The following is a 57,671-nucleotide window of genomic DNA, read 5'->3' on the forward strand; positions in this document are numbered from 1 at the left end:
ATCGGCTGTTAGTTTTTAAAGATCGGTCCGCCTCACGTCGCGCTGCCCACCATCACCCACCCGGCACCGCTTCGTTCTGCGTCGCTGCATCAGCAGCAGAGAAACGAGATTATGAAGAACTTCCGCCGCAACGTCAACAGGTTTTTGCTACCAACCGAACCTGCCGCCACCGCTGGAAGCCTTGCCACTGCTGGCTTTCCCGCTTCCCGTGCTCCGCTGTCCGGAGCACGAAAGAGCGAGATTCTAGCGAGCCGCCCAGCGCCTTGCAAGCGTTATTTTTGACAGGTCGGAACGCGCAAGAAATAGCGCAAAGACAATCATGAGAAGCATATAGAACCACGCCGTGCCGGTCAGGCAATCGCCCTCTTTTGCATGACGCGCTCTACTACATCAAGATAGTGATCGAGACCCGGCGTCGCGCGATTTTCTTCTTTTGCGCGGTCATCCCACTTACGCAGACGCAATGCATCTTCCGCATATGGTTTTTGCAGAAACGCTTCAGCTTCATCTCTACTGAAAATGCCGCCTTGCAATTCCAGACTACGCACCGAATCGGCGGAAAGCTGATCGAAATACGCGTCGTCGATTGCGCAAAGGCAGCGCTTTGCATCGACGTGCAGACGAATCGGCTCCAATACCGCATCCGGCAGCACCGCACGCAAGAACGGCAGCGCAAAGTACTGGTGCAAGTCGTCGATGCCCCGCTCCGTCGGCGTCGCACCCTGAAGATTCAGCAGATGCCCGAGATCGTGCAAAAACGCGGCGGCGACGAGTTCATCATCGGCGCCCACTTCTTCGGCCAGCGCGCCGCTCTGCAATGCATGTTCGAGCTGCGTCACCGGTTCGCCGCTATAAGCGATGTCGCCGTATTGCTCGAACAGCGAACGAATGTCGCTCACACTCAATGCCACGCTATTACTCCCACGGTAATGAAAAAGTCTTGAGGTTGGTGAAGCTTTTCATCGCTTCCTGAACGCCTTCCTTGTAGCCGAGCCCCGAGTCCTTGATGCCGCCAAACGGCGTCAGCTCGGTCCGGTAGCCGGGCACTTCCCATACATTCACCGTCCCGACCCGCAGTTCGTTGATCAAGCGCGTGATTGCGTCCTGCCGGTTCGTGCATACACCAGAAGACAATCCAAAGGCGGTGCCGTTGCTCATACGAATCGCATCGTCGAGCGTGTCGAAGCTAATGATCGGCGACACCGGGCCAAAGGTTTCCTCGCGCACAAGGGTCATGCCCGGCTCCACGCCGTCGAGCACCGTAGGCGAATACAGCGCGCCATTGCGTCGATTGCCGATGCGCAAACGCGCGCCGCCGGCAATCGCCTCGTTCACCCGTGCCTCGAATAGCTGCGCCGCAGCGACGTCGATGACCGTGCCCATCTGGTTGGCCGCATCGAATGGATCGCCGAAAGTCCAGGCCCGCGTCTTTTCGACGACCAGATCGGCGAAATCCGCCGCGACACGCTTTTGCACGAGCATCCGCTTGACCGCCGTGCAGCGCTGTCCGGAGTTCTTATACGAGCCCTGCACGGCGAGCGTCGCCGCGCGCTCGAGATCGGCGTCTTCCAGCACGATCAACGGATCGTTGCCGCCGAGTTCCAGTACGACGCGCCGGTATGCCGCCTTTGCCGCGATGTACTTGCCGATCGCCACGCCGCCCGTGAACGTGACGAGTTCAGCCAACGGATGCGTGATCAGTTCATCGGCGATCTCGCGCGGGTCGCCGGTCAGCACTTGCAGCATCGGCGCGGGCAAGCCGGCTTCATAGAGGATGTCGGCGAGATAAAGCGCCGACAGCGGCACCTTCTCGGACGGCTTCAGCACCACGCGATTATTTGTCGCGATTGCCGGCGCGATCTTATGCGCGACCTGGTTCATCGGATGGTTGAACGGCGTAATCGCGACGATCACGCCCGCAAGCGGTTCGCGCTGCGAAAATACGCGCCGCCGCTTGCCATGCGGCGTCAGATCGCACGAGAAGCTCTGCCCGTCGTCGCGCAGCGCTTCGATCGCGGCAAACTTGAACACGTCAGCCACGCGGCCGATTTCATAGCGGGAGTCCTGCTTCGACAAGCCCGATTCGAGCGAGATCAGATCCGACGCCTCTTCGGTTCTGTCACGCAGCAACGCGGCCGCGCGTTCGAGAATCTGCGAGCGCTCATATCGCGTGAGCTTCGCCTGATAGGCTGCGGCATATTCGAACGCGGCGCGCACGTCCTCGACGCTCGCGCGCGCGACGGTGCCTACTCGCGTGCCCGTATAGGGATCGAATACATCGAACGAGCGTGGCCGCGCCGCGCGTTCGCCCTTGAGTCGCAGCGCTTCGGCCCGGAATGCCGGATGGTCCCGCAAGGTCGCGTTCATGATGCCGACACCCGATTCAACGCGACGTCGAAGATATCGAAATTGCGCAGCCTTTTACCGCTATCCGCGCCCGGCAATCCTTCAACGCGCCGATTAAACAACAGCGGCACCTCCTGCTCCGACAAGCCGCCATGCGAGCGCAACGGCACAGTCAATCCGGACAGATCGTGCTCATCGCGACGCGTGCCGAGCACCACATGCTTCGTGCCGATCACGACGATATCGCCGACGCGATCGCCCGGCAGTTCAAAACGCTCGCAAGCCGTGCGGTTATCGAGCGCGAGTTCGATTCCCCGCAGCCCGCCAATCCGCTCGATGACCTGCGCGGCGCCGACATCGTGCGGCAAGTACACCGTCGCGAACGAACCGAGCGCGCCGTGATGCACCACATACGGATCGGTAATCGGCAAGATCACGCGCGCCTTGCGAGCGCCGAGCCATTCGTCGAGCACGTCTTGCAGATAGATCACATTCGGCTCGCCGGTTTGCGGATCGTGTTTCGCGTTCATGCCGTGATCGGCGGTGAGGCCGATCACCCAGCCGAGCGCGTCGAGCTTCGCCAGATAGCCGTCCATCATCGCGTAGAACGCGTTCGCACCCTCGGTGCCCGGCGCCCATTTGTGCTGGATGTAATCGGTGGTGGACAGATACATCAGGTCGAGCTTGCGCGTTTGCGCGAGCCGCACACCGGCGGCAAACAGGAACTCCGAAAGCCCCGCGCTGTACACGTCGGGCAGTGGCAAGCCGACCAGATCGAGTACTTCGTCGATGCCGTTTTCCTCGCGCGTCACCGTGTCCGCTTTTTCCGCCGAAAAGCAGATGCCGTTCAGTTGCCAGCCCAACAGCCGGCGCAACTTGTCTTTGGCAGTGACGACGGCGACGCCTGCGCCCGCTTCGGCCGCCGCGGCCAGCAAGGTGCCGGCGCGCAGATAGGCAGGATCGTTCATCATCACTTCCGCGCCCGCGCCGCCGTTCGCATCAGGATCCCAGAAGTAATTCCCGCAGATGCCGTGCACCGACGGCGGCACGCCGCAGACGATCGACAGATTGTTGGGGTTAGTGAACGACGGAATCACGCAATCGCCCTTGAAGGCCGCGCCGCCCTTGAGCATCTTGCCGATGAACGGCGCAACGCCGGCAGCGACCGCGGCTTCCAGATAATCGAATTCGCAGCCGTCGACGCACACCACGACCGTCGGCTCCGAAGGCAGCCGGTAACGGCGACCGTTGACTTCTATCGTGCGTTCTTTTGCGTTTGCATTCACGTTTGTGCTTGCGCTTGCCATTGCTCCCGTCCCTGCGTGCCACGCACGCGTGCTCCAGCCAATGCGTTACGACGACGCCATCGCTTCAGTCGTCCGAAGTCGGCGCACTCCGCGCCGTGTCCAACTGCCGAGCCACCACGCCGCCTTCCTCGCACGCCGCATGCGCGCGCTGCAGGCCGCCGTTCACGTGCGCGTGCATCAGCGCCGCCGCACGTCCGGCATCGCGCGAAGCCAGCGCTGTCAGAATCGCGCGGTGTTCGGCCAGCGAGCGCTCCATCGCATCGGCGTGCACCGCCAGCGCCGCGCGCCGAAAAAGTCTCAACTCGCTCACCAGCCTTCGATACGTCTCGTACAACTTCAGATTGCCCGCCGCCGCCACGAGCGCGTCATGAAACGCGACGTTGGCCCGCGCGTATGCATCGTGATCCCGCGCGTCGAGCGCCGCGCGCATCGCATCGAGCCAGTCGCGCAACACCGCCAACTGACGCGCGTCGATGTTCGCAGCCAACATCCGGCACGCCGCCTCTTCGAGCACCGCGCGCACCGCATAGATCTCATCCGCTTCCGCCAACGATACTGTCCGCACGAACACGCCGCGATTTTTCTCGGTGCGCACGAGCCCGGCCTGCTCGAGCGCGCGAAACGCCTCGCGAACCGGCCCGCGCGACACGTGCAGGCGCGCCGCCCAATCCGCTTCGTTGAGCTTGTCGCCCGGTGCCAGTTCGCCTTCGACGATGTGCCTTTCGATCTGGTCGCGAACGAGTGCCGTCAGCGAATGCCTGCGCACAACCTCAATCGGATCGACAGAAGCAGTTTGCATATATTCGGTCATTTCGACAAATTTCGCCACACGCAAGTTTGCGGGAGGTCTGCGCGCCGGGTGACGCGCAATCACAAGAATCGGGAACCGGTTCAGTCCGTCCGACGACGCGGCACGCGGGCCGCGATCAGCAGCAGCGCCGCCAGCGACACCAGCAACAGAATCAGCGACAGCGCTGACGCCGGCAGATAATAACCACGCTCGACCTGGCCGACGACCACGATCGGGACCGTGGCGAAACCCGGCGGATACACGGTGAGCGTCGCGCCCAGTTCGCCGAGCGACAACGCGAAGCCAAGCGCAAGACTCGCGCGGATCGCGGGCACAAGCTGCGGCAGCACGACCCGGCGCAGCACCATCGACGGCGGCGCACCGAGGCTCGCAGCCGCTTCGCGCAGAATTGTCAACTCGGGGCGCAACGCGGCGGCCGCGCACCGGTAGCAGAACGGCAGCACCAGTGCGAGCTGCACGAATACGACGATCGCCGCGGAGCTCGAGAGATCGACCGGCCGCTTGTGATAGGCGATTAGCACCGCGAGCCCGAGCACCACGCTCGGCACGCCGTTGGGCATCATCGCAATGGTGTCGACGAACGCGCCGAGCCCGCGCCGGTCGCGTCCTTCCAGCGCGAGCGCAAGCCACAGCCCGAGAATCGTGCCGAGCACCGCGACGCCCATGCCGATTTCGAGGCTCGTCGTGAGCGCGTCGAAGTCGCTCGAACCGAGCCGCTCGAACCAGCGCGTGCTGAAGCCGTCAGGCAGGATCGTGCCCGACCAGTGCGCCGCCACGCTCGACAGTCCCACGACGATCACCGGCAACACGAAAAGCCAGAAGCACAGCAGCGCGGCAAAGCCGAGAAACAGTCCGCCGAGCATCCGCACGACGAGACTCCGGCGCACCGGACGCGCTTTCTTGTGCATGACCGGGAGCACCGTCGGGTCGAGTTCAAAGGCCACGGTGCGCTCCTTTCACGTTGCGACGGTTGACCTGGCGGTATAACGCGTACAGCGACAGGGACATGATCAGCATCACGACCGCGCCGGCGGCGGCCGTCGGCAGATCGAGGTCGACAGTGGCCGAACTGTAGATTGCGACCGGCAAGGTGATCAGATGCGCACTGCCGAGCACGAGCAGAATGCCGAACTCGTTGAGCGTCAGCAGGAAGCACAGGATCGTGCCGGCCGCGATGCCCGGCCATGCGAGCGGCAGAATCACCTTGAACGCGACCATCCAGCCGCTTGCGCCGAGGCTGCGGGCGGCTTCGATCAGACGCATGTCGAGCGTGGCAAACGAGGCCAGCGTCGGACGCACGACAAACGGCGCGTAGAACACGACTTCGGCGAGAATCACGCCGCCCACGCCGAACAGGAAATCGAGCGGCGGCGCCTGCAAATGAAAGAGCCGTTGCAAGCCGATGCTGACCGAGCCTTGCGAGCCGTATAGAAAAATCAGCGTGAAGGCGACTAGAAACGACGGGAACGCGACGAACAGTTCGAGAAAGCGCGTGACCATCCGCGCGCCGGGGAACGGCTTGAAAAACAGCAGCGAGGCAAGTGCGACGCCGAGCAGCGACGCGAGCCCCGCGCTCGCGAACAGAATCCACAGCGTCGTGCCGATCACGCCGCGCGTCTCCGGATTGCCGAAGAACGCCGCATACGCCTGCAGGCCGATACCATGCGGCCCGCTCAGACTGAGCGCCACGAGGCGCACGAGCGGATAGATCACGAGCGGTCCCAGCACGACCACCGCGATGAACAGAAGATGCCATTGCGCCGCGCGTTCGCGGCGCTTTACCGCGGCGCGATGCGAAGCCGCGCTTGCGCTGCGGCGAGCGTCGGCTGCGGCCGCAGACGACGCACTCAGCGGATTCGGCGCGTCAGGGGTGGATAAGGACGACATCGTCAGCCTCGTAACGCAGGGAAACGCGCGCGCCTTTCTCCGGCATCATGCCGTGGCCGCGCTGCATGGTGACGAGCACCGGTTCGCTCGGCATCGCGTCCAGCGCGACCGACACCGACAACACCGCGCCATACCATTCGACCGATGTGATCGCGCCGTGCAAGTGCCCTTCCCCGAGCGGCACGATGCGCAGCGCTTCGGGCCGCAAACACGCGACACGCTCACGCTCGTTGTAGCGCGCGTCGTCCATGCCGAACGCGACTTGGGGAGGCAGCAGATTGGCCGCGCCGAGATAACGCGCGACAAACCCGTCGCTCGGCGCGTCGTACAACTGCTGCGGGGTGCCAAGCTGGGCGATGCGGCCGTCGCGCATCAGCAGCGTGCGGTCCGACAGCACGAGCGCGTCGTCCTGATCGTGCGTCACGCAGACGATCGTCAGATTCGGCAGACGCTCATGCAGCGCCTTCAGTTCGGAACGCACCGAGGCGCGCAGATTGGCGTCGAGTGCGGAGAGCGGCTCGTCGAGCAGGAGCACGTCCGGCTCGATCACGAGCGCGCGCGCCAGCGCTACGCGCTGCTGCATGCCGCCGGAAAGTTGCGCGGGCATCACATGCCCGGCGTCGCCCAGTTGCACGAGTTTGAGCGCATCGGCCACGCGTCGCGCGATGTCTTTCGCCGATATGCGCCGCGCGCGCAAGCCGAACGCGACGTTCTCGAACACCGACAGGTGCGGAAACAGCGCATAGCTCTGAAACAGCAAGCCGAGATTGCGCTTATGCGGCGGCACATGCGTGAGATCGTGGCCGGCGACGGTCAGCGTGCCGGCCAGTCCATCCGCCTCGATGAACCCGGCGATGAAGCGCAACAGCGTGGTCTTGCCGCAGCCGCTGCGACCGAGCACCGTGAGCAGTTCGCCGCGCTGGATCGTCAACGAGAGATCGTCGAGCACCGTGCGCGAGCCGAAGCGCACCGTCAGATGGTCGATCTGCACGCCGCCGCGTGCGTCCGAACGCGCGGCACCGAGCGCGTCCAACGACGCGCCCGGTGCGCCACGTTGAGCAAGACTGGCCGTATTCACCGGATTCATCCTCCAACAAGATTGATGCTCGTGCAGCCCGGCAATCGAGGGCAAATCGCGAAGCGCTGGCTGACTGATTCACGTCGACGGCGCGCCAACTCAAGCTTCGCTGAACTCAGTTGAACGTGAAGCGCACGTCGACTCGACTGCGAACGGCGGCTTACTTCGGCTTGACCACTTCGATCTGCTTGCCCGACGAACCGACTACCTCGCTCTTCCAGCGTGCGGTCCAGTCGGCCTTTTTCGCCATCACCTGGTTCCAGTCCACCGGAATCAGCTTCACGCCCGTAATCGCCTGTTTGACCGCGTCGCCGTTCTTGCCGGCGAGCGGCACGTCGCTGCGGCCCGGGATGCCGAAGATGTCCGGCACTTTGGCCTGCACGTCAGTCGACATCAGATAGTCGATCAGCTTCTTGCCCTGCGCCTGGTTCGGACCGTTCTTGATCAACCCGATCGCGTACGGTAACTGAAATGTGGTCGGCTGCGCGCCCGGCGCTGCTGCGAGGAACACGGGCTTGAGCGAGAGGCCGCCGTTGGCTGCGTCGTCGAGATCCATTTGCAGATCGCCGTTTGCGAACGCGATTTCGTTACGCGAGAGCAGCACGTCCAGGTAGCCCGTGCCCTTCGTATGGAACTTCGCACTTTGTTCGAGCTTCTTCAGATAGTCGAACGCCTTGTCCTCACCCATCAACGACGACGTCAGAATGATCACGGCCATGCCGTCGCCCGCCGTCGCCGGATTCGAGTAGGCGATCTTGCCGCTGTAGTCCGGATGCAGCAGATCGGCAAAAGTCTTCGGCTGGTTTTTCGTGACTTCCGGGTTGATCGCGAACGAGAAATAGTTGTTCACGAAGGTGGCCCACGCGCCATTCGGCGCCTTGGCGATTGCCGGAACATTCTTGTAGTTCGCGCTCTGGTAAGCCTGCAGCAAACCGCTCTGATCCGCTTGCTGGATGAACGGCGGCAGCGTGACGATCACGTCCGCCTTCGGCTGATCTTTCTCGATGGTCGCGCGGTTCACCACTTCCCCGCTGCCCGCGGTGACGATGTTGACCTTCACGCCTTCCTTCTTTTCGAAGGCCGGCAGTACGTCTTTGTAGAGGTTTTCCAGGCCATCGGCGGTGTACAGCACCACGGCATCGGCCGCATGCGCCTGCATGGCCCCGCCGCCGAACATCGTCGCGGCGACGAGCACCGGCAGCAGTTTGCGTGCGAGACCCGTGGCTTGCGAGGAATTTGTCTTTATCATGTCGCTCTCTCCGAAAGGCAAAAAACCAGACGGTCGGGAAAACCCGATACCTGTTGTGATTGAACGGCGCGTGATGTGGGCCGTTTGCGTTTTATTTGCTGCCTGCGTGTTGCTTGTGTGTTGCCTGCGTGTTGCGTGTCTGCTGCTTGCGTTGCTTGGGAGCGCGTCGCCCTGTCCCGTAATTTATTCATGTTGCCGCTAGGTTCTCTGCGCTGCTACACGCATTGCAGATTGCCGACAACCCTGGTGCATCGTCACAAGCCTTATTTGCGGTCTGCCTGCGAGCTTCGCGCGACGGCCGCCATGCCTGTCCGGGGCATAGCAAGGATTACAGGTTTCGATGACAAGCCCATGACCATTCTGTCGAATTCCAAAAATTGACACAATTCGCCAATAATAGCCAAGGGAAGGCGAGGCAAACAAAGCTGGAGGAAATTCGACGCAGCCGCTGCTGCATGGCTGCCGTCCGTGAATCGAATGGCGCCGCGCTCGGGGTCGCGCGCATTTGTGGACTGCTGGACGCGCGCCGCAACGCCGCGGCATGCCGGCCGGTTTGCATGGCCGGCTCAGGCGATCACAATTTCCGGGCCATGCGCCGTTATCGCCTTGGCGAGTGAGCGCTCGGGTGCGAGTTCGGTCACGAGATAACGTGCCGATTCGATGCCGTTGATGCGCACCGGCGTAACGCGGCCGAACTTCGAATGGTCCGCGACGACCACCACCGTATCGGCGGCCGCGATCATGCGGCTGCGCACTTCGGCGGCCATGCGGCTGTAGTCGGTGAGATAACCGTCCGGCGAGATGCCGCCCGCGCCGATGAACGCGAAGTCCGCGTGGTACTGCGTCAGTTGCTGGACCGTGTCGAGCCCGAACGTGGCGTCTTCGATATCGGACAGCTCGCCGCCTAGCAGCGTGACGCGGTTGCCATTGCGCCGGCCGAGCAGCAGCGCGATGCGCCAGTCGTTGGTATAGACGGACAGGCGATGCCGATCGAGCAACGCGCGCGCCACCGCCTGCGTCGTGCTGCCGGAATCGACGATCAGCGACGCGCCGTCGGGCACGAACTCGGCTGCGCGCTCGCCGATCGCTCGCTTCGCGCCGGCATTCGCGGCTTCGCGCGTGTCGAGGTCGGGTTCGCGCCGGTCGCTCGAGAGCGCGCCGCCGTGCGTCGTAACGAGCAGGCCGCGCCCGGCCAGCGCGTTCAGATCACGACGAATGGTCTCGCGCGACACATTCAATTCGCGCACCAGCTCGGCGACCGAGAGTGCGCCGGTTTTGGCGACTTGCGCCAGGATGTATTGATGTCGTTGTTCTGCGAGCATTCAGGGCGTTTTCCTTCATCATCCCGCGAGAGGCCGGTCACGCGGGGCGCATCTTCGTCAAAGGCCCTTAATATAAGGACTTTCTGCATTACTGACCGCTGCCGCGAGCGGCATCTTCAATCATCTACAAGTTGCTAAACTTCAGACGCTGGCGTAGCTTTTTTCTCTCTCACCGAGAAGCTACGCCGACCATGCGATTCGATACCAAGGCCGCGAAACAGCTGATACCCGGTACACACATCTCTTTTGAGGCATTCCCAGGCCTTCGTCTGCAAGCGACAACAAAGGCGCAGTTGGACCTACCGGTTCAAATCGCCCGTCGACAACCGGATGCGCCAGCAAAAGCTTGGGGAGTGGCCAGCAATGTCCTACGCAGCCGCAATAGCCGAGTGGCAGGAAATCCGGACGCGTCGCGACGCTGGCGAAGACCCTGTGCTCAAGCGCAAACTGTCGAACCGGGCTGCGATGACTGCGACGCCGGAATCATACACGGTGCGAAAACTGTGCGAGGATTTCCTTACGGGCCACATTGAACGGCACCGCGTTTCGCTCGGCGCCGCGCAGTCTCGTCGGCGCAACATGGCAAAGATCGCCCCGATTGCCGACCTGCCGGCCGCCTCGATTACCCGAAAGCAGGCGTTCGACCTACTGGATGGACTGCGCAAGGCACCGAAATGGGTATCCATTCTACCGAGCAACGCGCGCCCGACGACGAATCCGAGAAGGACGTCGATGCAGCTGTCGAAGACACGTTTGCTGCGAGCGACCCGCCGTCGACAGGCGAGCGACAAAAACCGGGGCAGACGAGAATGCTGGAACGCAGACGGACAGCGACGTGCCAGGAACGGAACCGGACGAAGACGTGCCCGACGAGGAGATACTTCCGGAGCCGTCTCCCGGCGACGAGCCGCTCGGCGAAAAGGCACCTTGAGGCACCCTGAGCGGTAAACCGAGGTGTGCGACGAAAGACGAGGCTCGCCCGACTTGCGGCGCGCCCGTCTGGGCTCGCAATAAACGCATGCGACGGATCTGTCGCACTCAAACACTTCCCATCGACCGCTACCAACAATGTAAATAGATTGCGCAACGTCACCGGCGCCCACAAGCGACGTTAGCAGTTCCGCGCGGCGCATGGCGGATTCGCCGGCATCATGAGGCAGGAAAGGTCCGACCGCGAGCGCCTCGTTCCGGTGTGGGCTCGCGCGCCGCTAGCTTCTCCTTAGCTCCCCCCGAAAAAAACGTTGCATTCCGGGTTCACCCTGCAGGGCCGGGCATGTTTCACGCCGCTCTGCACGGTCGTATCGGCGGTGCCGCCGTATGCCTCCATCCCCGCACTGGGGTTGGAAATCCGAGTTGCAGCGCTTTCCTGCGGAGCGGGTTGAGGACCTTGGGGCGTACCTTGTGAATGCGCAAACCCGGCCATGACAAGCAACCCGACAGCTGAAGCGACCATCAGTAGTGATTTCACATTGACTCCTTAATCTACGTTGCGCTTTCGATTCATGGGATTCGTTATTCGCGTGCCCGAGCTGGAAATCCACAGGAGATTTTCAGACTCACAAGCGCGCCCGGAGCCTGCGGGTCATGTCACCCGAGGCCATGTTTCCAGGTAATTGGGAAGAGACGGAGCGCAGTGCGCCCGGCCGAAATGGGGACGCAAGTTGGCGTGCGCATTGGCAATGTCAACGGATTTCGTGGACCCCTCGACACAAATAGTCGCCCTGCAAGTACGTTATAGAGCCTGGGACGAGGAATCGTTAGCGAATATTTTCGCCTGGCTTCGGCGCAGCACTGCGAAGCAGATTTTTTTTCGGCGATTGTAGCCAGACGATGAATCGTCAGTGAGCGGCACTGCCGCTGTGACTGCTCACATCCGAGAACATCTTCCAGAGTCCCTGATGCTTGTCGCACATGACGGGCGCCCTTTGCGTCTCTGACAGGAATCCGAAGCATGTAGACGCCAAATCACACGGTGGTGTTGGGTTGACATGCACAAAGGTGTGGCATGTGTTCGGAAAGGCCCGACAATGTTTTGCTGTTGAGCTCCCGCCCTGGCCATTGATCCCAATACAGCCCGGGCTCCGCACGCGGGTCAGCACGAAATCATCGCCGCCGGCACAGTCGTTGCAAACGTTAGCTGCGTCACAGGAGACAGCCATGATGCGGCTCTTTACCAAGTCGGTCGAAACGAAGACAACGTATGGCAACGCAATCGTTGTCATTGGCGCTGTCGCATTCATCGCGGTATGCGCGACTGGCGTTGCGGCACTCGCCGGGCTACTGCCGAACTCGGACAGCGTAGCCGTCGCTGTGACTGCGGCACCGTTGATAGACCTGCAGACGGAACTTAGGCAAACTATCTCGAATCCATGATTCGAACTTCGCTGCCTTGTCTTACTGCGGTCGTGTCCGATTGCCGGTGCGCAGGCGTCATCTATGTCCGTGTGCGATTCCAAGTTTGACAACGCGTCGGCAGCGCGTAGTCCAACTGGCCGTCAAATGCCTCACTCGGGGCCTGTGCATTCGAATCATGCGGTTCAGGTTAGACAACTCATCGTATATGCGCGTGTCGCGAGAGAACCACGCCGCGACGCGCTGCGAGCCATCGGTTCACGATATTGGCCCGGAGCTGAAGCATGTCCGTCGATAGTTCTCTTCGAGGCCGTCCGGAACTGAAACCCCAAAATACCAGGCCTTGCAATGCCTGCCCGGGCGACTGAACGGCAAGCTGGCTTCGAACGGCCCACGCACATACGATTCTCTTTACAACCGCTTGGCCGGGTAATTCCGTGGGCTCCCACGTAGGCGCGATTCCATGTAGACCTCGTAATCGGAACCGCGGCTATAAATCTGGTCGTCCCCACCGGATCGATACCCACCCATATCTGGGTTCAGCAGGAAATGTCGTTTAGCGGTAGGCGGGAAGCTCGCGCCTAATCGATTTCGTAACCTCTTATAAGGCGGAATACCGGATGCGAACCTTCCTGGCGCTTGTGCTTTTTTGTCTGTCTGCGACGGTCGCGCACGCCGCAGGAATCAAATTCCTGACCGTTCCCGCCGATGATACCGGTCCGGCATTGAAGGCAGTTGTCTGGACACCGTGCGCGGAGGCGGCAGAGGATTTGACAGTCGGTCCGTACGTCTTGCGAGGGCGGCGTGACTGTCCTACCGCTGGGAACAGATTACCCCTCGTCGTTGTCTCTCACGGCCACGGAGGATCGTATTTGGGACATCACGATCTTGCTGAAGTCCTGGCAGATGCCGGCTTCGTCGTCGCAGCGATCAACCATCCGGGCGATACGTTCTCTGACATGAGCCATGCGGCCGATATCTCAGAGTTTGTTGAGCGGCCGACGGACATTAAGCGCCTCGTCGATTTCATGCTTGCCGGTGCTCCCGATGCGGGAAAAATCGACGCGACCAAGGTCGGTTTTTTCGGTTTCTCGCGCGGTGGATACACCGGGCTCGTGTTAGCTGGCGGCAATCCGGACTTTGCTCATGCAAATGTGCCCTGCGCGGACCCCAACCTCCCAATCTGTCGGCAGATCAAGCAGCAAAAGCAGCCCTTGATGACAGTAACTCACGACGAGCGCATAAAGGCCTACGTGCTGGCAGATCCGCTCAATGAATTTCCACGGTCAGGCGATCTTCAGAATGTGGACGCGCCCATTCAGCTTTGGGCCTCCCAATTTGGTGGCGACGGCGTGCTGCCTGAGACCATGCCGGCGCTTGCGGATGCACTTCCCAAGCGGCCAGACTTCCACGTTGTCCCGAAATCGGCGCATTTCGCGTTTCTCGCTCCATGCCCCGCCTCACTAATGCAGAGCGCGCCTGAGGTGTGCGTCGATGCCGCCGGATTCGATCGAGCCGCCTTCCATACACTATTCGACCAAATGGCGCTCCAGTTTTTCACAGCGAACCTTCGTTGAGCACGTCGTCCAACCTTCAACAGGACGACCGGCGTCGGCAAGACGCTGCCGTTCACCATCGTCGGGACAGCGCCATTCGAGCGACTGCTGTGCGTCAATCATCTGCGCCAGTCCGCTTTGCCTCGTGGCGTTGACGATGTGTGGGAAGCGCGCCGTGTCGAGCATGAACGTTGGCTATGCACACGGTGAAATATCAAATCTTATGGAAATCTGAAGCACGACATTTACTACCGGGGAAAACGATAAGGATAACTGCTCAAGGAAATGCCTAAGCTATAGCAGCGTCTGTTATTTCTTCCCGGCGCGCGGTTGAGGTAAGTCTATTCCGACGACGATGATGGGAGGTGTGCGATGCCGAGGTACATGTGGACGAAGGCATTGGTTGCGTCTGCTGCTATCGCGATCGCAGGCTGCGGTGGAGACCATCTGAACAGTAGCGGGCCGCATTATGTATCGGACATTGCGGCCCCGAACATTAAGGCAGGCGTAAACTTCTCGTTCGACATCGGCGCCATTTTAGGTAGCCGATACTTTTTCACCGACAGGAATAACGCATCTTTGGATCAAATCGACATCCCATCGAAGACCTTTGTCAAGGCCATCCAGGGAAGCGGGCCTCTCGCGTTCACGGGACTTGGCCCCGGGCCGAATGCGCAGGCGGGTCCGGACGGCGCGACGCCGGTCGGCAACCTCATCTTCGTGGGCGACGTGAACTCTGTGAAGGTGGTCGATCCCGCCGTGGGCGTCGTGACAAGCAAAATCACGGTTAGCGCGACGGGCGTGCGCGCAGATGAAGGTTGTCTGGATCCCACGCATGGCATCTTCATGATCTCCAGCCCGGAAGAGACGCCCCCGTTCGCCACGTTCATCAACGCGGCTACGCAGACCATCGTCGCCAAGGTGACGTTCACGGACCTGGCAGGCAAGCCCACCGCGGGCCTCGAAGCGTGCCAGTACGACGCCGCGAGCGACAACTTCTATGTGAACGTTGACGGAAGCACGGCGAATCCTCACGGTGAACTGGTGAAATTGCCGGGGGCGTCGATTCGCGCAATACCGAACGGTGGCACGCAGAACTACACAACCCTTGCGGGCATCGCGATGTACTCCGAAGGCAATTGTGATCCTACTGGGCTGGCACTGGGACCCGGAAACGATATTGCGGTTGGATGCCGGGAAGCTACGACTGGCGCGCCCTTGCTTATGCAGATCTTCAACCGGTCGAACGGTGCGCTCGTGGCGTCCCTGAACGCAGGCGGCGGCGACCAGCTCGAATATGATGTGCCTACCAATCGCTACTACAACGCGGCGAGCCGTTGGACATCTTCTGGCAATGCGTCGACGAACGGTGCCTGCTCGGTGGCATCTCCATGCACGCCCGTGTTGACGATCGTCGACGCCGGCAATCGCAATGTCGTCGCCCGCCTTAACACGGGCAATAACGCGCACTCAGTTGCGATTGACCCGGCGACCGGACTCATTTTCGTTCCATACTCTTCCGCCACATCGCCGGCGGGGTGTCCGGGTTGCGCGGCGAACGGGTTCGTCAATGGCGGGATATCGATATTCGCCGCTAAGTGAGGCGCGACACAGCGTCAGGCTTCGCTCGTGCGACATCTTCAGGCGCATGTAATAGTAGCCTGAAAGGCGGCGTGCCGACCTGCAGATACGTGTCGCCGTCTGACCAATCCCGTCAGCACTCGGTTGACGCGCGCGAAAATAGGACCAATGGCGCAATCTTCGAAAAAGTACAGCATAAATCCCAAACTTCAGACGCCCGAGAATTTGACGGCGATCTTTAAGATGTTTTTTCAGGGTGATGAAAGTGCCACGCGTGGTTCCGGCGGGCTCGGTATTGGGCTGACACTGACCAAACGGCTTCTCGAAATGCATAGGGGCGACACGTTGCCCAAAGTGCCGGCATCGACCAGGGAAGCGTCTTGACTTGCAGACTGCCTATGACGGTGGTCAATCGACATCAGGACGAACGGCAATCCCATTGCACGGAAGCAGGTCAATGGATGACTGTTATGTCTTTCGCACCGTCATTACATCGCGCGAGTCCGAACGGCGGATCAGGGTCGAGATGGTGAACTGGCGAACGCCGGGAGCGGTCACTCGCTCCGTGGCGCCGCCGACTTACCCGTGACGCTGTTCGTCTTCGCTTGAGTCTGTTCCTGCGCCGCAACCCGGCTACTTATCGTCTTGCGATACCACAGCGTCCAGCCCGTCAGCGCGCCGTAAATGCCATAGCCGATCAAGGGCGAGATGGCGAGGAAGCGCTCGATCGGCCAGGTGAGCGCCATCCACGAGCGCAGGGCCGTTTCGCCGGTCAGGCCGACACCCCAAACGAGCGTCATGAGCCGCATGGAGGAGACGAGCGCCGGCCGTTCCTGCCACAGGGTCCCGAAGCGCGCTGCGCCGCCCTCTATTTCGCGGGCGACAGTGGCGCGCGCAAGGTAGAAGATCAGCGGGCGGCGCAGCGGCAGGCTCAGCAGGAACGTCACGCCGATGAGCCCCGAAACCAGCGATTCGCGCAGCAATAGCATGCGCGCGCTGCCGCCGAGCGCCATCGCCGCGATCGAAAGCACGATGCCCGCCACCACCATCATGCTAAGCGCATCGACGCGCCGGAAGCGGACCAGTTCGATCAAAGTCCAGAGAATGGGCGGCACGGCCGAAATAATCAGCGCTCCCGTCCCGCCGATATGCGGCAGCGCGAGCCGGTAGGCGAGCCACGGCAGCAGAAAGTTGACGGCGAGTTCGAGCACGAAAGGCAGTCGAAGCTTCATGAGAATCCGGGTCGGTTGGCGGGAGAGCGCAGTATGATTGGACTTGGCGCGCGAGCGCAAATCGTTTCATTGACAGCGTATTCGGCGTATTCGGCACATCCTGACACTCCGTCGCGTCTTACACATCCGGCGCATCCGACGCCGTCAGCACACTCGCCCGCCCGTCTCTCGAAAGCCTGTGGAAATCCCCAAGGTATCTGGCCTCGGGGATGTCGTAAGAGCTTGCCGTACGCCAATCAGGTGCCGCTGCGAATAGCTTAAGCTGCGGCGAGACCGGCTCAAGCAAAACAGGTTGCTCAGCGTCACTGGCGCTGTTTCGACCAGGCGAAGGTCCACGTCAGGTTCAGACGCTCCCGCCTCATTTCAGCCATAAGCAGCCAGTCGGCGGCGATGGCAATATCGTCGACAATGGGCTCATATATATGGAAGCGTTTTTTCTTGATACTGGATACGTCGATGCTATTTGGCCAAAGACCAACGTTCCGTAGATCTGAAACAGGCCCGCATCGTGGGGGGATGGCCCCCGCAGTCGCGGCGCTCGACCAGAACGATTTCATCACGTTCCGGACCGCGGAGCGTCAGGCGCGTGAGGCGTTGTCCAGCGACTATAAAAGCGCCCTGCTCGCCCTGAAAAATGTCCAGGTGCAGCAGCAGAAGGCACGCTTCGATCTGGCTGAGGAACATTTTCATCTGCTGTGCTGCGTGTTTGCGACGGTCGGACTTGCCGCGCTCGCGCTTGGGCTGTTCGCGCGCTTCCTGGCGACAGCGTCCATAGTGCGGCCGATCAACTCGGCGATCCAGCGCTTCGAGCGTATCGCCGCTGGCGATCTCACGGGGCAGATCGCCAGCGTGCGCGTCAACGAAATGGGCCGTCTAATGGCTGCTCTCTCCCCCATGCAGGAGAGCCCGTTGCCGCGGTCGGTCAAGTCCGCCACGGCACGGCTTCAATCCGCACATGGCGTGCGCGAGATCGCAAGCGGCAACATCGATCTGTCGGCGCGCACCGAACAGCAGGCGGCGACGTTGCAGGAGACAGCATCGAGCATGGAGGAGTTGACCGCGACGGTCAGGCAGAACGCCGACAATGCACGGCAGGCCAGCACGCCCGCTGAAAACGCGTCGGAGATCGCGGCGCGCGGCGGGAATGTTGTCGAGCAGGTCATTGACGTGATCGCGGAGATGTCATCGGGATCGAACAGGGTCGTTGACATTATTGGCGCGATAGAGGGTATCGCGTTCCAGACCAACATACTCGCGCTGAATGCCGCCGTCGGAGCTGCGCGAGCTGGCGAGAAAGGGCGTGGATTTGCGGTGGTGGCAGCAGAAGTGCGCGCACTGGCGCAACGCTCGGCGGCCGCGGCAAAAGAGATCGGGAACTGATCAGTGGGTCGGACGCAAAGGTCCACAACGGAGCCGCACTGGCGACCCGTGCTGGCGCCACGATGGCGGAAATTGTCAGCGCAGCACGCAACGTAACCCGTATTGTGAGCGAAATCAAAAGGAGACGTAGACGGGCGGTGACTGTCATCGGGCGACGAAAGCGGCGACACAGAACAATAGGAATTTTTTCCAGGTCACGACCAGATCGGGACGCGTCTGCCTGGCAAGCACGAGCGCCGTGGCGCCATCGAACGCCCACACAACCCGGCCATCCATTTGCAGGACCGCCACAACGCCAAGCGTCCCGGCTTCCCGTGCTGCGGCTCGAATTGCGGCCCTTCTATCGGGGTGGGGCAGTTTTTGGACCTGTCGCCAACGCTTTGTGACTAGCTGCCCGACAAGCCGCGTTGCAAGGGTTCCCAAATGGAGAATACCCCGACGAAGCGAACCGAGGTCAAACGAAGGCCGAAATCCTGCTCATCAGGGGGCACACTCCCCTGATTCATGCGCAGACTGAAATGCGTCTCTTAAGAAAAGTTGGACGGTGCCGTTAGTGCAGTTGGGCAAACCCGGAGCGATCCGGCGACGCAAAACTATAGGGGCTCCCTCACCGGAGTTTGCCAGTTGCCCGCCGTACCCACGGCGGGCCAATCGACGGCGGGTATGGAAGTACCGCGTCAGGAGGCTACATGAGAAGAAATCGGGAAAGGGGCGCTGTCGGGGCTTTAAGGACTGTCGGCGCAATCGACTCGGCGATAAACGCGAGGCTCCTACATCGCACGGCGATCTGTCTGAGACGTTCCGGCGTGACCGCTGCACTGTTGGCCGGTTGTCTGCAGGGCAACGCGTTCGCGCAAAGCGCGGCGACCAGCCTCGTCGTGCCGTCCTACTTTAATGCGACCAGAAGCATCGCGAACTGGAATACCCTGACGGCCACGGCCCGCAAGGTGCCGACCACTGCGATCCTGAACCCCGACAACGGGCCCGGCGCGACGCACGACCCCAACTATGCGGCCGCCGTCGCGAACCTCCACGCCGCAGGCGGCAAAGTGCTGGGCTATATTTCCACCCGATATGGAAAGCGCTCGCTGTCCGCGGTCGTCGCCGATATCAATGCTTTTGCCGGGCTGTACAAGATCGACGGTTTCTTCATCGACGAAATGACGACCGACAGCAAGATATCTCACATTCAGTTTTACCAGTCGATTTACAACTACATCAAAGGAATGAACGCGGCTTATTCCGTAACGGCGAATCCGGGCACGGACATGGCCGAACTGTATGCGAGCTTGCCGACCGCCGACCAGTTCGTCGTGTTCGAAAGTACCGCGAAGAGCTACGCAAAATATCGACCGATGAGCTGGCAGGCGGGCTATGCCAAGAGTCGCTTTGTGCATATGGTGTACGGCGCCACCGCCGCTCAGTTGCCTGGCATCGTTCAATACGCGAAAACACATGGCGCTGGCGGCGTGTATGTGACTTCGCTGTCCGGCTCGAACCCCTATAAGGCGCTGCCGCCCTACTGGAACGACGAAGTTGCGGACGCAATTGCGCCGTGACACATGCTCAACTCGCCGAGGCGTAAGCCAGTCGTAGTACGTGGGCGAGTTTGTCGATCCGCAGTCATTTTGATGTCCGAGCTGCCTGCGTGGTTGGCAACGATGCGGAGTTGACAGGCGAACGACGGAACCACCCTGACCACGAGCGATGCAATTCATTGATACCGCGTCTTGCGACGCGGATCAACCAACATGATCCACAATTTCGCCGGTGCCTCTGAACAGAGTGAATCGGAGAGATCAATGAAAAAGAACTTTGTCTCGCGGTAGCAGGCGTCCTACTGCTTCCTGCCCGCGCGCAGCCCCACCTGCCTGGACGGAAGACGGGACATCGAAGCACGAGACAACGAACGTTCGATCTGGTTGCGAGTATTAGGTCCAGCTGAATAAGACGCCAGCCAGCAGGCGTGCCCGACTGATCGGCCTCTGCATGCAAGGAAAAGGTTATCGCTATAGGCAGGTAAGCTGACTTTCAAGGGAAGAGCCAGCGTTTTGTGGGCTTTTCTTGTTTCTGTTCAGACGGCTCATCGCTGACCTCGGCTCAGCGCTGGACCGCTGTGACCTTCGCGGTAGCCCCGGCCGTGCAAAGATTTTGGGACCGCCTGGCGCGGCCTGATCAACGTCAACAGCTCGGCGCGTTAAGTTGGACAAAGTTCGCAGCATGAACTGTGTGCTGCCTGGATGAGATCGTGCCGCGAAACAGCCATCAGCGTTCCATTCATCGAGCCGCGCCGGCGTGTGACGACGTCAATATCGGCTTCGCTTGGGCGGTCATGGTCGTGAGCGGCACACTCTCCCGGCCCACGGTCAATTCGACGGAGCTTCAGTGAAATGATCGGGGCCGTGCCTCCGGCAATGCGTTGGAGCCGATGTCGCAGGCTGCCAAGCAGGTCCAGCAGCCGCACGAAACTCGCCTCACGTCCAAGTGTTCGATCTGCTCGATAGGTTGCGCGCGCTGTGTTTCGGCGTCTCGCACATTCATCTGCCAGAGGACGCCACGGACGGCGTCGTGCAGCCGGGCAGTGAATTCATCGTTGCTCCATGGCGCCGCCTGACTGGCCGTCTGGCTCGCGCCTGAACTTTTCTTCCGAACTCCACGATCAGCCTGACGTTGTCAGGCTGCAGGTGCTGCGCCGGATTGACGCGAATCAGACAATTGTGACCCTTCACCGCAACTCCCGCACGGAAAAGTAGGCGTTGCGGTCGCCGGATCGCGGGCCGGCTCATGCCTAACTGGCACTAACACCCGGGGCGCTACTTCTCATTCCTTGCCGGCCGGCGCAGAGTATTCAGCCGTCGGAGACACCGCATGACGCACCGCGACCTTGTTGCGGCCGGTCGCCTTGGCGTTGTACAGCGCCTCGTCAGCCGCCTTGATGACCGTTCTAACATCGGCGTCCTGATCAGGAGTCCAACTCGCCGAGCCGATGCTCGCCGTCACGCGCCCGTGCTCACTTGATGAGTGCTCGATGGCCAGTTCACTGATGGCGAGCCGAATCTTCTCTGCGATCATGGTCGCGCCGTCGGGCGACGTGTCGGGCAGCACAACAATGAACTCTTCACCGCCATAACGGGCAGCCGTGTCCGCCGGCCGCCGGATATTCTCGCCAATGCATCGCGCCACCGCAGTGAGCGTATCGTCGCCCGCCTGATGGCCGTATGTGTCGTTGTAAGCCTTGAAACGGTCGATATCGACAAACAGGAGCGAGAAGACGCTTCGCGCGCGCTTCGCCCTGCGCCACTCGTTCTCGAGAATCTCGCCAAGTGTGCGGCGGTTGTTAAGGCCCGTCAGGCTGTCGGTTCTCGCGAGCAGTTGCAACTCTGACTCGGCGCGCATGCGTCGGTGCAGCTGCGTTCCGAGAACGAATGAAAGCGCGACGAAACCCAGCGCGAAGACAGCCATGAGGGTGCCGATTTTCACGGTGCGCCGGCGCCACGCGGCATAGATATCCGGCTCTGCTTCAGCGACCATGATGATCAGCGGCAGCGCGGAGAAGTTGCGGAAGTAATAGAGCCGGCGCACGCCGTCTATCGACGAGGTGTCCGAGAAGCTGCCTTCGGGGGCGGACTGGAAGTGCCGGAAGGTGCTCGCCTTGCTGATGTCGCGCCCGATCACCTTCGGATCGTAAGGTTGCCGCATGATCATGAGACCGTTGCTGGCAATCAGCGAGATTGCACCGTGCGACCCGAGCGACAGCCCGGCAAAGAGCTCATGGAAATAGTCAAGGTTGATGGCCATCAGCACAATGCCGGCGAACGAGCCGTCACGATTCGATACCCGGCGGCTCAGTGCGATGCTGGGCGACCCGTTGCGCAGGCGGGAGTGAAACGGTGCGCTGACGTAGAGCCCCGCGTTGGGGTTGTCGCGATGGACCTTGAAGTAGTCGCGGTCGGCGAAGTTGCCCTTGCGCGGCGTATCGTTCCCAGCGTCGATGATGATGTTGCCTGAGGCATCGAACACAAGCATCGAACCCAGATTTTTTGCGGCCGTGGCGCCGTCGAACAGCAACTGATTTCGCAGATCAGGCGGCAAAGCCATCACTTTCGGATTGCCGAGTCCGGCGACAACAGTCTGAAGGGAAAGCGAATACAGCTCGAAATTGCGCTCGATGTCGCGCTCGGCGATCAGCGCGACGTTCCGCGACGTTTCACGGGCCCGGTCCATTGCGTCCTGCCTGCTCTGGTACAGGGAAAGTGCGCACAGCGACACCATGACGAGAGCGATTGCGAAGCCACCATAAAAAATGGCGCGGGGCCCCAGGAGCCATCGGCGAAATTTATTGTTATTGGACAGTGGCATTGTTTACCTTGTCTTGTCAGGGCGCTGCAACAGAAGCCCGAAAAGTGTGGACCGATGAATGCCCAGCAGCGTCGCGATTGCCTGCATGTTGATATTCCCTTCGTCGGCGAGGCAATAGGCGTGCTGTAGTTGTGCCGGCGTGAGCGCTGGTTTACGGCCGAACTTCGTGCCGCGCGTCCTCGCTGTGCCATGGCCGCCGCTTGTGCGCTCAACGATCAGACCGCTCTCGAATTCTGCCATGCCGCCGCGCGGCGTCAACACCATGCGGCTAGCATTCGTCGTCGTATCGGCCCACGACTCGGCGAGGCTGCGCAGACCGCCGCCGGCGTCGCGGATGCGCTCAACGATGCCCGGCGGATCGCGGATGCTACGAGCGAGCCGATCGAGGCGCGTCACAGCAATCGTGCCACCGGCGCGCAGGTGATCGAGTTGTGTACGCGTGCGGCGGGTGCCGATGACTTTCTCGGCGACAACCCGCCCACACCACGCGGGACGCAACTGCGCTACGTGGCTGCACAGGCTCTAGTCCTGCGCCGAAACGCGGGCGTAATCTATCAGGAAAGCGCTCATCTCGCAGGCGAGTCATAGTCCGCAGCGGTCGCTCGGGCGATCCAAACGTCAAAGTTGCGAATCGAGCAGCGCGACAGCGCGGTCCAGCAGCTTTTCGAGGAGTGGACGGCGGCGCCAGTCGTCGAGCGAAATGCGTTTTGCCTGGGCGACGTCGCGATCGAAAATCGCCGTTTGCTGGCGCGCGAAATCCCGGTCGTAGATGTTCAGGTTCGCTTCGTCGTTGAGCTTGAACGAGCGGCTGTCGAAGTTCGTCGAGCCGACCGACACCAGATACTCGTCGACGATAAGCAGCTTGCAGTGGAACATCGTCGGCTGATATTCGTACATATCGATGCCCGCCGCGAGCAGGTCGCCCCAGCATGCGCGCGACGCCTCGCGCACCGTGTGGGCGTCGATGCGCTTGCCGGGCGTAATGACGCGAACCTTCACGCCGCGCTTCGCCGCCTCGACGATCGCATTGATCGTCAGCTTGTCCGGTACGAAGTACGCGCTCGACAGGTGGATGGAATGCGTCGCGGCGGTGATGGCCATCAGATACATCAGTTGCATGTCGTCGCTGCCGCCCGAAGGCGAGCTGCTGAACATGTGCGCGAGGCCGTTGCCGGCGGCGTCGATCTCCGGAAAGTAGTGCGAGCCGTGCAGCACGTTTCCTGTCGCCTTGACCCAGTTGTCCATAAAGACGGCCTGCATCTGTCCGACGACCGGACCTTCGACGCGAAAATGCGTATCGCGCCAGTGCTTCTCGTCCTGCGCGTGCCCGGCCCATTCGTCGGCGATACCCACGCCGCCCGTAAAGCCGATGCGTCCGTCGATCACCAGCAGCTTGCGGTGCGTGCGGTCGTTCATGCGGCCGAGACCGGTCCAATGCGGTTTGTGATACTGGATGACCTCCGCGCCCGCGTCGCGCAGCATCCGGAGATAGCGCTTGTCCATCTTCGACGAACCGACCCAGTCGAGCAGCACATGCACGGCGATACCCGCACGCGCCTGGTCCGAGAGTGCGCGTGCGATGTCCTCGCCGATCGCGCCGGACCAGTAAATGAAGGTTTCGAAGGTGATCGTGCGCTGCGCCGAGCGGATGCCTTCCAGCATCGACGGAAAGATTTCGTCGCCGTTGACGAGCACCTCGAAGCGATTGCCTCCGACGACGGCCGGGCCGAGCAGCAGCCCCATCGAGCGGATGAATTGCGGATCGTGGCTGGCGTACAGCCGCTCGATCTTGTGCTCGATCTTCTTCTCGCCGCTCGTCAGATTCGCGATGAGAAGCACGACGACGAGCGTGACTGCAACAGTGAGGACAATCAGGGCAATCGTCGACATGCGCGGGCCTCGCGTAGCGGACATTCGTCCGGAACCGTTAGTGTACGAGCGTTCCGGACGGCGGATGGATCAATGCTTATCTCAGCGCTTCGCCGGGATCCAGCCTTAGCTTTGCGCCACCATCGCGACGAAGATCATGATGGCAGTGCCGGAGGAAATCCGCGAGACGAAGATCATTCCGCAGATCCCGGTCGGCCGGCTCGGGTGGCCGGACGAAGTTGCCGCACTCGCGCTTTATCTGTGCTCGCGCGAAGCCGGCTTTGTGACCAGAGCCAACATCGCGATCAACGGAGGGTAACACCTGCAGTGAACCCGAGAGATCCGCAACCGAGGTTCCCTCGAGCGAAGCAGTGGCAATCGTCGTAGGTTCATTCGCGCTGGTGACGACAACAGCGTTCGTCGCTGCTCACTATCACCGGAAGCAAATGCGCCGACAACTGCTTGGACGGCTGGATTACCATCACGACTGGTCGGACCAGAGCAGCGCCCGGCATTGAATCTCTGCGCTCACCCCCTGTTGTTGCGGTATGGGGGTGATCGTATTGATGCCTGAATGGAGGGGCACACGCATTTCGTCAAGGAACGGGCAGTTCCTGCGCGGCCGTTCCTGGATTCTGCTGGTCAATCAGAAAAAATCCCTGAAGCCACGCTGAACAAGTGGCTAAATCAGCGGGATGTCGGCGATTTGAAACGTTCAACGGACCAGCTTGAGTGTCTCAACGTGAACCGCCAACTGCAACCGGCCGCTCGTGAATGACCGCCCAAACGGGGCATCGCCCACTTGCTGACATGCATCCCACTGTGAGTCATCTATCAGCCCGCACGTTTATCCCGTTAGCGGACGGGCTTCCTTTGCATTCTGAGCGGTAGCAATCGCAAGTGTACGGATGAGCGGACCGCATCATCGCCGCTGTGGATGCTCATGAAAGAATCGCAGCATTTCGGCACTCGCGTCCGGACCGGCAGGATCCGTATAGCTGCCGCGTGCATTGCCGCCTGCCCACGCGTGCGGTGCCCCGTGAATCGTCCACAGCTCGGCGTCGACACCGTCCGGGGAAGCCAGCCGCGAGACGGTACAGGCCCGTCGGCCAGCATCGATCCGACGCGACTCGCTGCCGTCATGCGGTGCCTCAAAGCCTTGCACGAGCTGTGTGGCGTTACTTATGTGAACCGTGGCATCCGCATCGCCATGAAAGACGATGATGGGCCGCTTCGGTGACGACGCTGTCCCTTGCTTCGAAGGCCGGGCCTCTCTGCGGCGCCTGCCGCCTTTCATCGCTGCGAGCGCAGAAGGAAGATCATGCGCGCATCCCGCAGGAAGACCCGAATGCACGCCCGCGGCCGCATATAGCTCCGGATACTCGGCGATCATGATTGCCGCCATTGCGCCGCCTGCGGACAGGCCGGCGACATACACGCGGGCAGGATCGACGTTGTGGGCGGCGATGATTTCGCGTGTTATGCCTGCGATCAGCGACGGCTCACCGCGTTCGCAATGTTGATCATCGGGTTTGAACCAGTTCCAGCACTTCGATGGATTGGCCTGCTGCGGCTGCACCGGATAAGCGACAAGAAATCGATGCCGCTCAGCAAGTACGTTCATCTGCGTCCCTGCCGCGAAATCGTCGGCGTTCTGTGTGCAGCCGTGCAGCATCACAATCAATGGCAGCAGCTCGCCGGTGCTCCCGGCCGGCACATACAACCGATATTGGCGGCGGCCTGCGGCGTTCGAATACGCGTGCGTGCCGAAATATCCTCTGTCTTCGACGTCAATATGCGGTTCCCGCGCGTTGAAGGTTGCGGCTTCCTTTGTCGTCGGCGCTTCGAACGGAAAGGTAACGGCTTCCGGCGTTGCGACCCACGACGCCCTTCTGTTCACGGCGCCATCTGTCTTCCCTCGCAGTGTGCGTTGTATCGCTTTTGTAGCTTCCGCCGGGCCGCGAGTACGCAGCACAGTCATTGCTTCGCGCATCGAGTTCAGGAAACCTTCATCAAGTTTCATCTTAATTGTCCAGTTTGGAGGTTGCGTATTGGGCGTCGCGCAGCTAGTGGATTCTGTCCGCGAGCGCTGTCTTGACGGCGGCCGAGGCGTGAAAGGCTCCCAGCACCACGATGCTTTCGATGGTCGCGAGCGCGAGTTCGGGCGTGACGTCGGCAGCAATGCTGGCCAGTCCCAACACCTGAATGGTGAGACGCTGGTGCGCGGCACGAACCGCCTCAAGCTCTTCCCGTGAAAAATGCTGCAGCCCGAGCACAAGCGCGCGACGGCTCACCGTTTCCCTGACAACCTGCGCGTGCAGCGCGAGCTGGTTGCGAATAGCGGTTCGTATCAGGTCAGTCCGGTTCGAATAGAAGCCTTCCTGCACGAGCAGATCTACTTGCCCGAGATCAACGGGGCCGAGGTTGATCGTGATTTTTTCCGACTCGCCGCCCTTCGGGCGGGTGATATCAAGTGATGCGGTTTTTTCCATTTTCCATCCTAAGGCCATCCCATTGGATGGTTATAGGCCAAATTTCATCGCACCGCAACATTTGATATTTGCTGTCCCGTGACTCTCTCGTGATCCGGTGAGTTCTTATATGATCCGCAAGGCTCGACGGGCCAAGCTGTTTCGACGGAGGCCATGCACGCATGTGCGTACCTTCGCCCGGTGGCTCGCGCCGCTGCGCGCGTGTGAATGGGTGGTCCATGCGGAGCGCCCCTTCGCCGGACCCCGAGGCCGTACTCGCATATCTGTCGCGCTACACGCATCGCGTGCCCATCTCCAACCAGCGACTCATCGCGATCGATCCCATTGCGCCTCGTCGATCTTCGAGAAACCATGTCGCTGATAAAAACGGTTCGAGTCGCTATTGCGTACTGCACCTACCTTGACGAGGGTTGATCGCGCATTCGCGTCCGCAACGATGGAGCCGAGCACAGCAGAACCCATCCCCTTTCCCTGATATTGCCGAGCGATGTACAGATGCTCCAGTACAGTCGTCGCAACGCTTTTCTCGACGCCACGAGCCTAACCGACAAGCCTGATGGACAGGTGTATCTCGTCGTGGTATCGCCCACCGACAATCATAGAATTGCGCTCGATCCCAAATTGCTCGAATCCAAGCGACGTGTAAAGACCTATCGCGACGGCATTATTTGCGTTGACCGTCAGGTTCACCTGTGCAATGTCTGATGCGGCGCGGGCGAAGGCGAGAACTTCGGTGAGGAGCACCCTGCTAACGCCACGCCCCCTCATGTCCGGCGCTACATAGACACCCCAAATGAACGCCTTGTGTTTAAGCTTCTGCGGGCTTTCGCGCCCGAGTCCCGCAATCGCTATGAGACGGGCGCCTTCGAAAGCGCCGAAGACACCGTGGTCGCTGCGCATTGCCAATTGATTCACGACGCGATCTAGCGAACGATCCACCTCCTCTTCATAGCTCGATGCGAACGATTCTGGCGAGTCTCTGAGTCCGGCGAGACGGAGCGACTGAAAGGATGGCGCATCCGAGGCGCTGAGTGGGCGAATAAGCATTGTGGGCAAGTCCTTGCTCGTGGCGAGAATGTCGACGCATCATCGTTAGCGATTCTGGCCTCCGCGTCGTACGTCCGAGACTAGCCGACCACTACCCGATGGGTTTGACTTAGTCGACCCGTAGCCGCCGCTCCACTTCGTCGACAATGGACGCTTACCAAGCGTCCCCCGCATCTTCTAACCCGCATATTTTTCCCGTGCAATAATCTTCGTTCTCATGTGACTGGCGCATTTTAGATAGGACACTATCGGGGAGCATGGGGGTCTTTAGCCGCCGCACGCCTGGGCATCACCTACCATCTTTGGAGAAGGTTATGCCTGATTTCGCGAATCTGTTCATGTTCGGTCTTGTAGCGTTGGGAATGGTTTTAACGCCCGGACCAAACATGATCTATCTGATTTCCCGCTCAATTTGCCAAGGTAAGCGCGCGGGCCTCATTTCGTTGGCAGGCATCGCTCTGGGCTTTGTGTTCTACATGCTTTGCGCGGCACTCGGGATTACGGCTTTCATATTTGCGGTACCTTACGCATACGACACGCTTCGCTTTGGCGGTGCTCTGTATCTTCTATATCTTGCCTGGCAAGCGGTTAAGCCTGGCGGACGGTCCGCGTTCGCGGTGCGCGACCTACCGGTCGATACCCCGAGAAAGCTTTTTTGCATGGGGTTTATCACTAACCTGGCGAATCCCAAAATCGCCGTCATGTATCTGTCGTTGCTTCCCCAGTTTATTGCGCCGGGGCATGGCAGTGTTCTCGCCCAATCCCTGGCGCTCGGCAGCGTCCAGATTTCGATAAGCCTCGCCGTCAATGCGATTATTGCCGTGATGGCCGGATCGATAGCTACCTTCCTGTCTGGACGCCCACTGTGGTTAATTGCACAACGTTGGCTGATGGGGAGCGTTTTGACAGGCCTGGCGGTTCGTATGGCGTATGAATCCAGGAAATAATGGCGGCTTACCGATGCCTTTGTGGAACTGAAGCGCATTCCATCGGATTCCGACGGGAACATTGCGCCTCAACGTGCCGCGCCCCCGCAGGGTTGCGACAACTGTCCATCGTCAGCGGTTCGTTCAAGCCGTTCCGGCATCCATCGGAATCGTCAATGACGATCGTTTGTCGACCTTGCCGGTGCGAGCTTCGATACGGCGTTCACCGTGGGGCTCCCAGGAGCGAATGATCGGACTGCCGCTGCACTCGCCGATTGTCAGCAATTCAGGCCATAGGGACGAATGTCTCAAACTGGCTGAAACCGCGACGGTCGCACTTTGCCAGGTGGCGAGCCGGACCAGCGTCACGCGGCCATCCGAACCGGCCGACGCCGGCCGGTCTTCTCATTGCCCGGTTTCTGGGCGCTCGTTTCACCCGCGGAAACTCGCTCAGCCCGAAAGCACAAGCGCCACTGATACGTGAGCGTGCGCGACCGGTGCGGCCCGACTCGACACTTGAGAAGCGCGCTGTCACTTTCGCGCATCACCTTCTCGCAGACCGCGAGCGTCAGTAAGTTTTCGAAAGAAGTGCTTTCGGCGGCTACGGAATCGGCATTAATTTCCGATCCTCACCATTGTGCCGTCCAGACCCCGAGTCGATTTGACGACGATTGCACGCCTTTTCCCCGGAATCAGCTACGCAAACGTTTGGCGAAATTAATTACAGGGTCCGAAATATCTCCGGGCGGCAGGCCCTGGCAAAACAAATTCGCAATGGATCACTAAAGTTCGCGTTTCCCAAGCCGTTAGCAAAGTCACCGGCCGTCCCGACTTCATATCCGACTCCAGGTTTTGTCCGGACAAAAAGCAAGGGATGTGGCTGGCCATACCGGGTTTCCTGGCCTTCCCGGGCGAGTCCATCTAACTGTTTTCGGGGAATTACATGACCAAGCTTCTTAAAGCATTCGTTCGTGATGAACGTGGCGTCAGCGCCATGGAATACGCGATTCTGGCAGGCATTATCGTCGTCGCATTGACGGCGATCAGCACGACATTCAGCAGCAGCATCAGCAGCATCTTCACCAACCTGTTTACCAAGGTCACCAACGCAGCGGGTTAATCGTTCGCGTCGAGGTCCGGGCCCACCTGCCAGGACCTCTGCCCGCCCTAAGCCGATTCCCTACCAAGCCCATCGTGCACGCACTGTCTCTCGTCATTCGTCTTGCCGTGCTGGGTGCACTGCTCTGGCTCGCTGTCACCGACGTTCGTTCGCGGCGACTGCCGACCCGCGTCGTGCTGGCAATCGGTGTGCTGTTTTTCGTCGACGCGGCCGTGCTTCGCCTGAGCATCGATCAGGTGATCGTCCATCTCGCGTTGGCGTTGGGCGTCTTTGCTGTTTGTGCCGCGTTGTTCGCGGCAAAAATGTTAGGCGGCGGCGATGCCAAGCTCGCCTCGGTCATTTTCCTGTGGGTCGGCCTGAGCCTCGCACTGCCGGCCCTGACTCTGATTTCTGTGATCGGGACGGTAGTGTCCCTGATCAGTCTTGCCACGCGAAACATGAATTCCGACCAGCGTTCCAGGCTGTTGCGAGCGCTCGCGATGTTTTCAGGTGCGCGCGGCGTCCCCTACGGCGTGGCCCTCGCGTTCGGCGGCGGTCTGGCGATCGTGCTTCCGGCCTTGCTGCCGCTGATCCTCAAGCGATAGGACGTCGTCCCCATGTCAAATGTCATCAAGTTCGCCGTGCTCATCGTCGGGGCGGTGTTGATCGCGCTGATCGTGCGCGTAGTGCTTGCGAGTGCTTCGCATCCGTCCAAGCCGGTGGTCAACACGCAAAAGGTGCGCGTTAGCGCCGCCGACCTGCCGCAAGGCCTTCTGCTGCGCGACGAGGATCTCGGCTGGAAAGCCGTGCCGACAAGCGAGGTGCCGGCCGGCGCGATCGTCGCCGGAGCGAGCGACGCGCCCGAACTCAAGGGCGCGCTGCTGCGCCACGCAGCGCCTGCCGGCACGATGCTGATGGCCGACGACGTGATCCTGCCGAGCGCGCCCGGCTTTCTCGCAGCCACGCTGAAGCCCGAAATGCGCGCGGTGTCGGTGGCGGTGGACGACGTCTCGGGCAACGCCGGTCTGATCCAGCCGGGCGACTATGTGGACCTCCTGCTCACGCAACAGATGGATCGCCGTACCGATTCGCCCGACCTCGCCGTGTCGAGCGAAACCGTGGTCGAACACGTGCGCGTGCTTGCGGTCGGCTCGGAGATCAAGCGGCCCAAGAACGGCGACACCCCTGACGTACTCAACAACCGCGCCCGCACCGTAACGCTGGAAGTCACACCGCGCATGGGCGAAGTCGTGTCGGTCGCCGCGCGTCTCGGTAGCCTGTCGCTCGCGCTGCGCAGCTTCGCCACCGCGTCACGCGATCCGGTGACAGCGGCATCGGCAACCGCCGCGCAGCCTGCGCCCGTGTGGGCCGGCGACATCTCGCGCGCCGTGCGCGAGCTGCCGCGCTCGCGCCAGGCCCAGGTCGTGGCCGCCGCGGCGCCCGCGCCCGCGATGGCGCGGCCAGTCACGATCTATCGAGGCTCCGAGAAATCGGAAACGTCTGCGGGTAGTGCGGCGGCAAGCGACGGCACACCGCCGCTGCCCTCCATTGCCGCAGCGCGCTGATGACGTTGCGTGCCATTCGCACCGCTTGTACACCGCTTGCCCGGTCCACCCGCCAGCACACAGAAGGTCACATGCAGTTCAGTTCGATTCGCAGAGCAACATCGGTGATGGCTCTCGCGGTGTTCGGCACCGCGCCGTCTCTCGCGGCTTCTCCGCTGGCAACGCAGATGCCGGCGGTCGCAACGCCCGCAACGATCATGCACGGCAATGTCGCGGCGCGCGCGGGTGCGCAGGACGCGAGCTCGACGCCGCTGAACATCAGCGCGGGCAAGGGCACGCTGGTCCGCCTGGAACAGGCGGCCACCTCGGTGTTCGTCGCGGACCCGGCCGTTGCGGATGTTCAGGTGCCGTCGCCGACTGCCGTGTTCGTACTCGGCAAGAAGGCCGGCACGACCACGCTGTACGTGCTGGGCGCCAACAACAAGACACTCGTGCAGCGCACCATTGTGGTCGGCCGCGACATGGACAGCCTGCGCGCGATGATCGCCGCGCGCTTTCCAGGCATGAACGTGCAACTGAGCACGAGCCAGGGCTCGCTGCAGATCGCGGGCAACGCGCCGAACCCGGCCGATGCCGAAGCCGTCGTCGAAGCGGTTACGCCGTATCTGGCGGACAAGGAGGTGCTGATCAACCGCATGACGATCGACCGGCCGTTGCAGGTGCAGTTGCGCGTGCGGATCACCGAAGTGGACCGCAACGTCACGCAGCAGTTGGGCATCAACTGGCAGTCGATGGGCAGCGCCGTCGGCAACTTCTACGGCGGCATCTTCAGCGGCCGCCCAATCTATAACCTGTCGCAGCCGATCGTCAATTCGAACGGCCAGACCGGCTACCCGGTCAATCTGGCGACCAACAACGCGTTCTCGCTGTTCGGCGGGTTCAAGACCAACAACGTCGATATCCGCGCGCTGGTCGATGCGTTGAATCAGGAGGGTCTCCTGACCGTGCTCGCGGAGCCGAACCTCGTCGCATTGTCCGGACAGACGGCGAGTTTTCTCGCAGGCGGCGAATTCCCGATTCCGGTTTCGCAGACCAACGGCGCGATCTCGGTGGACTTCAAGCAGTTCGGCGTGAAGCTCGATTTCACGCCGACGGTGCTCAACTCCCACCGCATCAGCCTGAAGGTGCGTCCGGAAGTCAGTCAGATCGACACATCGGTAAGCGTCACGACCGGCGGCATCACGGTGCCGGGCCTGAGCGTGCGGCGCGCGGATACCACCGTCGAACTGGCCAGCGGCCAGAGCTTCGCCATCGCCGGGCTGTTGCAAAGCAATACCACCGACATCGTTTCGCAGGTCCCCGGCATGGGCTCCATTCCAATTCTCGGCAAGCTGTTCTCGTCAACGAACTATCAGAACAACAAGACCGAGCTCGTGATCATGGTGACGCCGTATCTGGTCGAGCCGACCGATCCATCGAAGCTGCGCACGCCGCTGGATTCGCTGCTGTCGCCGAGCAGCGATGTCGAATATAGCTACCGCCGCCAATCCGGCGATGCTGCCGCCGCGTCCGGTCAACCGCGTCTTGTCGGCGCGGCCGGCTACGTCTATTGAGCACGACATGATGAAAACGCTCCGCCTTCTCACGCTTCTCTCCGCCTGCGCCGTCGCGGTGAGCGTCAGCGGCTGCTTCAAGCCGCCGCGCGGCATGCCCGACGCGTCGACGATCGGCTTCGACGGCCGCTCCGCGGTGCCGCCCGATTGCGCGAGCCTCGCGCGTCCGTCGCTATTGACTGACGCGGGCTTGCGCCGGCCGAGCATGCAATGGGGCTGCGCGACCTACACCAACCTCGCGGCGCAGGTCGCCAATCCGCAGGACCTCGTGCAGCCACAGCCGCTCGGACCGGCCGATGCCGCGGTTGCGGCGAGCGCGGTGCGTCGCTATGAGACCGGCCATGTCATTCCGCTCGACACCGCCACGTCACGCAATACCAAATGACGCGCGCCACTTTCATCGGACAACCTCATGGCCACGATTGACTTCAGCTTCACGAAGAGCAACAGCGGACCCCGGCTCGCCGAGTTCATCGCGTTCGTCGGCGACCGCAAGACTGAGCAGGTGCTCAAGAGCTTCGTGCTCGACCAGGCGATGCCGCATACGCACGTCGCGATTGGCGGCGTCAACGAGGCAATCGCGCATCTGTCGAAGGTAGACCGTTCGCCACAGTTCCTGCTGGTCGACCTGCACGATTCGGCGATGCCGCTCTCGGACCTCGGCCGGCTCGCGGAAGTGTGCGAACCGTCGGTGCAAGTCGTTGCGCTCGGCGAACGCAACGACGTGGGCCTGTTCCGCAGCCTGCTGAAGATCGGCGTGCGCGACTATCTGGTGAAGCCGCTCACGGTGGAACTGCTCAAGCGCACCGTGAACGTGGCGGAAGGCAAGGTCAGTCCGGTGATGCTGGCGCGCTCCGGCAAGACGATCGCGTTCGCCGGCACGCGTGGCGGTGTCGGCACCACGACGATCGCGCTCAACGTGGCGCGCCATCTGGCCGAAGATACGCACCGCCGGGTCGCCTACGTCGACCTGAACCTGTACGGCGGCGCGGCGAACAGCATGCTCGCGATCAAGAGCAACAACGGCTTGAACGACGTGCTGCAGAACATGCACCGACTGGACCCGCAATACGTGGAGCGCACGCTCGTCGCGAAAGGCGCGCGGCTCTTCATGCTGTCCGCGGAACTCGACTACGGCAGCGCGAGGACTTTCCAGCCCGGCGCGCTCGGGCGTGTGCTCGAATTGCTCTGCGACAGCTTCCACTACGTGATTCTCGATGTCGGCAGCATGACCGACCCGCTCGCGGCCGACGCCTTCGATTTCGCGTCGCGCGCGTATCTGATCGCCGAGCGCTCGGTGCACTCGACCCGCGAGACGATCCGCCGCTTGCGGTTCATCGAAGACCGCGACAACAATCCGCCGACCTCGCTGCTGCTGAACAACCCCAACGCGGCGAGCGCCGGCAAGGTCGATGTCTCCGACTTCACGTCGGCGGTCGGGCGTCCGCCGCTGTACGAGATTCCGTTCGAATCGAAGGCGATCTCGGTTGCCGAGAATCTTGGCGAAGCGCCGAACGAGAAGTCGTCGAACGGCTTCAATCAGAGCATCACGCGAATCGGTCATGATCTCACCGGTCAGCCCGCCGTCGCGGAGCGCAACTTCCTGCAGAAACTCAGATTCAGGAGAGGCTGATGTTCGGGCAAAAGCCGGTGCGCACGGTCGAGCCGACGGACGACGTTGCCGTCGCGGAGAACATCGCCCCTCCGGAGCCGGTCGTGGCGCCGGGCGTGCACGCTGCGAATAGCCCTGAAGGCAACGGAACGCTGGTTCGATCAGATCTGTTCAAAACCATCCGCACCGGCGTGTTCGGTCTGATGAACGCATCCGCGGCCGTGGGCCGTACGCGCGAGCAGATGAAAGTCGGCGTCGAGCAGCTCGTAATGGAGATCGCCGAGCGCGAGCATCTGAACATCACGCTTGCCGAGCAGGTGCAGATCGTCGGTGAACTGCTGAACGACATGTTCGGCCTCGGCCCAATCGAACCCCTGCTCGCCGATGAAACCATCACCGACGTGCTCGTCAACGGACCGGATCAGGTCTATGTCGAACGGCACGGCCGGCTAGAACTCACGCCGTTCAAGTTCCGCGACAACGCGCACGTGATCAACGTCGCGCAACGGATCGCCGCAGGCGTGGGCCGGCGTGTCGACGAAAGCAGCCCGATGGTCGACGCACGTCTCGCCGACGGCAGCCGGGTCAACGTGGTGTTGCCGCCGCTCGCGATTCACGGCGCGACGATCTCCATCCGGAAGTTCTCGAAGCGCAACATCACGCTTCACCGGATGGCGCAACAAGGCAACATGTCACAGCAGATGGCGAACCTGCTGAAGGTCGCGAGCACCTGCCGGCTGAACGTCATCGTGTCGGGCGGCACGGGTTCGGGCAAGACCACGCTGCTCAACGCGCTATCGCATTTCATCGGACTCGGCGAGCGAACCATCACGATCGAAGACGCCGCCGAACTGCAACTCGTGCAGCCGCACGTCGTCAGTCTGGAGACGCGGCCCGAGAATGCCGAAGGACTTGGCGGCGTCACGCAGCGCGACCTCGTGCGCAATGCGCTGCGGATGCGCCCCGACCGCATCATTCTCGGTGAAACACGCGGCCCGGAAGCCTTCGACGTTTTGCAGGCGATGAACACGGGCCACGACGGCTCGATGACCACGATCCACGCGAACACGCCGCGCGACGGCATCACCCGGCTCGAAAGCATGGTGATGATGGCCAACGGCAACCTGCCTTTGCTGTCGATTCGCCGGCAGATCGCGAGCGCGGTGCATCTGATCGTGCAGATCGAGCGGATGCGCGACGGCATGCGCCGCGTCACGCGCATTACCGAACTCGTCGGGATGGAAGGCGACGTCATCATCACGCAGGATCTGTTCACGTTCCGCTACGACGCCACGGCCTACAACGAAGAGGTCAAGGGCGCCTACGAATCCGCGCAGGTGCGCCCGGCGTTCGCCGCGCGCGCCGCGTATTACGGACTCGAAGAAGCGCTGCTCGAGGCGATGCGGCCATGAACCGGATCGACCTGCTCACAGCGTGTTCGTTCATCATCGTGCTGATGCTCGGCGTGATGTGGCTGACCGTGCAGGACATACGGAAGAAGCAGCCTCACGCGCGCATCAAGTCGCGCATGGAGGACACGTTTTCGGCCGACAGATCCCGAACGAGAAATACGAAAGCGCACGCCACGGATCTGTTCACGATCAGCCGGCGCGAGAACGCGTTCAGCCGCTGGTACGCACCGAAAGCGGCGCGGCTTCGCACCGTCGCCGGCAGTAGGGGTATTCGCATCGTGTTCGCCGCTGGCCTGGCGGGCGCACTGCTTGCCTTTCTGATGACGCACTTCATGCCGCTGCCCGGCTTCGCGAAGCCGCTCATCATGGCGGGTCTGCCGGTGTTCGCCGTCAAGCGTGCCTACAGTTTTCTGGTGCAGCGCTTCAGGCGGCGCTTTCTAGACGGCTTTCCCGATGTGATCGACCTGATCGTGCGTGCGGTGCGCGCGGGCGTGCCCGTCACGCAGGTCATCACGACCGTGTCGGGCGAGTGCACCGATCCGATCCGCGACGAGTTCAAGCTGATGAGCGATTCGCTGCAGGTGGGCCTCGATCTGGAAGAAGTGCTGAACGTCGCCGTCAAACGGATTGAAATCGCGGACTTCTCGTTCTTTTGCGTCTGCCTGCTGCTACAGCGCGAAACGGGTGGCCAACTCGGCGAGACGCTCGAAGGCTTATCCGGCATCGTGCGAACCCGGCGCGAGATTCGCCATAAAACGAGGGCGCTGACCGGTGAAGCGCGCATCACGACCAAGATCATGGCCGCGATTCCGGCTGTGATCATGCTGGCCATGTACGCGCTCAATCGCAGCTATCTGTACGTTCTGTTCGATACTGAGCCCGGCCAGAAACTGCTGACTTTCGGTGCGATTTCGCTCGCGTTCGGGCTGCTCGTGATCAACAAGATTTCCAGGCTGGATACGTCGCGATGAGTCCGGGCAACGTTCAAACTCTGATCAATCTGCTGATGCTGTTTGCGCTGTTCGCCGCGCTTGCGATCTGGTGGATGACGAAACATGGCGGCCGCCGCGGACGGATCGCCGAGCGCGCGCGCGCGGCAGCGCTGATCGCGCGCGCCGATGGTGGCGAGTCCGAGGACCTGGAAAGAGGCAGCACCCTGCGTCAGCGCCTGATCCGGCGCCTGACGATCATCGGCGACCGCCTGCCGCTATTCGACGCGAAATACCGCCTGAAGCTGCAAAAGGAAATGCTGCAAGGCGGCTATCGCAGCCGCTCCGCCGTCTCGATCCTGCTCGCTATCAAATTCGCGACCGGCCTCGTCTGCGCGGCGCTGACGGTCATGCTCGGATCGCACATTCCGGTGATCGGCGCGTTTCCGGCGGTGCGCGGAATGATGATGCTGTTCGTGTTCATCGTCGGGATGATCGTTCCGGAATACATCGTCGCGTTCCGCGCATCGCAGCGCCGCAACGAAATGGCGGCATGCCTGCCCGATGCGCTCGATCTGCTCGTGATCTGTACCAATGCCGGTAACAGTCTCGGCGTGAGCATCCGCCGCGTGGCCGATGAACTCGCGAACATCTGTCCGCCGCTGTCCGGCGAATTCGCGCTGACCGCCGACGAACTCAAGCTCTCCGGTGACAGCACGCGCGCGCTTCACGAACTGGCCGAACGCATCAACCTGCCGTCGATTCGCGCGCTGATCGCCACGCTCACCCAGTCGATGCGATACGGCACACCGATCACGCAGGCCTTGCGCACGCTGTCGCGCACCGAACGTCTCGCGCACATCGTGTCGCTCGAAGAGAAGGCCGCGAAGCTCGCGCCCAAGATGGTCGTGCCGATGATGCTCTTCATCCTGCCCGCAGTCGTCGCAGTCGCGGCCGGGCCGGCTGTCATTCAACTGATGAACGCCCTCGCCAAGCAATGAAAATCGCTCACATCGCCATCGCTGTACCCACGCTGCGCGCACGCGGCGCAAAGCTTCCGTACTCGGTCTCGCGCGCCGCGCTGCTGGCGTGCTCAGTATCGCTGCTGATGCTCGGCGCGGCCTGCACCACGACCGAGCGCGTAACGCAAGCGCGGCCCGTGATGCGCAATGCCACGCCGAGCAACGTGAGTGAGATGCGCATCGCGGAAACGGCGCTCGACTCCGGCAACCTCGAACTCGCGACGTCGCTGTACGAGAGAATCGTCAAGGCCGATCCGCGTTCGGTCCAAGGCTTGACCGGCTTAGGCAACACCCTTTACGCGGTCGGCGACTACACGCGCGCCGGCGTCTATTACGATCACGCGAGCCAACTGGACGCAAACGCGCCCGCGCCGCTGATCGGCCATGCACGCGTGGCGATTCACCAGCGTCGTTTCGACGATGCGATCGCCACCTATCGCCGCCTGCTCGCTATGACGCCGAACGAGCCGCTCGCGCTGGCGGGCCTCGGCGCCGCGATCGACCTGTCCGGCGATCACGCCGGCGCACAGGCCGTCTTGCGCGAAGGCCTCAGCAAGAATCCGGGCGATCCGATGCTCAGCGTGAACCTCGGGCTGTCGCTGATTCTCGGTGGCAATCCGCGCGAAGGGGCAAACGTGCTGCTCGACGTCACGCGTTACCCGGCCGCCCCGACGCAGGCTCGCCAGGATCTCGCGCTCGCCTACGGCTTGCTTGGCAACATGGACGCGGCCGCCGAAATTCTCGGGCACGACCTGCCCAAAGCGTCGGTGCAAGACAATCTGCGCTTCTATGAAATTCAGCGCGAGCGTCTTGGACTGCATCCCGGTGCGGACGCGGGGGCGGCGAAAGCTGCCTCTGTGCCGGGCGTTCCTGTGCAGGCCGCGAGCCTCCGATGACAGCAGCGGCCCGGCTGCGACGGCGCGGACTCAAGCGCGCGCTGGCTAACGACAGCGGCGTCTCGGCGATCGAATTCGCCCTGCTCTCGCCGGTCGTGTTCTTTCTCGTGCTGGGCACCGTCGAACTTGCACTCGACATGATCGTCGACGCTTCCGTTCAGATCGCGGCGCAGTCCGCTTCACGTACGGGCCTGACCACGACCGTCCCGACAGGCAGCACGCGCGCGGATCAGGCGGCGAGCATCGTGATGAACACGCTCGGCGGCTGGCAAAAGATCGGCGGCACCGTCACGATCAAGACGCTCAACTACGGCACCTACAACAACGTGGGTACAACGAGTTATCAGTCGAATATGGGCGGGTACGGCGATGTGGTCTCCTACCAGATCATCGTCACGTTGCCGAAAGGCTTCACAGGTTTGCCGAAGTATTTCGGCGTCCCGATGCCGCTGACGTTCCAACGCAACTACCTCGTGCAGAACGAAAAATGACACGCATCGCCGACAGATTGCCGCCGCTTTTGCGCCGCCGCGCGCGCATCGGACGGCGCGCGCTTATGCCGTTTTTACGCTCCGATCGCGGCAGCGTCGCGGTTGAGTTCGTGGTTCTCGTGCCGCTGATGCTGCTCGTCATGCTCGGCTTCAGCGAGGTCTATCTGTACATGCGCGCGGTGAGCCTCGTCGAACATACCGCGTTTACGCTGGCCGATTCGCTGGGACAGATGTCGTCGGTCGTCAACGACTCGGGCACGACCTCGTCGAACAGCCTCGGTTCGATCTGGAATGCCGCCGCGATGATCGCCGCGCCCAATAACCTGAAAACGCAGGGCGGCGTGTATGTGACGTCGATCTGCGATAAGACGATCAATCTTTGCTCGGGGAGCAGTCCGAGCAACATCGTCAATTCGCCGTCCGCGCCGACGATGGCCGCGGGCACCCCGCTGCTGTTCTGGCAGCGCAGCGCGCCGTGGACTTTGTCGGGCATGAAGTCGAAAGAGACCACCGGCAATCTGTTGCCGACCACCTGGCCGTTTCGCAACGGAGATTCAGCGATCGTGATCGAAGTGTTCTATTCGTACACCCCCTTTTCGATGACGCTGCCGTTCTGGACCAACGCGCCGGGCACGCAGATTATCTATGAGCGCGTCTATGTGCGGCCGCGCTCGGGCAGCGCGCTTTCTCTCGTGGCGGCGTCATGAAGCGCGCTTTGGCCGGGCACCGCACGATTCCATCCGAGCCGCGCACGGTGTCCGCGCTGCTCAAGGGCGACGAGGGCGCGATTACCGTCATCTTCGCGTTGTGCGCGACGCTGATGATCGGCTCGATGTGCACCGCAATCGACACGATTCATTACCAGATGACGCAGACGCGCGTGCAGATGGCGCTCGACGTCGCGACGCTGTCATCGGGTGTCAACCTTCTGCATTACAACACGACCACCGGCAGCAATCTCACGCAATGGCAAGCCGACACGCGCGCTTACTACAACGCGAACATGCCGTCGGGCTACATGGAATTCTCGATGCCGGACGCGCAGTTCTCGGCGACTGTCACCGGGCAGCCGTCGACCGGTCAGACTATCAAGCTTGCCGCCACGGGCTCCGCGCCGTTGCTCGCGCCAATCATCTTCGGCAGCGGCGCGTTGGGCAGCAATTCAGGCTCCGGTTCGGGTTCGGGTTCGGACAGTTCGTCGCCCGACAAGGTGACGATCGCCGCGTCGAATACCGCGCTGCGCATGCCGCAAAGCCAGCTGGAACTGGTACTGGTGCTCGACAATACCGGGTCGATGGCGGACTACGCGAGCAGCAGCAAAACGCAGGGCACGAAGATTCAGGGACTACGCACTGCCGCGACGGATCTGGTGAACGACATCCTCGGCGTACAGAACAACAATTCCTATATCGGACTCGTGCCGTTCACCACGATGGTGAACCTCGGCGGCTCACTGCTTTCGAGTGGCAGCTGGATGTCGCCGACCTTCGCGTATAACCCGAACAACGTCTACATGACGGCCCAATCGGGCATCACCGGTTCGGGGTGGGGCGGCTGTCCGGTCGAGCCGCGCGACGCAGGCTCGAGTCTCTACCCGAAAGCCTATGCGCCTAAAGACGTTCCGGGCTTCACGCCGTTCTACTACAACGTTCCCAAAGCGGGCTTCACTGTCACGACCTACAAGAGCACTAGCAGCGGCAGCAGCAACAATTGCGTTGTGCAAAGTAGCAACTCTGTCGCGGGCGTTCCGCTGACCGTGCAGAGTAACGGTTCCACGACCACCTGCGGCATCGGCACCGGCGTGGGCATTGCGGCGGCCTGGGGCCAGGCGAGCCAGACCAGTCCGAACACGAGGGTTTACGACCAGAACGGCAACGTCAACGGCACAGGCAGTCCCTGTTCGATTGCGCCGGTCAAATTCCTCACCAAAAACGCAACCACGCTGACGACCGCCATCGGCAATATGCAGGCGGCGGGCTCCACCATGATCCCGACCGGTTTGCTGTGGGGCTGGCGCATGTTGTCATCGGACTGGTCGAACAGTGTGTCGAAAGGCAATGGCTGGGTGTCGACGGACAGCACGTTACCGCGCCCCGAGACCACGCAAAGCCTGCAGCGCGTCGCCATTGTTCTGACCGACGGCGAAAACGACCCGGGCAGCGCGAACGGGATCATGCCCGCGCCGTCGTTCAACGGTTTGACGGGTGTAGGCAGCAGCGCGTTGAAAGCGCCGACTGTGACGCGCGCTGACGGTACTTCCCTTTCGAACGGATCGACCACCTCGGTGACCGACATCAACGCTTTCCAGCTCGCCGTCTGCACCGCGATGAAGAACGACGGCATCATCATTTATGCGATCACGTTCGGCAGCGATGCATCGAGTTCGGTCGCACAGACAACGATGCGAAACTGCGCGTCGCCAGGCAACTACTTTCACGCGCCGACCAATGCGACGCTCGATGCGATCTTCCAGCAGATCGCGGGCAACCTCGGTGTGCTGCGTCTGACGCAGTGATGATGGAAGGCGCCGGTGTGTTGGTGTGTTGGCGCGAGCGTGAAAGCGTTCAGTTTGCGCCGCGCGCCGCAATTCCACGTGGCCATCGAGGCGTTCGCACGGGCAGAATGCGGTTGACCAGAGTTCCCTGCCAATGTCGAACAGATATCGAGGCTGCTCTAAAGCGGACGTTCGCGGCCAGCAAGGTCAACTGTCCGACTGAACGGAAGAAAACGAGGATTTGAGCACAACGATCTCCGCCAGACGATTGCGTTGTAAGTAAAGACTGTCAGTGCGAACAGCACAAGCCCCGCGATCACGTCAGCCAGATAATGACCGCCCTGCGTAGGTGTGGACAGGATCATAATCATGTTGAGTGGCGCGGCTATACAAACGAGCCAGCGAATTCTTCGTAGCGAATAAGTGAAAAGCGCCGCTATTGCCGTGTGGAAGGACGGCAGAGCCACTAATCCTTGGGTATTGGCAAGGTCAATGACCTGCAATGACCCCGCGCGGAGCAATTCGAAGTCGGACACCGTCGCCTTGGCGGCGATGTCGTCCACATTGAAATGAACGAATGCGCTTGTTGCCGGAAACGGTGTCGAGATCAGCAGCAGATATCCGCTCGCAATCACAAGTAGAAAAAAGAAAGCTGGCAATTCTTCGCGCTTTCCGAATAAACCAAGGGCGACAGGTACTACTACCAACTGGCATTGTCCACTTGCATAGGCAAATTCAAGTACTTCGTGCACGCGCGGGTGAGCTAGTACCCACTGATAAACGGCGGGCCAGTCGAACCCTAGCGAATGATCAAACGCAATCAACCAGCGCTCAACGAGCGGCGCATCGATAGAGACGCAGAGATAGGACAAGATACAGGTGGCCGATACGAACAACAAAAGCAGCGCGCACCATGCAGCGGTGTTCGACATCCTCGCGTAATGCAACTTCGCGGTCACGGCCTGATAACGGGGAATACGGCCAATAGCCCGCAATGCTATTGCAATACCGAGCAGGACTAGCGCTGCTTTGCAAGAAGGAAAAAGGCTCGTCCATCTCACCGAATGCGTACTTGTTGCGATCCATAGGGAGTCGATCACCGCAATGCCCGCGACAATGCTCGAACCAATGACATAAGGCTGCAAAAATGACGGCAGAGGTATAGCACGGCCGGGATCCGATTCGAATGGAATCATCTGGAATTTGGGCGAGTTCGCAATGAACGGCTCTCGATGGAACCTGACATTGGGTTGTGGGCCGATCGGCATACATGTTTACGGCGGGCGGACCCAGATCTTTACGCTGGACCCGCTTCCTATCGTGGGGCTCACCGAATCGTCGACAATTCGGCGCATTGGCTCGAACGGCCGGTCCTGACGAATCACCGCTGGCATTATTGCCGTCGGCTCAGGAGTGTCCGCGTTCGATCTTCCGCCTCCACGAGTTTGCGATACCGATTCTATTTCCGACCGGCGATGCCTCACCAACCCCACCACGGACATTCCCGATTGTTGACAGTAGGCAACCGCACATATTAAGGTCCGTATAACCCTTCTCTTCGCCTTTGTGACCTCCGACATGAGCACCAACGAGTCATCCACCAGCGCCATCGAACTGCTGCAACGGCACTCGCTCGCGATGCTCGTGCAGCAAAGCCTGGAACGCAGCATCGTGTCCGGCGAGCTCGCGCCAGGCGAAAAACTCAACGAAGTGGACATCGCCACGCGGCTTAACGTCTCACGCGGCCCAGTGCGCGAGGCGTTCCGAGCACTTGAACAAGCGGGTTTGCTCACGACCGAAAAAAACCGCGGCGTCATGGTGCGAATTGTCTCGCTTCGCGAAGCCGAAGAAATCTACGAGGTGCGCGCAATGCTGGACGAGTCCGCCGCACGCAGGCTCGCCAACCATATGACGCCCGACACGCTAGCCGCGCTGAAAGCCATCGTCGTGTCCATGAAGGCCGCGAGGAAAACGCGCGATATTGCGCGCTATACGGCATTGAACGTCCAGTTCCACGAGGCGATGATCGCGGCTCCCGGCAATCAGCATCTGATCGACACATACCGGCATCTCGTACGCCAGCTCGGACTGCTGCGTCAGGCGGCACTCGAAGCGGACCTCGGCGCGTTGGGCGAATCCGTCGCCGAACACGAGAAGATCGTGAATGCGCTCGCGGCTGGGGATGAAGCGCAGGCGGTCATGCTGGTGCGCCAGCACATCGCGCACGGTCTGACCAGAATGCGGCGCGCGCATGAGCATTGGGTCGCGCCCACAAAACCGTCGTCGACGGCGCTGACGGAAGTCTGACGAGATCGGCAATGAAAGCGTGCACGCGTCCCTGCCGCGCGAGTGCCTACGATTTGTCCGACTTCCCGGCTGCGCTCGCAAAGCGGCTCAACCAGCGGTCGACGAGCCACGGCTCGCGGTTCTCATCCTCAGCCTGCTCCTTGCGGCGAATCGCGTTGCGTACGGTAATCGAGCCGATATAGCGGATCGGTTCAGGCGGAAAATGTCCGAGCGGGCCACGCGTCAATGGGCTGCGCGTCCATTCGTTATCGAGCCCCAGCACCAGTGACGACAGAATCTGCCCGCCCATATATGTGGGTCCGACGCCATTGCCCGAATAACCGAACCCATAGAACACATTGGGCGCGTCGTCGAGTTGCCCGAAAAACGGAAACCCCGTTACCGACCGATCCGATGGACCGTTCCAGCTCGCCGTCACCGCGATGTCGCGTAGCGCGGGAAAAAACGTATGCAAGCCGCGCGTCAGATCCGCTTCATACGGCGAGCGCTGGTCGAACACCGGCGCAATCCTGCCACGCCAGGCAAAGGTATTGCCGCCCTTGCCGATCATCAGGCGTCCGTCGGGCGTGCTGCGGTAGTAGTACACGAAGATGCGTGAATCGAGCACCGAAACGCCATCCGTGAGCCCGCTGCGCGCGAGGAGTTCCGGACACTTTTCCGTGACGATCATGTCGCTCGACACAATCGCGAGCGTCCGTTCGAACTGCCTGAAGCGGCTCGCCATCCACGCGTTGATCGCCAGCACGAGCTTGCCGGCTGTCACGCTGCCCACTGGTGTGCGCACAGTCACGCGCTCGCCGCTCGCGAAATCGAGCATCGGCGTGCGTTCGTAGATGCGTATGCCCATGTCGAGAGCGACGCGCCTCAAACCGCGCACCAGCTTGCCGGGATGCACGGTGGCCGCGACGGGCGAGAACACGCCACCCAGATTACGTGCGGAGCCGGAGCGCCGCGCGACCTCTTCCGGCGGCAGGTGCTGGTACGAGTGAATGCCGTGCTCGCGCAGCGCCGAAATAACCGGATCCAGCACGCCGATTTGCGCGTGCGACGTCGCGGTGTAAAGCGTGCCGTCCATGCGCAGTTCCGCGTCGATGCCATGTGCGACGCAGAAGTCGCGAATCCGGTGCACCGCTGCCTCCGACGCCTTGACAAGCCTCACTGCCTCCGCTTCCCCGAACAGTCGCCGCAAGGTGAAGAACTTCGTCGACCACGTGAGCATGCATCCGCCGTTACGCCCACTCGCGCCCGCCCCGCACAGATCGCTTTCGACTATCGCGATGTCGAGCGCGGGCTTGTGCAGTTTCGCCTGAATGGCCGTCCACAAACCGGTGAAGCCGCCGCCGACAATGCATACGTCGGCGGTTGTCGCGCCTTGTAACGCCGGCGCCAACGAGCCATCGGAGAAGAGTGCCTGTTCGATCCAGAACGGTCGCATGATATGAGTCGCTGTCAGGTGAATTCTCTGCGCCGGTTCGCAACGATGCCCGGAAAGGATCCGTCGCGCGCCGGCGTGTTTGGTTAGCCAGAACTTCTCGCGAGATACGTTTTACCCGAGCACTTTACGCGAGCACCTTGGGCGATACCTGAGTGATGCCCATCGTCTTCAAAGTTTCGGCAATCGCGGCAACGGCGCCCGGAATACCCGCTTCGCCGAAATGCCCCATGCAGCCAACACGGAATGTTTCTATCTGAGTCAGTTTTCCTGGGTACAGAATGTACCCGCGCTTTTTCACTTCCTGATAGAAGGTCTTGAAGTCGTAAGCGGGATGGTCGGGCGCATGAAATGTCACGATGATCGGCGCCTGAATCGACGGGTCGAGAAACGGCCGGAATCCCAGTTCGGCCATTCCCGCAAGCAGCGCACGGCAGTTGTTCGCATACCGCGCTCCACGCGCTTGAAGACCACCCTCCTCCACGTATTGCGCAATCGCTTCATCCAGCGCCGCGACGACATGCGTCGGCGGCGTGAAGCGCCATTGCGTCGTGCGATTCATGTAGGCCCATTGATCGTAGAGGTCCATCGCAAGCGAATGGCTGTTGCCTTCGCAACGCTCGAGCGTGCTGCGCCTCACGATCACGAAGCCCATGCCGGGCACCCCTTCCAGGCACTTGCCAGACGCGGCGATCACGGCGTCGAACGGTGTCTCGCGCGCGTCGATGTCGATCGCGCCGAACGAACTCATTGCGTCGACGATGAGGCTGCGCCCGTGTTTCGCGACGACGACCGCAATCTCATGCAACGGATTGAGCACGCCGGCGCCTGTCTCGCAGTGAACCAGCGCGACGTGCGTGATGCTTGCGTCGGCGGCCAATGCGCGGTCGATGTCAGCGGCTTGAACCTGCGTATCCTCAGAATAGTCGAGGGTCTGGTGACGCCGGCCAAGCGCGCGGCAAATCTTCGCAATACGCTGGCAATACGCACCGTTGTTCGGCACGAGCACATGCCCATCGCGCGGCACGATTGTGCCGATTGCGGCTTCGACCGAGAATGTCCCACTGCCCTGCAACGGCACGCACTCATGCGTCTCTGTACCGTGCACGATGCGCAGCGTTTCCTCTCGGATACGCGCAGTAATCCGGTTGAAATCGCCATCCCACGAACCCCAATCGCGCAACATCGCCCGACGCGTCCGATCCGATGTGGTGAGCGGACCGGGCGTGAGCAGAATCGGCTGGCTCAGCGTATTTCCGGTACTTTTAACGGCATCTTTCTCAGTACTTTTCACGGGCTCTCCTTGAACGTCTCTATGAAGATTCTGTTCAGCCACGGCGCGACGTGCGCCATGCCTGGGTACGATGCAATACGCCGTGCGATACGCCGGCAAACAGCAGACACGCAAACGAAGCGGTCACCAGCACGAGCGTGGCCATCGCCGCGGCGGGTCCGATCTGACCGGCGTCGTCGAGATTGAGGATGGCGACGGAGGCAGGCTGCGTGTCCGGCGAATACAGGAACGCGACGGCGGACACCGTCGTCATTCCGTTGACGAACAGATAGCGCGCGATCTGCAGGATCGACGGCAGACACACTGGCACGGTGACGCGAAAAAACGTCTTGTAGAAAGGCACTTTCAGCGAGGCAGAGACGGCTTCGAATTCATTGTCGATCTGCCGCAACGCGGTGACTGCCGTCAGATGGCTCGACGAGTAGTAATGCACGACGGTCACGATGGCGAGCAGCGCGAGCGTGCCGTACAAACCGTTCAGCGGATTGGCGGGCGAATTGAACAGAAAAATATAGCTGATGCCGAGCACGAGACCGGGCACGCCCATCGGCAAGATTGCACACAGGTTGATGAAGCCGCGCAGCCAGCGCGGCCCGCGTGTTTTCTCGACCAGATAGGCGCCGCCGAACACGATCGCCGTGCCGCCCAGCGCCACGCAAGCGGCCATTTTCAGGCTGTTCTTATACGCATCGAAAATACCCGCGGCGACGAGGCCCATTTTATAGTGCTGCAAACCGAGGCTCATCTGATACGGCCAGAACTTCACGAACGAAGCAAACACCGAAATGCCCACCACGGCGATCAGCAACAGACAGACTAGCGTGCAATACGCGAGCATCATCGTATCGAAGCCGCGCGACGGCTTCGGCTGATAGGGAGTCGAGCGGGCACCGAGTTGCGACTGCTGCTTGCGTCGAACGAAGAAGTCGACCGCAAACGCAACCAGCGCCGGACACAGCAGCAACAAGCTCACCACAGCGCTGCGATTGAAGTCCTGCAAGCCGATTATGAGCTTGTAGATGTCGGTCGATAGCACCGTGTACGGACCGCCGATCACCACCGGCACGCCAAAATCGTTGATGCAGATCGTGAAAGACACCATCGTCGCGCTAATCAGGCCATATTTGGCGCCCGGCAACGTGATCGTCATGAACTTGCGTATGCGGCTCGTGCCCATTGCCTCGGCAGCTTCATACAGGCGGCCATCGGAAAGTGCAAGCGCCGTCACGAGAATCATCAGTACATGCGGAAAAGCCGCGTAAACAAGGCTGCAAACAATGCCGTAGAAGCCGTAGATCGAATGCCCATGCAGAAGCGGCTTCAGAAGCCCCGAGTTACCGAACCAGTAGATGAACGACACAGCCGACAGCAATGTAGGCGCAAGCAATGGCAGCAGCGCGACGGTGCGCACCGCATTCTTCATCGGCATGCACGAGCGCGTGAGCGCATAGGCGAACGTGAACGCCATTGGAATGACGATCAGCGTGACCGTGCTTGCGACGGCCACCGAGTGCAGCGCCGAGGTCCACACGCCCGCGTTGGCCAGATAGCCGCTGAAATTGGCGAAGCCGATGAAATGGCCGTCGGCATCCATAAAACATTTGCCGATCACCAGCGCGAGGGGTACGAGCAGAAACATCGCCAGCATTGCGGACATCACCACGAGCGCAAATTGTGCGATGCGGTCATGCCAATGCGTGATTTGCCTCACTTCGGCGTGCGGGTCGTCGCCGCTGCGGCGTTCAATCAGAACGGCGCTCATTGCAGACGCTCCTTGGCTTCGGTAAAGACGCAGACGCTTTCGCGGCTGATCGCAAGGTCGAAGCGCGCGCCGGCTTCTACACGCGAGCGGTGTACGTCGTGAAAGGACAGATCGGCAACGACTTCCTGGCCCGCCAGCCCGTCGACCTTGAAGCTCACGCGGCAAAAGGCGCCGAGAAATTCGAGTTTCTCGACGCGTGCCGGCAACATGTTGTCCGCCACGCTGCCGGGCGTGCCGATGTGGATGTCCTCCGGCCGCACGAATGCCGACACCTGCGAGCCGGGCACCGGTTGCGCGGTGCCGCATCCATAACGCAATGCGATTGATCCGGCTTTCAGGCTGCCGTCGTCGATGGCTTCGGCGGGAATCATGTTGACCTTGCCGATGAAATCCGCCACGAATGGCGACGCAGGCTCGCGGTAGATTTCATGCGGCGTGCCGATCTGCTCTATCACTCCGTGATTCATCACGACGATGCGATCGGCCATCGACAGCGCCTCTTCCTGATCGTGCGTGACCATGATCGTCGTCACACCGAGGCGCTGCTGTAGCTGGCGGATTTCCTGGCGCAACCGCACACGCACTCGTGCATCGAGCGCCGACAGCGGTTCGTCGAGCAGCAATAACCCGGGCGATGTGGCAAGCGCGCGGGCCAGCGCAATGCGCTGCTGCTGCCCGCCCGACAACTGGCTCGGATGCTTGCGATGCGAGTCAGGCAAGCCGACGAGCGCGAGCAGTTCATCCACGCGCGCGGCGATTGCCGCGCGCTTCATCTTGCGATTGACGAGCCCGTACGCGACGTTGTCGAAGATCGTGAGATTCGGGAACAGCGCATACGACTGAAACACAATGCCGTAATCGCGAAGCTGCGGCGGCAACCGCGAAATATCGCGGCCGTCCTGCAAAATCTGGCCCGCGCTTTGCATCTCCAGGCCGGCAATAATACGCAGCAGAGTGGTTTTGCCGCAGCCGGACGGCCCCAGAAAGCAGAGCATTTCACCCTTCTTCACGCCCAGATTAATGCCCTGCAGAACCGGGGTATCGTTGAACCGCTTGAAAACCTGTTGCACGCTCAAATACGCTGTCATGTATTCCTCCGCCTGGCGCTTGTGTGCCTGCTTGCGGCTGGATCGAGAGACGCGCATTGCCTGCGCGCCGCCGCATCGTTCGGTGCGCCCACTGTTAGCGCACCCGTCGAACTCCGGCTGCAGCCGGGCTTACTTCTGCTCCTTGCTGCCGTAGCGCTTCTGCCAATCCTCCAGAATCGACTGACGGTTCTTTGCAGACCATACGAAGTCGTTCTTCACGAGCATTTGCGGATAGTTCTCTGGAATACCCGATAGTTTTTTCGCCACGCCCGGATACGCGACGATCGCCCACCATTGCGCCGTAATCTCGTTCGCCTGCTTGCTTGCCATGAAATCGGCAAGCTTTTTTGCGGCTTCGGGTTGCTTCGTCGTTTTCATGATGCCGGTCGCCTCCATATCCCAACCGAGCCCTTCTTTCGGGAACACCAGGTCGATCGGCGCGCCCTGCGCCTGGAGTTCGTGTCCGCGGAATTCGAACGAGATGCCGATCGGGAATTCGCCGGTGCCCGCGAGCGTGCATGGCTTGGAACCGGAATGCACGTACTGCGCGACGTTCTTGTCGAGCGCATCCATGTACTGCCAGCCCTTGTCGTTACCGAAGGTTTGCAGCCAGGACGTGACGTCCAGATAGCCCGTGCCGGACGACACCGGGCTCGGCATCACGATCATCCCTTGGTAGACAGGCTTGGTCAGGTCTTCCCATGAGGTGGGCTTGGGCAGATGACGCTTCTCCGCTTCTATGCGGTTGTAGCAGATGGTCGCCCCCCACACGTCCATGCCGACCCAATGCGGCGGATCGTTCATATCGCTGTATTTGCGCGTGAGGCTGTCGAAACCCTTGGGCGTGTATGGCATGAGCATGCCTTGCAGGTCGAGCAGCGTCAGGCTGGAAGCGGCGAGGCCAAGCACGACGTCAGCTCGGGGATTGCTCTTTTCGGCAAGCAGTTTCGCCGTGACAGCGCCCGTCGAATCGCGCACCCAGCGGATTTCGATATCCGGGTTGGCCTTCTCGAACGCGTCCTTGTACGGCTTCATCGCCTCGTCTTCGAGCGCCGTGTAGACGAGCAACTGAGTTTTCGCCTGTGCCGACTGCACGGCCCCGAGCGTTACCGATGCGGCCAGAAAGCACTGAGCCGCAGCCTTCAGAAGCCCCTTGCAACGCCTCAATCCCGATTCTTCCTTCATCTCCTTACCCCTTGTAAGTGCCCCCGTGTCAGCGACGGGAAACCGATGGAAACGGATACCTACTGCGAAGGAACTGCAACTCCGCCCCGACTGCCTGCTGCTTGTTGGTTGTCTGTTGTTGACAATCTACAAAGAGTCAATTTTAATGTCAAGTATTACCACAGATTGCCACACAACGCCGCATCGTCAATTCCCGGATTATCCCTGGTCAAAGGAGCAGTCTCATGAGCGAAATGCCTCGGTCTATCGAAGTGAACGGCCGTCACTACAACTGGATGCACCGCCCCGTCGTGGTTGTCTGCGTGGACGGCTGCGCATATGAATATCTGGAGATGGCCGCCGCGGCGGGCGTCGCGCCATTCATCAGGAAGCTGCTGCATCCCGACACCGCCCTCAAGGGCGAATGCGTGGTGCCGAGCTTCACGAACCCGAACAACCTGTCCATCGTGACGGGTGTGCCGCCTGCGGTGCATGGAATCAGCGGCAACTATTTTTTCGATCGCGAGAGCGGCACCGAAGTGCTGATGAACGATCCGAAATACCTTGTCGCGCCGACCGTGCTCGCGCGCTTCGCCGAAGCCGGCGCGAAGGTCGCCGTCGTGACCGCCAAGGACAAGTTGCGCCGCCTGCTCGGCAAGGGGCTCAAAGGCATCTGCTTTTCATCGGAAAAGGCCGACGAAGCCTCGGTCGAAGAAAACGGCATCGACAAGGTCATCGAACTCGTCGGCAAACCGGTCCCGAGCGTGTACAGCGCGGAGCTTTCCGAGTTCGTCTTCGCGGCGGGCGTGCGCCTGCTGGAGACACGCGAGATCGACCTCATGTACCTGTCGACGACCGACTACGTCCAGCACAAGTGCGCGCCCGGCACGCCCGGCGCAAACGCGTTTTATCAGATGATGGACAGCTATCTGCAACGGCTCGACGAGCTCGGCGCGATCGTCGCGATCACCGCCGATCACGGCATGAACGCGAAGCACAACGACGAAGGCGAGCCCAATGTGATCTATCTACAGGAACGCCTCGACGAATGGCTCGGCGAAGACGCGGCCCGCGTGATTTTGCCGATCACCGATCCCTACGTCGTTCATCACGGCGCGCTCGGCTCGTTTGCGACCGTGTATCTGCCCGAATCCGCGGATCTGGAGGCGATTGCCGGCAAGCTCGCCGCCGAGCCCGGCATCGAACTCGTGTTGACCGGCGCCGACGGTTGCGCCCGCTTCGAGTTGCCGCCGGCACGCATGGGCGACCTCATCGTAATCTCCGCGCAAGACGTGGTGCTCGGCACGCGCCGCATCAAACATGACCTGTCCGGTCTCGATGTGCCACTGCGCTCGCACGGCGGTCTCGCGGAACAGATCGTGCCGCTGATCTTCAGCCGGCCTGTCGCGAAGTCGGCCGCGCAGCGTGCGCGTCTGCGCAACTTCGACGTGATCGACATCGCACTCAACCACCTTCAGTGAAGAGGAAACGGACATGACCGCCATTGCGGATATCACGAAGGCCCACGCGGGACCTCGTCACGAGGCGCTGCGCATCGACGGAGAAAAGATCGTTCGCGACGAGGTGATCGAAGTACGCAATCCGTATGACGGAACGCTCGTCGGCACGGTGCCGAAAGCGACATTGAAGGATCTGCAGCGCGCGTTCGAGGTGGCGCGCGCTTACCGCCCGACGCTCACGCGTTACGACCGCGCGGCGATCCTGCGCCGCGCCGGCGATGCCGTGCGCGCGCGCACCGACGAGATTGCGGCGCTGATCACGGCGGAAGCCGGCCTGTGCATCAAGGATTCAACGTATGAGGCAGGCCGCGTCGCGGATGTGCTCGGGTTCGGTGCTGGCGAAGTGCTGAAAGACGACGGGCAGATTTTCTCGTGCGATCTCACGCCGCATGGCAAGAAGCGGCGCGTGTACACGCAGCGCGAGCCGCTGCTCGGCGTGATCTCCGCCATCACACCGTTCAATCACCCGATGAATCAGGTCGCGCACAAGATCGTGCCGTCGATTGCGACCAACAACCGCATCGTCGTGAAGCCTTCCGAAAAAGTGCCGCTGTCGTGCTATCTGCTCGCGGATATTCTCTACGAAGCAGGCTTGCCCCCGCAGATGCTGCAGGTCGTGACAGGCGACCCGGCCGTGATCGCTGACGAACTGATCACGAATCCTGCGGTCGATCTGATTACGTTCACGGGCGGCGTGTCGATCGGCAAGTCCATCGCGGCGCGTATGGGGTATCGGCGAGCCGTGCTGGAGCTCGGCGGCAACGATCCGATCATCGTCATGGAAGACGCCGACCTCGACGAAGCAAGCTCGCTCGCCGTTTCGGGTTCCTACAAAAACTCGGGGCAGCGATGCACGGCGATCAAGCGTATGCTGGTTCACGAAGCCGTCGCAGATCGCTTCACCGATCTCGTCGTGGAGAAAACGCGTGCGTGGAAACATGGCAATCCAGCCGATAGCACCGTCGACATGGGCACGCTCATCGACGAGGCCGCCGCGCAGTTCTGCGAGCGCCAGGTCAACGACGCTGTGGCGCGCGGCGCGCGCCTGCTCACGGGCAACCAGCGTGAAGGTGCGCTGTATGCACCCACCGTCGTCGATCGCATTACACCCGACATGCCACTCGTCAAGTACGAGACCTTTGGACCCGTATCGCCTATCCTGCGTTTCAGGAATATCGACGAGGCGATCCAGATGTCGAACAGCACCGACTACGCGCTGTCGTCTTCGGTCTGCACCAACCGTCTCGACTACATCACCCGCTTCATCACCGAACTGGAAGTGGGCAGCGTCAATGTGCGCGAGGTGCCGGGTTACCGGCTCGAACTCACGCCGTTTGGCGGCGTGAAAGACTCCGGGCTCGGCTACAAGGAGGGCGTGCAGGAAGCAATCAAGAGCTTCACCAACACCAAGACATACTCGTTGCCCTGGTGACGCAAAGGCGACACTGCCGCACCGCATTGAATAAATCGCTTTTGCGCTTTTCCGCAACTGGAGGATGACATGCTTATAGGCGTTCCAAAGGAAATAAAGAACCACGAATACCGCGTGGGATTGACTCCGTCGTCTGTCCGCGAAATGGTGGCGCACGGTCACGCCGTGACGGTCGAAACCGGCGCGGGCAATGGCATTGGCGCGTCGGATGCCGTCTATGAAAAGGCCGGCGCGCAGATCGCGCTGCGCGCGCAAGATGTCTTTGCCAAGGCCGACATGATCGTCAAGGTCAAGGAGCCGCAAGCCGGCGAGCGTGCCATGCTGCGCGACGGTCAGATTCTTTTCACCTATTTGCACCTTGCACCGGACCCCGAGCAATGTGCCGACCTCATGAAGAGCAAGGCCGTGTGCATTGCCTATGAGACCGTCACTCAATCCGGCGGCGGACTGCCGCTGCTTGCACCGATGTCCGAAGTCGCCGGGCGCATGTCCATTCAGGCGGGCGCTTACTGCCTCGAACGTGCGCACGGTGGCAAGGGTATTCTGCTCGGCGGTGTCGCCGGCGTGCCACCGGCGAAGATCGTGATCCTGGGCGCGGGTGTAGTCGGCTCCAATGCAGCGCAAATCGCGGTCGGGACGGGCGCGCAGGTCGTGGTCATCGACCGCAATCTGGACGCGCTGCGCCGCATGGACCGTTTGCTCGGCGCGCGCGTCACCACCGTGTTTTCGAACCAGGACAATGTCGAGAAGCACGTGCTCGAAGCCGACCTCGTAGTCGGCGGCGTGCTGATCCCGGGCGCGGCGGCGCCCAAACTCGTGACCCGCGCGATGATCGATGCGATGCAACCGGGCTCGGCAATCGTGGACGTGGCCATCGACCAGGGCGGCTGCTGTGAGACGGCAAGGCCCACGACTCATGCAGAGCCGACGTACATGGTGGGCGACATCGTGCACTACTGCGTCGCCAATATGCCGGGCGGCGTGCCGCGCACATCGACCTACGCACTAAACAACGCGACCTTGCCTTTTGCGCTTCAGATCGCGAACAAAGGCTGGCGCCGTGCGTTGCAGGACGACCCGCACCTGCGCAATGGCCTGAACGTCGCTGCTGGAAAAGTAACTTGCCGCGAGGTGGCCGAAGCACTCGACTACACGTGGGACTCGTCCGAATCCGTCATTGCCATGTAATCCGGAGATTTGTAAAGCTCGCTCGATAACGAGGTGAGAGGGCCCATCGGCGTCGCTCTCATCCTCGTTGCCGTCGCCGCGAAAACCGCATTCGCCATTGCCGGGCGTGACGACATGCGCAGACCATCACTATCTTTATCACGCCGACGGCACGACCGGAACCGGCGATCTATTGTTCAATGAAGCGGCGTCGTTCGGCTGCTCTATCGGACATCTCTGTGATCTGCGGCATGGCGACAGCGCAGCGGGCATCGACCGCGGTCGGTCAACTTGCGTGCATCCAGCAACTCAATCACATTGAGAAATATATGTGAAAAGGGGAGCAGTCTCGATTCCCAGTCGCGGCGAGGCAAGACATCCACTCTGCTTGACGGGCCTAACGCGCGCCAGCGGCGCGCATTGCCCGGTACTCGCGCCGCACGATATCCATGAGCTCCGACACGGAAGTAAGCGCACTCTTCTGCTCGTAGGTCACCCGGCCTCGCTGCATCAACATGATGCGATCGGCGATATCGAGCGTCTGCGCATAGTTGTGCATGATCATGATGATGGAAAGCCCGCCCTTTTCCTTCAAGCGCATCAGGAGCTCGATGATGAGCCCCGCCTCGCGTGCGCCCATCGCGGCGAGCGGCTCGTCGAGCAACAGGATCTTCGCATTGGAATACACGGCGCGCGCGACGGCGATGGCTTGACGCTGGCCGCCCGAAAGACGCTCCACGGGCAAATCCACCGAAGGCACGTGCACGCCGATATCGTCGAGACATTGCGCCGCGCGCTCGCGCATCTGTTTGTGGTCGAGCAGCCTGAACGGTCCACGCCGCACGATCTCGCGATTCAAAAACATGTTGTGGTAAATGCTCAGGGAATTCGCGAGCGCGAGATCCTGATAGACGCATTCGATACCGAGTGAACGCGCATGATCGACCGAGCGCAACAGCGTCTCGGGGCCGTCGATGTAGAGCGCTCCGGCCGTTTGCTGATGAAAGCCCGTGAGGATCTTGACGAGCGTGGACTTGCCCGCGCCGTTGTCGCCCAGCACGCCCAGAATTTCGCCCTTGCCGAGCGTAAGCGAGACGCCGTCGAGCGCGGTCACCGCGCCGAAACGTTTGACAAGGTTCTCGCCGCGCAGCGCGAGCGGCGCATCGGGCGTGGCATTGGCGCCCGGGGAGGCGGTTTGCGATTCGTCCATCAGCGCCCTGCCTTACGGCGAATGCGCCCGACGTGGATATTGAAGATCATCGCCGCCAGAATCGCGGCGCCGAGAATAATGTTGAACGTGAACGCGTTGATGCCGATGAGCGTGAAGCCGTCGTTGAGAATGCCGAGCACAGCCGCACCAATGAGCCCGCCCACGATCGTGCCCGAGCCGCCCGTGAGCGGAGTGCCACCGATCACGGCGGCGGCCACGGCAAGGAACATGATCTGATTGCCGCCGGCCTGCGGGTCGATCGAGGTAATGCGAAAGGCTTCGAGAATGCCGGTGAAGCCCGCCAGCACGGCGGCGAGCATGAAGTTACCGAGGCGCAGCCGGTTCACATGAATGCCGACCTCGCTCGCGCCGAGTGGATTCGCGCCCGCCGCCTGAGTATGCAGGCCCCAGCGGGTATGTCGCAAAAGCACATGCATCGCGAAGGCGATCGCCGCTGTCCAGATGATCTCGCTGTAGCCCCACCCACCCATGAACGCCGAGAACACAGGCGATCCCGGCGTGGGCGCGGGCGTGCCGCGCGACACGGTGAGTGTGATGCCGTTGATGAGAAAGAGCGTGCCGAGCGTAGTGACGAACGAGGGCAGCCGCAGCCACACCGTCACGGCGCCGTTCACGAAGCCGACGATCGCCGCGGCCACGAGCCCCGCAATCAGCGCGAGCCACATGGGCGCGCCTGCGTCGTTCGCGAACACCATCATGAACGGCGCAAACGCGAACACCATGCCTGCCGAGAGATCGATGTCGCCGCCGATCATCAACATGATTTCGCCGAACGCGATGATCGCCACCGGCGCGATGAACTGCGAAAGGTTGACGAGGCTCGCGTTGCTGAGCAGGAAATCGTGGTTCGCGAATTCAAAGTAGGCGGCCAGCAATACGGCCACGAGCAGGATACGCAGCTCGGCCGCCCAGTGCGATGCAAATGAAACTCCCGCGCGTCGGGGCGCGCGGGCCGCTTCGAGCTTGCTGGCTTCGTTCACCGTATCCATCACGACCTGATTGCGCCGCTCATCGGAACGATTTGCGGCTTGGTGGTCTTGCCTTCATAGCGTGTCGAGGTTTTGAGGTAGGGCTCGACGGTATCCTTCGTCACGAATTTCAGGCCGGTATTGGTGTCGGCCGGTCCGACCAGCCCGCCCGAGGACAGGAACACGAACGCCTGCATCACCGTATAGAAACCCTGCACGTACGGCTGCTGATCGATGGTGAAGTCGAGGAAGCCTTCGTGGATGAGCTGGATCGTGGTCGGCAGGAGGTCGAAGCCGCCACCGTGTACGCCCTTCGACGGAAGGTTCGATTCCTTCATCACCTGGGCGACGCCCTGCGTGCTGCCCGCATCGACGGCGAACATGCCCTTCAGGTCCTGGTGGCCCAGATAGAACGACTTGATCTTCGATAGCTCCTCAT

General features: G+C 61.5%; 49 protein-coding genes, 3 pseudogenes and 2 riboswitches (1 of these 54 running past the window's edge). Of the genes and pseudogenes, 26 read left to right on the top strand and 26 right to left on the bottom strand.

Going from position 1 to position 57,671, the window contains the following annotated elements:
- Positions 1-350: 350 nt before the first annotated feature.
- From F759_RS0121205 to F759_RS0121245, 9 genes are all read right to left on the bottom strand, one after another.
- The gene (locus F759_RS0121205; protein ID WP_027801641.1) at positions 351-911 is read right to left on the bottom strand and encodes a phosphonate degradation HD-domain oxygenase; all 561 of its coding nucleotides are present in this window, start codon (positions 909-911) and stop codon (positions 351-353) included.
- A gap of 4 nt (positions 912-915) precedes the next feature.
- Positions 916-2,367: a phosphonoacetaldehyde dehydrogenase gene (gene phnY / locus F759_RS0121210; RefSeq protein WP_027801642.1), complete on the bottom strand. Its 1,452-nt coding sequence runs from the start codon at positions 2,365-2,367 to the stop codon at positions 916-918.
- Positions 2,364-3,653: a phosphonoacetate hydrolase gene (gene phnA / locus F759_RS0121215; RefSeq protein WP_027801643.1), complete on the bottom strand. Its 1,290-nt coding sequence runs from the start codon at positions 3,651-3,653 to the stop codon at positions 2,364-2,366. Before phnA (F759_RS0121215) ends, phnY (F759_RS0121210) begins: the two co-directional genes overlap by 4 nt.
- Positions 3,654-3,717: 64 nt before the next feature.
- Complete coding sequence (locus F759_RS0121220) at positions 3,718-4,464, bottom strand: phosphonate utilization associated transcriptional regulator (RefSeq protein ID WP_036024913.1); 747 nt, start codon at positions 4,462-4,464, stop codon at positions 3,718-3,720.
- An 80-nt stretch (positions 4,465-4,544) separates the two neighbouring features.
- Complete coding sequence (gene phnV / locus F759_RS0121225) at positions 4,545-5,408, bottom strand: 2-aminoethylphosphonate ABC transport system, membrane component PhnV (RefSeq protein ID WP_027801645.1); 864 nt, start codon at positions 5,406-5,408, stop codon at positions 4,545-4,547.
- The gene (locus F759_RS0121230; protein ID WP_027801646.1) at positions 5,398-6,351 is read right to left on the bottom strand and encodes a 2-aminoethylphosphonate ABC transporter permease subunit; all 954 of its coding nucleotides are present in this window, start codon (positions 6,349-6,351) and stop codon (positions 5,398-5,400) included. Before F759_RS0121230 ends, phnV begins: the two co-directional genes overlap by 11 nt.
- Positions 6,329-7,429, bottom strand: coding sequence for a 2-aminoethylphosphonate ABC transport system ATP-binding subunit PhnT (phnT, locus tag F759_RS0121235; protein ID WP_027801647.1), 1,101 nt, complete (start codon positions 7,427-7,429; stop codon positions 6,329-6,331). Before phnT ends, F759_RS0121230 begins: the two co-directional genes overlap by 23 nt.
- 160 nt (positions 7,430-7,589) lie before the next feature.
- Complete coding sequence (gene phnS, locus F759_RS0121240) at positions 7,590-8,678, bottom strand: 2-aminoethylphosphonate ABC transporter substrate-binding protein (protein WP_027801648.1); 1,089 nt, start codon at positions 8,676-8,678, stop codon at positions 7,590-7,592.
- A 566-nt stretch (positions 8,679-9,244) separates the two neighbouring features.
- Positions 9,245-10,000, bottom strand: coding sequence for a DeoR/GlpR family DNA-binding transcription regulator (locus tag F759_RS0121245; RefSeq protein ID WP_027801649.1), 756 nt, complete (start codon positions 9,998-10,000; stop codon positions 9,245-9,247).
- Positions 10,001-10,330: 330 nt separating this feature from the next.
- Between F759_RS0121245 and F759_RS45180 the strand changes: the two are divergent.
- The 3 genes and pseudogenes from F759_RS45180 to F759_RS0121265 all read left to right on the top strand — a co-directional run.
- Positions 10,331-10,387 (top strand): annotated as a pseudogene (locus F759_RS45180) (hypothetical protein); the annotation flags it as partial.
- A gap of 2,585 nt (positions 10,388-12,972) precedes the next feature.
- On the top strand, positions 12,973-13,929 hold the full coding sequence (locus F759_RS0121260; protein ID WP_027801651.1) for an alpha/beta hydrolase family protein: 957 nt from the start codon (positions 12,973-12,975) through the stop codon (positions 13,927-13,929).
- A gap of 558 nt (positions 13,930-14,487) precedes the next feature.
- Positions 14,488-15,510 (top strand): YncE family protein, encoded by a 1,023-nt coding sequence (locus F759_RS0121265; RefSeq protein ID WP_244438871.1) that lies wholly within the window; start codon positions 14,488-14,490, stop codon positions 15,508-15,510.
- Between the two features lie 533 nt (positions 15,511-16,043).
- Here F759_RS0121265 and F759_RS38170 read toward each other — a convergent pair.
- A complete protein-coding gene (locus tag F759_RS38170; protein ID WP_051377388.1) occupies positions 16,044-16,721 on the bottom strand; it encodes a VC0807 family protein in 678 nt (225 codons plus the stop codon).
- 516 nt (positions 16,722-17,237) lie between these two features.
- On the opposite strand from F759_RS38170, the gene F759_RS44870 reads away from it, so the two are divergent.
- Together F759_RS44870 and F759_RS0121285 are read left to right on the top strand one after the other, a co-directional pair.
- Entirely contained in the window at positions 17,238-18,101 is an 864-nt protein-coding gene (locus F759_RS44870) for a methyl-accepting chemotaxis protein (protein WP_051377389.1), read from the top strand.
- A 552-nt stretch (positions 18,102-18,653) separates the two neighbouring features.
- A riboswitch (cyclic di-GMP riboswitch) is annotated at positions 18,654-18,733 on the top strand.
- A gap of 174 nt (positions 18,734-18,907) precedes the next feature.
- The gene (locus tag F759_RS0121285) at positions 18,908-19,660 is read left to right on the top strand and encodes a spherulation-specific family 4 protein (protein ID WP_244438872.1); all 753 of its coding nucleotides are present in this window, start codon (positions 18,908-18,910) and stop codon (positions 19,658-19,660) included.
- 1,261 nt (positions 19,661-20,921) lie between these two features.
- Here F759_RS0121285 and F759_RS38180 read toward each other — a convergent pair.
- The 3 genes from F759_RS38180 to cls form a co-directional block, all read right to left on the bottom strand.
- Positions 20,922-22,460: a sensor domain-containing diguanylate cyclase gene (locus F759_RS38180; protein WP_084534307.1), complete on the bottom strand. Its 1,539-nt coding sequence runs from the start codon at positions 22,458-22,460 to the stop codon at positions 20,922-20,924.
- Positions 22,461-22,463: 3 nt separating this feature from the next.
- Entirely contained in the window at positions 22,464-22,958 is a 495-nt protein-coding gene (locus F759_RS38185; protein WP_209440506.1) for a recombinase family protein, read from the bottom strand.
- A 120-nt stretch (positions 22,959-23,078) separates the two neighbouring features.
- Positions 23,079-24,350, bottom strand: a complete 1,272-nt coding sequence (gene cls / locus F759_RS0121305) for a cardiolipin synthase (protein WP_027801655.1) — start codon at positions 24,348-24,350, stop codon at positions 23,079-23,081.
- Between the two features lie 121 nt (positions 24,351-24,471).
- Here cls and F759_RS41075 point away from each other — a divergent pair.
- Together F759_RS41075 and F759_RS42275 are read left to right on the top strand one after the other, a co-directional pair.
- Positions 24,472-24,648: pseudogene (locus F759_RS41075) on the top strand (SDR family oxidoreductase); the annotation flags it as partial.
- Positions 24,649-24,903: 255 nt separating this feature from the next.
- On the top strand, positions 24,904-25,107 hold the full coding sequence (locus tag F759_RS42275; protein WP_152530683.1) for a hypothetical protein: 204 nt from the start codon (positions 24,904-24,906) through the stop codon (positions 25,105-25,107).
- A gap of 144 nt (positions 25,108-25,251) precedes the next feature.
- Here the strand turns inward: F759_RS42275 and F759_RS0121315 are convergent, their stop codons facing one another.
- Together F759_RS0121315 and F759_RS0121320 are read right to left on the bottom strand one after the other, a co-directional pair.
- Positions 25,252-26,352 (bottom strand): extracellular catalytic domain type 1 short-chain-length polyhydroxyalkanoate depolymerase, encoded by a 1,101-nt coding sequence (locus F759_RS0121315; protein WP_027801656.1) that lies wholly within the window; start codon positions 26,350-26,352, stop codon positions 25,252-25,254.
- A gap of 43 nt (positions 26,353-26,395) precedes the next feature.
- Positions 26,396-26,821, bottom strand: a complete 426-nt coding sequence (locus F759_RS0121320; RefSeq protein WP_027801657.1) for a CopG family transcriptional regulator — start codon at positions 26,819-26,821, stop codon at positions 26,396-26,398.
- Positions 26,822-26,993: 172 nt separating this feature from the next.
- Here F759_RS0121320 and F759_RS41080 point away from each other — a divergent pair.
- Positions 26,994-27,141, top strand: a pseudogene (locus tag F759_RS41080) (transposase); the annotation flags it as partial.
- Here F759_RS41080 and F759_RS41085 read toward each other — a convergent pair.
- Both F759_RS41085 and F759_RS0121330 read right to left on the bottom strand, forming a co-directional pair.
- Positions 27,128-27,283 (bottom strand): hypothetical protein, encoded by a 156-nt coding sequence (locus F759_RS41085; protein ID WP_244438874.1) that lies wholly within the window; start codon positions 27,281-27,283, stop codon positions 27,128-27,130. The pseudogene F759_RS41080 and the gene F759_RS41085 overlap by 14 nt on opposite strands.
- A gap of 78 nt (positions 27,284-27,361) precedes the next feature.
- On the bottom strand, positions 27,362-27,868 hold the full coding sequence (locus F759_RS0121330; protein ID WP_027801658.1) for a GNAT family N-acetyltransferase: 507 nt from the start codon (positions 27,866-27,868) through the stop codon (positions 27,362-27,364).
- Between the two features lie 209 nt (positions 27,869-28,077).
- A riboswitch (ZMP/ZTP riboswitch) is annotated at positions 28,078-28,163 on the top strand.
- Positions 28,164-28,182: 19 nt separating this feature from the next.
- On the opposite strand from F759_RS0121330, the gene F759_RS0121335 reads away from it, so the two are divergent.
- The 14 genes from F759_RS0121335 (at position 28,183) to F759_RS0121400 (ending at position 41,888) form a co-directional block, all read left to right on the top strand.
- Positions 28,183-28,815: a LysE family translocator gene (locus F759_RS0121335; RefSeq protein WP_027801659.1), complete on the top strand. Its 633-nt coding sequence runs from the start codon at positions 28,183-28,185 to the stop codon at positions 28,813-28,815.
- 922 nt (positions 28,816-29,737) lie between these two features.
- Positions 29,738-29,914 carry a Flp family type IVb pilin gene (locus F759_RS0121340; protein ID WP_027801660.1) on the top strand — a complete coding sequence of 59 codons (177 nt, stop codon included), beginning with the start codon at positions 29,738-29,740 and terminating at the stop codon, positions 29,912-29,914.
- A gap of 107 nt (positions 29,915-30,021) precedes the next feature.
- Positions 30,022-30,498, top strand: coding sequence for an A24 family peptidase (locus F759_RS0121345; protein ID WP_244438875.1), 477 nt, complete (start codon positions 30,022-30,024; stop codon positions 30,496-30,498).
- A 12-nt stretch (positions 30,499-30,510) separates the two neighbouring features.
- Positions 30,511-31,458, top strand: coding sequence for a Flp pilus assembly protein CpaB (gene cpaB / locus F759_RS0121350; RefSeq protein WP_027801662.1), 948 nt, complete (start codon positions 30,511-30,513; stop codon positions 31,456-31,458).
- A gap of 71 nt (positions 31,459-31,529) precedes the next feature.
- Positions 31,530-33,011 carry a type II and III secretion system protein family protein gene (locus F759_RS0121355; RefSeq protein ID WP_152530684.1) on the top strand — a complete coding sequence of 494 codons (1,482 nt, stop codon included), beginning with the start codon at positions 31,530-31,532 and terminating at the stop codon, positions 33,009-33,011.
- Positions 33,012-33,021: 10 nt separating this feature from the next.
- Entirely contained in the window at positions 33,022-33,396 is a 375-nt protein-coding gene (locus F759_RS0121360) for a CpaD family pilus assembly lipoprotein (protein WP_027801664.1), read from the top strand.
- A gap of 27 nt (positions 33,397-33,423) precedes the next feature.
- A complete protein-coding gene (locus F759_RS0121365) occupies positions 33,424-34,644 on the top strand; it encodes an AAA family ATPase (RefSeq protein ID WP_027801665.1) in 1,221 nt (406 codons plus the stop codon).
- A complete protein-coding gene (locus F759_RS0121370) occupies positions 34,644-36,035 on the top strand; it encodes a CpaF family protein (protein WP_027801666.1) in 1,392 nt (463 codons plus the stop codon). Before F759_RS0121365 ends, F759_RS0121370 begins: the two co-directional genes overlap by 1 nt.
- Positions 36,032-37,006: a type II secretion system F family protein gene (locus F759_RS0121375; RefSeq protein ID WP_027801667.1), complete on the top strand. Its 975-nt coding sequence runs from the start codon at positions 36,032-36,034 to the stop codon at positions 37,004-37,006. Before F759_RS0121370 ends, F759_RS0121375 begins: the two co-directional genes overlap by 4 nt.
- Complete coding sequence (locus tag F759_RS0121380) at positions 37,003-37,965, top strand: type II secretion system F family protein (RefSeq protein WP_027801668.1); 963 nt, start codon at positions 37,003-37,005, stop codon at positions 37,963-37,965. Before F759_RS0121375 ends, F759_RS0121380 begins: the two co-directional genes overlap by 4 nt.
- The gene (locus F759_RS38195; protein ID WP_084534309.1) at positions 37,962-38,882 is read left to right on the top strand and encodes a tetratricopeptide repeat protein; all 921 of its coding nucleotides are present in this window, start codon (positions 37,962-37,964) and stop codon (positions 38,880-38,882) included. The genes F759_RS0121380 and F759_RS38195 overlap by 4 nt, the downstream gene beginning before the upstream one ends.
- On the top strand, positions 38,879-39,373 hold the full coding sequence (locus F759_RS0121390) for a TadE/TadG family type IV pilus assembly protein (protein WP_027801669.1): 495 nt from the start codon (positions 38,879-38,881) through the stop codon (positions 39,371-39,373). The genes F759_RS38195 and F759_RS0121390 overlap by 4 nt, the downstream gene beginning before the upstream one ends.
- Positions 39,374-39,438: 65 nt before the next feature.
- On the top strand, positions 39,439-40,080 hold the full coding sequence (locus F759_RS0121395; protein ID WP_063829663.1) for a TadE/TadG family type IV pilus assembly protein: 642 nt from the start codon (positions 39,439-39,441) through the stop codon (positions 40,078-40,080).
- Positions 40,077-41,888: a TadE/TadG family type IV pilus assembly protein gene (locus F759_RS0121400; RefSeq protein WP_084534310.1), complete on the top strand. Its 1,812-nt coding sequence runs from the start codon at positions 40,077-40,079 to the stop codon at positions 41,886-41,888. The genes F759_RS0121395 and F759_RS0121400 overlap by 4 nt, the downstream gene beginning before the upstream one ends.
- Positions 41,889-42,046: 158 nt before the next feature.
- On the opposite strand, the gene F759_RS38200 is transcribed toward F759_RS0121400, so the two are convergent.
- Positions 42,047-43,063, bottom strand: coding sequence for a phosphatase PAP2 family protein (locus F759_RS38200; protein ID WP_051377392.1), 1,017 nt, complete (start codon positions 43,061-43,063; stop codon positions 42,047-42,049).
- A 382-nt stretch (positions 43,064-43,445) separates the two neighbouring features.
- On the opposite strand from F759_RS38200, the gene F759_RS0121410 reads away from it, so the two are divergent.
- The gene (locus tag F759_RS0121410) at positions 43,446-44,174 is read left to right on the top strand and encodes a phosphonate utilization associated transcriptional regulator (protein WP_027801672.1); all 729 of its coding nucleotides are present in this window, start codon (positions 43,446-43,448) and stop codon (positions 44,172-44,174) included.
- 46 nt (positions 44,175-44,220) lie between these two features.
- On the opposite strand, the gene F759_RS0121415 is transcribed toward F759_RS0121410, so the two are convergent.
- From F759_RS0121415 to F759_RS0121435, 5 genes are all read right to left on the bottom strand, one after another.
- A complete protein-coding gene (locus tag F759_RS0121415; protein WP_027801673.1) occupies positions 44,221-45,609 on the bottom strand; it encodes an FAD-dependent oxidoreductase in 1,389 nt (462 codons plus the stop codon).
- Between the two features lie 124 nt (positions 45,610-45,733).
- Positions 45,734-46,855: a 2-aminoethylphosphonate--pyruvate transaminase gene (locus F759_RS0121420; RefSeq protein ID WP_027801674.1), complete on the bottom strand. Its 1,122-nt coding sequence runs from the start codon at positions 46,853-46,855 to the stop codon at positions 45,734-45,736.
- A gap of 79 nt (positions 46,856-46,934) precedes the next feature.
- A complete protein-coding gene (locus F759_RS0121425; RefSeq protein ID WP_027801675.1) occupies positions 46,935-48,662 on the bottom strand; it encodes a putative 2-aminoethylphosphonate ABC transporter permease subunit in 1,728 nt (575 codons plus the stop codon).
- Positions 48,659-49,750, bottom strand: a complete 1,092-nt coding sequence (locus tag F759_RS0121430) for a putative 2-aminoethylphosphonate ABC transporter ATP-binding protein (protein ID WP_027801676.1) — start codon at positions 49,748-49,750, stop codon at positions 48,659-48,661. The genes F759_RS0121425 and F759_RS0121430 overlap by 4 nt, the downstream gene beginning before the upstream one ends.
- A 129-nt stretch (positions 49,751-49,879) precedes the next feature.
- The gene (locus F759_RS0121435; RefSeq protein WP_027801677.1) at positions 49,880-50,935 is read right to left on the bottom strand and encodes a putative 2-aminoethylphosphonate ABC transporter substrate-binding protein; all 1,056 of its coding nucleotides are present in this window, start codon (positions 50,933-50,935) and stop codon (positions 49,880-49,882) included.
- A 224-nt stretch (positions 50,936-51,159) separates the two neighbouring features.
- Here F759_RS0121435 and phnA (F759_RS0121440) point away from each other — a divergent pair, with 224 nt between their 5' ends.
- From phnA (F759_RS0121440) to ald, 3 genes are all read left to right on the top strand, one after another.
- Positions 51,160-52,395 carry a phosphonoacetate hydrolase gene (gene phnA, locus F759_RS0121440; RefSeq protein ID WP_027801678.1) on the top strand — a complete coding sequence of 412 codons (1,236 nt, stop codon included), beginning with the start codon at positions 51,160-51,162 and terminating at the stop codon, positions 52,393-52,395.
- 13 nt (positions 52,396-52,408) lie between these two features.
- On the top strand, positions 52,409-53,866 hold the full coding sequence (phnY, locus tag F759_RS0121445) for a phosphonoacetaldehyde dehydrogenase (RefSeq protein WP_027801679.1): 1,458 nt from the start codon (positions 52,409-52,411) through the stop codon (positions 53,864-53,866).
- A gap of 69 nt (positions 53,867-53,935) precedes the next feature.
- Entirely contained in the window at positions 53,936-55,054 is a 1,119-nt protein-coding gene (gene ald, locus F759_RS0121450; RefSeq protein ID WP_027801680.1) for an alanine dehydrogenase, read from the top strand.
- A gap of 376 nt (positions 55,055-55,430) precedes the next feature.
- Here ald and F759_RS0121460 read toward each other — a convergent pair whose 3' ends face one another.
- The 3 genes in view from F759_RS0121460 to F759_RS0121470 are tightly spaced (each overlapping or abutting the next) and all read right to left on the bottom strand, a layout consistent with a single transcriptional unit that may run on beyond the window.
- Positions 55,431-56,243: an ATP-binding cassette domain-containing protein gene (locus F759_RS0121460; protein ID WP_027801682.1), complete on the bottom strand. Its 813-nt coding sequence runs from the start codon at positions 56,241-56,243 to the stop codon at positions 55,431-55,433.
- Positions 56,243-57,253 carry an ABC transporter permease gene (locus F759_RS0121465; RefSeq protein ID WP_027801683.1) on the bottom strand — a complete coding sequence of 337 codons (1,011 nt, stop codon included), beginning with the start codon at positions 57,251-57,253 and terminating at the stop codon, positions 56,243-56,245. The genes F759_RS0121460 and F759_RS0121465 overlap by 1 nt, the downstream gene beginning before the upstream one ends.
- Positions 57,253-57,671: the final stretch of a sugar ABC transporter substrate-binding protein gene (locus tag F759_RS0121470; RefSeq protein ID WP_027801684.1), read on the bottom strand. The gene runs 691 nt beyond the window's last position; the window shows 419 of its 1,110 coding nt (coding positions 692-1,110); its start codon lies off the right edge, out of view; its stop codon occupies positions 57,253-57,255. Before F759_RS0121470 ends, F759_RS0121465 begins: the two co-directional genes overlap by 1 nt.

The sequence above is a fragment of the Paraburkholderia dilworthii genome (assembly GCF_000472525.1).
Classification (GTDB): Bacteria; Pseudomonadota; Gammaproteobacteria; order Burkholderiales; family Burkholderiaceae; genus Paraburkholderia; species Paraburkholderia dilworthii.

Excerpts from the sequence above, each read along its gene's own strand:
- phnY (WP_027801642.1), bottom strand. The coding sequence starts at position 2,367 with ATGAACGCGACCTTGCGGGACCATCCGGCATTCCGGGCCGAAGCGCTG.
- phnA (WP_027801643.1), bottom strand. The coding sequence starts at position 3,653 with ATGGCAAGCGCAAGCACAAACGTGAATGCAAACGCAAAAGAACGCACG.
- F759_RS0121220 (WP_036024913.1), bottom strand. The coding sequence starts at position 4,464 with ATGACCGAATATATGCAAACTGCTTCTGTCGATCCGATTGAGGTTGTG.
- F759_RS0121230 (WP_027801646.1), bottom strand. The coding sequence starts at position 6,351 with ATGTCGTCCTTATCCACCCCTGACGCGCCGAATCCGCTGAGTGCGTCG.
- phnS (WP_027801648.1), bottom strand. The coding sequence starts at position 8,678 with ATGATAAAGACAAATTCCTCGCAAGCCACGGGTCTCGCACGCAAACTG.
- F759_RS0121245 (WP_027801649.1), bottom strand. The coding sequence starts at position 10,000 with ATGCTCGCAGAACAACGACATCAATACATCCTGGCGCAAGTCGCCAAA.
- F759_RS0121260 (WP_027801651.1), top strand. The coding sequence starts at position 12,973 with ATGCGAACCTTCCTGGCGCTTGTGCTTTTTTGTCTGTCTGCGACGGTC.
- F759_RS38170 (WP_051377388.1), bottom strand. The coding sequence starts at position 16,721 with ATGAAGCTTCGACTGCCTTTCGTGCTCGAACTCGCCGTCAACTTTCTG.
- F759_RS44870 (WP_051377389.1), top strand. The coding sequence starts at position 17,238 with ATGGCCCCCGCAGTCGCGGCGCTCGACCAGAACGATTTCATCACGTTC.
- F759_RS38180 (WP_084534307.1), bottom strand. The coding sequence starts at position 22,460 with ATGCCACTGTCCAATAACAATAAATTTCGCCGATGGCTCCTGGGGCCC.
- cls (WP_027801655.1), bottom strand. The coding sequence starts at position 24,350 with ATGTCGACGATTGCCCTGATTGTCCTCACTGTTGCAGTCACGCTCGTC.
- F759_RS42275 (WP_152530683.1), top strand. The coding sequence starts at position 24,904 with ATGGAGGGGCACACGCATTTCGTCAAGGAACGGGCAGTTCCTGCGCGG.
- F759_RS0121315 (WP_027801656.1), bottom strand. The coding sequence starts at position 26,352 with ATGAAACTTGATGAAGGTTTCCTGAACTCGATGCGCGAAGCAATGACT.
- F759_RS0121320 (WP_027801657.1), bottom strand. The coding sequence starts at position 26,821 with ATGGAAAAAACCGCATCACTTGATATCACCCGCCCGAAGGGCGGCGAG.
- F759_RS41085 (WP_244438874.1), bottom strand. The coding sequence starts at position 27,283 with ATGGGTTCTGCTGTGCTCGGCTCCATCGTTGCGGACGCGAATGCGCGA.
- F759_RS0121330 (WP_027801658.1), bottom strand. The coding sequence starts at position 27,868 with ATGCTTATTCGCCCACTCAGCGCCTCGGATGCGCCATCCTTTCAGTCG.
- F759_RS0121335 (WP_027801659.1), top strand. The coding sequence starts at position 28,183 with ATGCCTGATTTCGCGAATCTGTTCATGTTCGGTCTTGTAGCGTTGGGA.
- F759_RS0121340 (WP_027801660.1), top strand. The coding sequence starts at position 29,738 with ATGACCAAGCTTCTTAAAGCATTCGTTCGTGATGAACGTGGCGTCAGC.
- cpaB (WP_027801662.1), top strand. The coding sequence starts at position 30,511 with ATGTCAAATGTCATCAAGTTCGCCGTGCTCATCGTCGGGGCGGTGTTG.
- F759_RS0121355 (WP_152530684.1), top strand. The coding sequence starts at position 31,530 with ATGCAGTTCAGTTCGATTCGCAGAGCAACATCGGTGATGGCTCTCGCG.
- F759_RS0121360 (WP_027801664.1), top strand. The coding sequence starts at position 33,022 with ATGAAAACGCTCCGCCTTCTCACGCTTCTCTCCGCCTGCGCCGTCGCG.
- F759_RS0121365 (WP_027801665.1), top strand. The coding sequence starts at position 33,424 with ATGGCCACGATTGACTTCAGCTTCACGAAGAGCAACAGCGGACCCCGG.
- F759_RS0121370 (WP_027801666.1), top strand. The coding sequence starts at position 34,644 with ATGTTCGGGCAAAAGCCGGTGCGCACGGTCGAGCCGACGGACGACGTT.
- F759_RS0121375 (WP_027801667.1), top strand. The coding sequence starts at position 36,032 with ATGAACCGGATCGACCTGCTCACAGCGTGTTCGTTCATCATCGTGCTG.
- F759_RS0121380 (WP_027801668.1), top strand. The coding sequence starts at position 37,003 with ATGAGTCCGGGCAACGTTCAAACTCTGATCAATCTGCTGATGCTGTTT.
- F759_RS38195 (WP_084534309.1), top strand. The coding sequence starts at position 37,962 with ATGAAAATCGCTCACATCGCCATCGCTGTACCCACGCTGCGCGCACGC.
- F759_RS0121390 (WP_027801669.1), top strand. The coding sequence starts at position 38,879 with ATGACAGCAGCGGCCCGGCTGCGACGGCGCGGACTCAAGCGCGCGCTG.
- F759_RS0121395 (WP_063829663.1), top strand. The coding sequence starts at position 39,439 with ATGCCGTTTTTACGCTCCGATCGCGGCAGCGTCGCGGTTGAGTTCGTG.
- F759_RS0121400 (WP_084534310.1), top strand. The coding sequence starts at position 40,077 with ATGAAGCGCGCTTTGGCCGGGCACCGCACGATTCCATCCGAGCCGCGC.
- F759_RS38200 (WP_051377392.1), bottom strand. The coding sequence starts at position 43,063 with ATGATTCCATTCGAATCGGATCCCGGCCGTGCTATACCTCTGCCGTCA.
- F759_RS0121410 (WP_027801672.1), top strand. The coding sequence starts at position 43,446 with ATGAGCACCAACGAGTCATCCACCAGCGCCATCGAACTGCTGCAACGG.
- F759_RS0121415 (WP_027801673.1), bottom strand. The coding sequence starts at position 45,609 with ATGCGACCGTTCTGGATCGAACAGGCACTCTTCTCCGATGGCTCGTTG.
- F759_RS0121425 (WP_027801675.1), bottom strand. The coding sequence starts at position 48,662 with ATGAGCGCCGTTCTGATTGAACGCCGCAGCGGCGACGACCCGCACGCC.
- F759_RS0121430 (WP_027801676.1), bottom strand. The coding sequence starts at position 49,750 with ATGACAGCGTATTTGAGCGTGCAACAGGTTTTCAAGCGGTTCAACGAT.
- F759_RS0121435 (WP_027801677.1), bottom strand. The coding sequence starts at position 50,935 with ATGAAGGAAGAATCGGGATTGAGGCGTTGCAAGGGGCTTCTGAAGGCT.
- phnA (WP_027801678.1), top strand. The coding sequence starts at position 51,160 with ATGAGCGAAATGCCTCGGTCTATCGAAGTGAACGGCCGTCACTACAAC.
- phnY (WP_027801679.1), top strand. The coding sequence starts at position 52,409 with ATGACCGCCATTGCGGATATCACGAAGGCCCACGCGGGACCTCGTCAC.
- ald (WP_027801680.1), top strand. The coding sequence starts at position 53,936 with ATGCTTATAGGCGTTCCAAAGGAAATAAAGAACCACGAATACCGCGTG.
- F759_RS0121460 (WP_027801682.1), bottom strand. The coding sequence starts at position 56,243 with ATGGACGAATCGCAAACCGCCTCCCCGGGCGCCAATGCCACGCCCGAT.
- F759_RS0121465 (WP_027801683.1), bottom strand. The coding sequence starts at position 57,253 with ATGGATACGGTGAACGAAGCCAGCAAGCTCGAAGCGGCCCGCGCGCCC.